This is a genomic window from Cupriavidus basilensis, from assembly GCF_029335485.1.
In the GTDB taxonomy this organism is placed as follows: domain Bacteria; phylum Pseudomonadota; class Gammaproteobacteria; order Burkholderiales; family Burkholderiaceae; genus Cupriavidus; species Cupriavidus basilensis_E.
Genome location: NZ_JARJLM010000416.1, coordinates 1 through 54,035, shown reverse-complemented (window position 1 = coordinate 54,035; position 54,035 = coordinate 1). Strand labels below are relative to the sequence as shown.

The following is a 54,035-nucleotide window of genomic DNA, read 5'->3' as shown; positions in this document are numbered from 1 at the left end:
ATATCGTCGATGGTACGGCGCTCGAAGCGCATCAGGTAGCGCCCGTCGATCAGCTCGAGATGCGAGGTGCCGGGTGCGATATCTTCGATGCGCGCTTCGTAGAGGCCGGGCGGCAGCACATCGATCAGGTCGAGCGCCGAGAACAGTTCGGTATGTTCGCGATTGGCCACGCCGGCCGACACGAAGATGCCAAGATGCCCGACTTTCTCATGCAGGCAATAGACGATCACCTGTTCGTTGGCGACGATCTCGTCGACGCTGGCGTAGAGATCGGGAATCCAGTTCAGCGCCTGTTGCGGCGGCGTGATGTTGTCCCCCCAGGAGGCGAAGACCACGATGGGCGAGCGCACGTTGCGCAGGTCCACCGCCACGCTGCCGTCCGCGCTGCGCACCTCGCCTGCAGTGAGATGGTTACCGACGAAGAGGTTCTGCACGATCCAGTCGATCTCGGCGCGGTTGAGCAGGAAGTGGCCGCCCCACCAGCGCTCGAACTCAAGGAACCGCTCGCGCTCGGTGTCGACCCGCGCATAAACCTCGTAGAGTTTTTTCCAATAGGTGTTGGACGGATTGAGCTGCTCGAAATTCTGCACCAGCCAGGCCCCGTCAAAGCGGCCGTTGCCGAGATCGGCGGCCAGGGACGACAGCCACGAGCCGCCCAGCAGGCCACCGCTGTAGCGCATCGGATTGCGCCCGCGCACGCCCGACCAGTAAGCCAGCGGCGAGCCGGCCAGCAGGATCGGCCCGACCAGTTCGGGTGCGGCCGCGGCCAGCATCATCAGCGCCCAGCCGCCCTGGCAGTTGCCGATCACGAAAGGCTTGCCCTGCGTCTGCGGGTGACGCCCGGCCACGGTCTCCAGGAACACGGCTTCGGCCCGCGCCACGCTTTCGATGGTCTGGCCGGGACACGGTACCGGGAAGAAGGTGACGAAGTAGCACGGGTGGCCGCGGCGCAGCGCGATGCCGATCTCGCTGTCGATCTTGAAGCCGCCGATGCCGGGGCCATGGCCGGCGCGCGGATCGATCACCACGAAAGGCCGCTTGGCCTCGTCGGTCACCATGCCGGGCGGCGGCAGGATGCGCAGCAAGGCATAGTTGGCGGGCTGCTCGAGCGTGCGCCCGTCGATCAGCACCTCGTGATCGAACACCAGCACCGGCGGCATGCCCTCGCGTTCGTGCTCGAAGGTCTGGTTGCCGCGCTCGCGCAGGATATCGAGCAACAGGATGGAGCGCTGCCAGGCATCCAGCGCGTAGGACCACGCATCGGACAACAGCGGCGGGACGTTCACGGCCAACTCAGGCATGCCGGCGGCGGCGCTGCCGGCATGGGCGACGGGTACTCGTGCGTTCACTCGGCTTCCCCTCTACGATATGGCGTTGGAGGCAGTCGATTTCCCGTGGCGGCGCGAGCCGCCATACGAAATTGCTGCCCTGCAGCACAGGCTAATCTACCAGCCAGGCTCCGTATTGACAACCCGCATTGGAGGGGATCGCCCAACCGGCATGACCTGGCGCAAGCCGGGGCGGCGCCGTCATCGTTCTGCAGGAAACTTGCCCTATACTGGGCCTTGTTTTTTTGCGCGACGCAGCATGCGTGCCGCACGCTGCTTGCGGCCGCCCCTCCCGACGCACTGGAAAGCCGATGACAAAGACGCTCGACAAGTACTCCGTCCTGCTGGCCCGCTGCGCCGAACTGGCAGCCATTCCCACCGCCGTGGCGCATCCCTGCGATGCCACCTCGCTCGGCGGCGCGCTGCAGGCCGCGCGGCTTGGCCTGATCGTGCCGCTGCTGATCGGGCCCGAGGCGCGGATCCGCCAGGTTGCCGACGCCAACGCGCTGGACCTCGGCGACAGCGTGCTGATCGACGCGCCGCACAGTCACGCCGCCGCCGCGCGCGCGGTGGCGGCAATACGCTCGGGCGAGGCCGAGCTGCTGATGAAGGGCAGCCTGCACACCGACGAACTGATGCACGAGGTCACCGCCTCGGCCACGGGCCTGCGCACCGGCCGGCGCCTCTCGCATGTGTTCGCGATGGACGTGCCGAGCTACCACAAGCCGCTGTTCATCACCGACGCCGCGGTCAACATCTTCCCCACGCTCAACGACAAGGCCGATATCTGCCGCAACGCGATCGACCTGCTGCGCGTGCTGGGCATCGAAAGCCCCAAGGTGGCGATCCTGTCGGCGGTGGAAACCGTGACCGACAAAATCCCTTCCACCATCGACGCCGCGGCGCTGTGCATGATGAGCCGGCGCGGCCAGATCGAAGGCGGCATCCTCGACGGCCCGCTGGCCTTCGACAACGCCATCAGCCGCGAAGCGGCGGTGACCAAGGGCATCGTCTCCGAGGTGGCGGGCGACCCCGACATCCTGCTGGTGCCCGATCTCGAATCCGGCAACATGCTGGCCAAGCAGCTCACCTTCCTGGCCGGCGCGGAAGCCGCCGGCATCGTGCTGGGCGCGCGCGTGCCGATCATCCTCACCAGCCGCGCCGACAGCGTGCGCGCGCGCATCGGCAGTTGCGCCATTGCCGTACTGGTGGCGCATGCGCGCCGCACCGCCCAGGCCGCCACCGGCGTCTGAGCGTCCGATCCCCCCCCCGCCCCGAAGGAGGCTTGCCAGCGTGAGCGTCGTCCATCCCACCATCCTCGTCGTCAATGCCGGTTCATCCAGCGTCAAGGTCTCGGTGTACGCCGTGCCCGAGGCCGCGCACGCCGACACCGACATCAATCCGGTACTGAGCGCGCATGGCCAGATCGAAGGCATTGGCGTGGCGCCCCGCCTCACCGCGAGCATGGCCGACGGCCGTGCGGTCGCCGACGAACGGTTCCCGGTGGCGCAGGTGGCCGATCACGACGCCGCCTTCCGCCTGATCCGGCTGGTGCTCAGCATCGGCCTGCGCGATACGCCTCCGGTGGCGATCGGCCATCGCGTGGTGCACGGCGGCGCGGACTATGCCGCAGCGGTGAAGATCGACGACGAGGTCATCGCCAAACTGGAGGCGCTGGTACCACTCGCGCCGCTGCACCAGCCGCACAATCTCACGGCGATCCGCGCGGTGCGCGAAGCCGCGCCGGCACTGCTGCAGGTGGCCTGCTTCGACACCGCCTTCCACGCCAGCCACGATGCGATGGCGCAACTGCTGGCGCTGCCCTACGAATACTTCGAGCGCGGCATCCGCCGCTACGGTTTTCACGGCCTGTCCTACGAATACATCGCACGCCGGCTGCAACAGGTCGCGCCCGATCTTGCCGCCGGCCGCGTGATCGTGGCCCACCTGGGCAACGGCGCCAGCCTGTGCGCCATGCGCGAGGGACGCAGCATCGAATCCACCATGGGCCTGACCGCGCTCGACGGCCTGCCGATGGGCACGCGCTGCGGCGCCATCGATGCCGGCGCCGTCCTGTGGCTGTCGCAGCAAGGCATGAGCAGCAAGGATATCGAGACCATGCTGTATCAGGAGTCGGGGCTGAAAGGCTTGTCCGGCGTCAGCAGCGATATGCGCGCCCTGCTGGCCAGCGACGCGCCGCGCGCGCGCCTGGCCATCGATTTCTACGCCTACCGCGCTGCGCAGGAAATCGGCAAGCTGGCCACCACGCTGGGCGGCCTCGATGCGCTGGTGTTCACCGCCGGCATCGGCGCCAATTCGCCGCCGGTGCGCGAGCGCATCTGCGCGCGGCTCGCGGACCTGTTCGGCATCAGCCTGGACGCCGCCGCGAACGGCGAGAACCGCCAGCGCATCAGCCGCGACAACAGCCGCGTGCCGGTGCTGGTGCTGCCCACCGACGAAGAAGGCATGATCGCGCTGAATACCGCGCGGATCCTGCGCGAGCAGGCAGGGGCGGCGCAGGCAGCCCGTTAAGAGGCCGGCAGGCGGCCGCCATCAATGGCCGGATGGAGGTTGACGCGCCGCATGGCCTGCTGCATGATGCCCGCATGCACTTCATCGAGCGCCCGGCAGCCTCTGCCACTACCACCGCTACCACCACGACCGCTTTCGGCGGGTCGTGCGGCCGGTACGCGAGCCCGGAGTCGAAGTAGCATCAGCGTATTGCCCCAAGGCCCCGCCAGCAATGGATGGGGACCTGCCGTTTCTCCGCCAGCGCCGGCATCACAGGAGAAACACCATGCAGGATCCAGGCGCAGGGCGGTCCGCCCTTCTGATCGTCGATATGCAATGCGGCATGTTCAATGGCCCGCAGCAGCCGTATGAAGGCGAGCGCGTACTCGCCAACATCAACGCACTGATTCGTCAGGCCCGCCAGGCCGGCGCCCCGGTCTTCGCGGCGCGGCACACCGGGCCGCAGGGATCGCCCATCGCGCCGGGAAGCGCGCTCACGCAACTACTGCCCGGGCTGATGGTGGATGCGGCGCAGGACACGGTGTTCGACAAGACCCGGCCCAACTGCTTCTTCGGCACCGGGCTGGCCGGCTGGCTCGCCGGCGCCGGCGTGGCCGAGCTGGTGATCGCCGGGGTAAAAACGGAGTACTGCATCGACACAACCTGCCGCGCCGTCGCCGACCTCGGCTTCAGGGGCGTGCTGGTGGCCGACGCGCATACCACCATGGACACGCCGGCCCTGTCCGCGCGGGCGATCACCGCGCATCACAACCTGGTATTGAACGGACCGTTCGTGCGACTGGCCAGCACAGCGGACTGCCTGTTCCCGCCGCTCCCGGCGACCCGGCGGCCTGAATCCGAAAAGCGTTGAGGAACCAGGCGGACCGGGAAGGCGTGCGGGCCCGGGAACGACGCTCGGCAAGGCTGGCGCCTTGCGCGCATTCGCGACGGCGCATGGCGCATGCTTGCCGGCCTGCCGGCGCAACGAATCCGTGGCCAGGGACACTGCCTAGGCTCGCACCAGGTAAGCCTGCCGCAGGCGCTCCGCATCCACGCCCAGCACGTCGCCGAGATAGGTTTCCATGCCGCCGTAATCCTGCTCGATGGCGTGCATGGACGCCTCCAGATAGGACGCTTTCACCTCCAGCAGCGGCCACATCACCGCCGGGTCGACGCCGGACTGCGCGGCCCGGTCGCTCATCTGCCGGTTGAAGCCCTGGTTGCAGCGATTCGAATCCAGGTAATTGGCCATGATGGCGTCGCGCCCGACCCCCAGCGCGCCGAGCAGCAGCAACGAGGCAAAGCCGGTGCGGTCCTTGCCGGCGGTGCAGTGGTACAGCAGGTTGCCGCCCTGCTCCGCGGTCTTCAGGAAGCCGCCGAAGGCGGCCTGGTACCTGCGCGGAAAATCGCGGTAGACCTCCAGCATGAAAGCCTCCGTCTCCGGCGCGCTGCCGCCGCGCAGGCGCGGCATCAACTCGGCCATCGACATGCTGCCTTCCAGCACCGGCGAAGCCACCCAGCGGAAGACCTGGCCAAAGCCGCTCTCCGCCGGCGATTTTTCGCCAGACGAGCGGAAGTCGATCACCAGGTCCAGTTGCAGCGCGCGCAGGCGCGCCATATCGGCGGCGCTGGCCAGGCCCGGATTGCCGCTGCGAAACAGCTTGCCGGCCCGCACCTGGCGGCCATCGGCGGTGACAAGGCCGCCCAGGTCGCGGATATTGACCACGGTCTCCAGCACCAGCGGTGCCTGGCCATGACCGCCGGCGCCTGGCGCCAGCGACGGCGCGTCGCCCACTACGGCGTGGCGGCGCCACGCGAACAAATACTGCATCGATCTCTGTCCTGTTCCTGGAATTCGTCGAACTTCCGTATGGCTTGAATCAGCGTGCGCGATACGCCGGCACATGCCAGCGCGTATGGCAGCCGGCAATATAACGGCGATCGAGGTTCGCCACCAGCTTCCACACCGTCATCGGATCGACATCGTCGAGGTCCAGGTCGACCCAGGCCCAGGGATGGGCGCCGTCGCCCTCGTCGATCAACTCCACCTCCTTCACCCGCACATAGGAGGCCAGGGCCTCGCGCAGCCGCGCTGCGCCGACTCCGGCACGTAGTCCTCTTACCAAAACCTTCATCACGCGCTCCAATGATTTCAGATCGCCTCGCTGTCCAGGGCCGATGCGCATACTGCCCGGCCCCGGGCCCGCGATGCGCCGACAGCAAACCTGTACGGCGCGAGGATTCCGAAAGTATGACGCCTTGCACCCCCGGGAATTTCCCCGCACCCGCACCCTCCTTGATCCTGGTCAGAAGATCCCCGGATCCGGCCTCGACACGCGCCGCCGGCCGCCACCATAATTTCCCCATGTCGAACTCGGCAGCCCGGCCACGAGCCGGCCTGCGCATCGGCCAGGCCTTCACGGAAGCCCGACGAACGACACCGCCCTCAAGCCAGCCGCAGGCTACCGATCTTGCCCGCGCGTGACGTCCGCCATCCCGTGTCGACCCCAACATCAACAAGACAAGCAAAGGGAAAGCGATGACAGATCCGCGCAATCCGACCCAGACCGTCCCCACTGCCGCGGCCGCCGCGGGCCAGGCCACACCGAAAATTTCGCAACCGTGGGGGCTCTATGCCGCCGTGGTGGTGCTGATCGGCATACTCTGGCTGCCAGTGCCCGCCGACCTGCCGGTGGCGGGCCATCGCATGCTGGCCATCCTCGCCTTCGCCATCGTGGTGTGGATCACCGAGGCCGTCTCCTACGAGGCCAGCGCGGTCATGATCACCTCGCTGATGGCAGCGCTGATCGGCTTCGCGCCCACCGTGGGCGATCCCGCCACGCAGTACGGTACCTCCAGGGCACTCGGCATGGCGCTGGCGGGCTTCTCCAACACCGCGCTGGCACTGGTCGCCGCCGCCCTGTTCATCTCGGCCGCGATGACCGTGACCGGGCTGGACCGGCGCATCGCGCTGGTCACGCTCTCGGCCATCGGCACCAGCACCCGGCGCATCCTGATCGGCAGCATCGCGGTCACCATCGCGCTGTCGCTGGTGGTGCCCAGCGCCACGGCGCGCAGCGCCTGCGTGGTGCCGATCATGATGGGCATCATCGCCGCCTTCGGTGTCGACAAGAAGTCAAACATCGCGGCCGGCATCATGATCACGGTGGCGCAGGCCACCAGCATCTGGAACGTCGGCATCCAGACCGCCGCCGCGCAGAACCTGCTGACGGCGGGCTTCATGGACAAGCTGCTGGGCGAGCGCATCACCTGGCTGCAATGGCTGATCGCCGGCGCGCCGTGGGCCGTCGCGATGTCGGTGGTGCTGTATTTCCTGGTGCGTTTCCTGCTGCCCGCCGAGACCGAGGCCATCCCCGGCGGCAAGGAAGCCGTGCAGCGCGAACTGGCCGGGCTGGGCCCGATGAGCGGCCCGCAGAAACGGCTTGCCGCGGTGTCCATCGGCCTGCTGCTGTTCTGGGCCACCGAGGGCAAGCTGCATCAGTTCGATACCGCCACCGTGACCTTCGTCGGCCTGGTGATCCTGATGATGCCGCGCATCGGCGTGATGGACTGGAAGACCATGCAGCAGCGCACGCCGTGGGGTACCCTGATCGTGTTCGGCGTGGGCATCAGCCTGGGCACCGCGCTGCTCACTACGCAGGCCGGCCAGTGGCTGGGCAAGTTCGTGGTGGCGCATTCCGGGCTCGCCACGCAGGGACCGATCCTGGTGTTCGCCATCCTGGCGGCCTTCCTGATCCTGATCCATCTCGGCTTCGCCAGCGCCACCGCGCTCACCGCCGCGCTGCTGCCGATCCTGATCTCGGTGCTGCAGACCCTGCCGGGCGACGTCAACAAGATCGGCCTGACCATGCTGCTGGGCTTTACCGTCAGCTTCGGCTTCATCCTGCCGATCAACGCGCCGCAGAACATGGTGTGCCTGGGCACCGACACCTTCAATGGCAAGCAGTTCGCCAGGGTCGGCATCCCCGTCACGCTGATCGGCTACGCCATGATGCTGCTGTTCGCCGCCACCTACTGGCGCTGGCTGGGCTGGATCTGAGCCGGGGAGAACACGCATCATGCACATCACACTGCAAGCCGCCACCCAACTGGCGCGCGACCTGCTGGCCGCGCAGGGCGTACCCGCCGACATCGCCAACGACGTGGCCGAACACCTGGTCGAGGCCGATCGCTGCGGCTATGCCAGCCACGGCCTGTCGATCCTGCCAAATTACCGGCGCTCGCTTGCCACCGGCAACGTCAATCCCGCCGGCCGCGCCGAATGCGTGCTCGACCGCGATAGCCTGCTGGTGTTCGACGGCAACGGCGGCTTCGGCCAGCACGTCGGCAAGACCGTCATCGAGACCGCCATCGAGCGGGTGCGCCGGCACGGCCACTGCATCGTCACGCTGCGCCGCTCGCACCATCTCGGCCGCATGGGGCACTTCGGCGAGATGGTGGCCAAAGAAGGCTATGTACTGCTGAGCTTCACCAATGTGATCAACCGCGCGCCCGCGGTGGCGCCCTATGGCGGCCGCGCCGCGCGGCTGACCACCAACCCGCTATGCTTCGCCGGGCCGATGCCGAACGGCAGGCCGCCGCTGGTGGTGGACATCGCCACCAGCGCGATCGCCATCAACAAGGCGCGCGTGCTGGCCGAGAAAGGCGAGCCGGCGCCGGAGCACAGCATCATCGACGCCGACGGCAATCTCACCACCGATGCCGCCACCATGTTCGGCGAGCGCCCGGGGGCGCTGCTGCCCTTCGGCGGCCACAAGGGCTATGCGCTAGGGGTGGTGGCCGAGCTGCTGGCCGGCGTGCTGTCGGGCGGCGGCACCATCCAGCCGGAGAACCCGCGCGGCGGCGTGGCCACCAACAATATGTTCGCGGTGCTGATGAACCCGGCGCTCGACCTGGGGCTGAGCTGGCAGAGCGCCGAGGTGGAAGCCTTCGTCAACTACCTGCACGACACCCCGCCCGCGCCGGGCTTCGATGGCGTGCAATACCCGGGTGAGTTCGAAGCCGCCAACCGCGCGCTCGCCACCACCCATCTGGAGGTCAATCCAGCCATCTGGCGCAACCTGGCGGCGCTGGCGCAGGAACTTGGCGTAGCGCTGCCAGCGGCCTGACCCGGCGTGCCCTGCGCCGGACCTGCCCGTGGTCCGGCGCAGGCTTCCCCCACGGTGCAGGCCATTTTTGATACGCTAGCCACTTTGGCCATTTCTGCCATTTGGCTGGCGGCAGTGCTCCCCTGCGCTTCCGGCCCGGCTATCCACCCACCCACGTCGGAGACCGGCTTGCCGATGCAGCATATTGAAATCCAGTTCGCCTCCACGCTGGCGAGCGCTTGCCCGTCCGAGCCGCCCATGCGGCTGGCCTACCCCCAGCGCACCCTGACCGTGCGGCAACTGATCGGCGACGTGGTGCGCGAGCAATGCGCGCGCCTGGCGCTACGCGCCGCGATCGGCGCGGCCGAAGCCGCTGCCCGCGTGGCCCGCCAATACCTCACCGACGAAGAGATCGCGCAACTCTCGGCGCACGGACGCGTCGCCTTGCAGGCGGCGGGCTCGCCGGCGGCGCCCGAGCCTGAGGCCGAGGTCGCTTGCGCGCTGGCTGGCTTCGGCAAGCGGCGCTTCCTGCTGACGGTACAAGGGCAGCGCATGCACAGTCTGGACGACACCATCCAGTTGGCGCGAGACACCCAGATCGCTTTCGTGCGGCTGGTGCCGCTGGTGGGGGGCTGAGGCATGGCAGTCATGATGCTTCCCGCCAGCCATTTCGCGCTCGACGGCATCGAGCAGCACTGGCCCGCCCTGGCGCAGGCCACCGCGCATTGGGCTGAACTCGATGCCGCGGCGCAACGCCAGGGCCTGGGCGCGGGCAGCCGCTCGCGCGACTGGGAAAGGCTTGCCTGCGAAGCCCGGGATGGCATCGCCACCCAAAGCGCCCGCGACTGGTACAACCGTCTTGCGGCCGCGCTGCCCGCGCCTGCGCTGCCGCGTTGCCTGGCCCTGCTGATACTGCACCGGCAGCGCTGGCTGCAGCGCTTGTTCCCGGGGTCGGCGCCGGGCGAGGCGGAAATCCTGGCCTGTGTCACGCGCGAACAAGCGCTGTTCCAGGTGGCAAGCAGGCTGGCGGAACAAGTCATGTACGACGCGGCGCTTGCCTCCTCCGGCAAGGAGAACGAGAGCGCCATCGGCGGCGCGCCTCAAACCGCGCCGGATGCGCCACTGCCATGCGAGGAGGCCGATGCGCTGATGCTCTCGCAATTCGCGCTGGCGTTGCTGGGCGATACGCAGACACCGCCAGCCTACCCGACCCATCCTCCACAAGACTGGGAGGACCTTGCGTCGCGGCAGCCGGCCGGCTTGCGCGCGCTGGCCGGCCAGCTCGCGGCCGGCGCGCTTCACCTGGATGCCGACGGCATGTTCCAGCCGGTGCCCGGCCAGGGCCTGGCGTTGCCGGTACAACTGCCCGGCGAGGGCGAGACCGGCCCGGTCGGCGAACTGCCGCCGCTGTCCTGGCTGTACGCGCTGCATGTGCGCGGCCTGCTTGCGCTGGCGCTGCGCGAGGGCTGGATCGGCGCGCATGCGGCCATCCGCCTGTCGCGGCAGAGCGACTACTGCGCACCGTTCCAGTTGCTGTGCCATACGCAGGCCGAACTGGCCGGCATGCGTCACGGCCCCGCGCTGCTGGACACCGTGGCCTATCTTCGCGAGCGGCACACCGCCCTGGCGGAGCAACTGGACCAGGTGCCGGCCCAGACCGAGCATGGCAAGTTCGTCGCCCGGCCGGTCTCGCCGTCCGGTTCCGATCGCTGGGGCTACTCGCCGACGCTGGCCATGGTGGGCAGCGCACCGCTGCTGCGGGCCTGCGCCTGGCTGGCGGGCAATACGTGGGACGGCGTGCCCTTCTGGCGGAAGTTCGCCCATCAGGACTTCCTCGACCTGCGCTGCCTGGATACGCAGGAACAACGCGCGGACGTGGTGGCCGCCCTGCGCCACTGCGGACCGTTGGCGCTCGAGCGCGCGCTGCAGCATTGCAGCGCGGCCGCCGACAGCCTGATCTTCGAGGCACTGGGGCACGCTGCGCTCCTCCCCCTGCTGGCATGGACCCACGGCTACCTGCGCGAGCACAGCGCCGACAGCGAGCCACCGCTCGGTGTGATCGAACCGGCCGCCGTGCTGCCCATCCTGCAGGCGCTGCCCACCCCCGCATGGCACTGGTTCCGCGATGTCTATCTCGCGCACGGCAGCGAGCTTCACGCCCGCGACGAAACCGCCAGGCTGCTGGGCGCCCTCCTTGGCGAGAACGCCGCGGCGCTGGTGAAGTCGGCACTGACCAAGCACGCGCACGTCCCGATCAAGGCCCTGGGACTGCTGCCCTTGCCCGCGGGTGCCGAAGGCGAGGCTGCCTGCATCGAACGCTATGTGCAATTGCAGCAGGTAGGCCAGGAGGCCACCCGTTATGGCGCCCTGCGCCAGGCCAACCAGCGCGCTGCCGCCATCATCGGCCTGCGCAACCTGGCCGTGTCGGCAGGCTATGCCGAACTGGGCGAGCTCGAATGGGCGATGGAAGCGCGGCAAGGCGCGGCGCTGCAAGCCTGGTTTACGCCGCAGGCCATGGGTGGCTACAGCGCCTATATCGACATGGCGGCGGAGCCCGCCGGGCCGGTGGTGATCAACGCCAGGGGCAAGCGCCTGGCGAACGCGCCGGCCGCGTTGAAGAAGGTACCCGAATGGCTGGCGCTCAAGGCGGCCTGGGACGCGCTCAAAGCGCAGCGCCGCCGCTTTGTCCGGGCGCTGGAACACCGGCTGGTGGCGCAGACCCCGATGAGCCCGGCGCAGGCCGGCGAGGCGCTGCGGCATCCGCTGATGGCGGACCTGGTGGCACGGCTGGTATGGCAGGACGAAAGCGGCCGGCAGGGCCTGCTGAGCGCGCAAGGCCTGGAAGGCCCGGACGATGCGCAGCCGCCGCATGGCGCCTTGCGGCTGGTGCATCCCCATGGCTGGCTGGCGGCGGGCGTGCTGGCGCAATGGCAGGCATGGGCCGTGGCGCGCGGGCTGGTGCAGCCGGTCAAGCAGGTATTCCGCGAGCTGTACGTACCCACCCCGGCCGAGCGCGAGGCCGGCTACGCGTCGGGCCGCTACGCCGGCAGGCGCGCACGCACGGTGCCTGCTCAGGGCATATTCAAGACGCGCAACTGGCGGCCGTCAGACGGGGGCGGATGCGCCGAGCATCATCGCCGCTTTGCCGACGGCACGGTGGCGCGTTTCGATTTCGACTTCGACCCGCACTTCTTCACCGAACTGCCGGAGCTCACCACGGGCGCCGTCACCTTCGACCGTGACGGCAGCGCCATCGCCCTGGCCGAGGTCCCGCCCATCGTGTTCTCCGAAACCATGCGCGATCTCGACCTGCTGATCGCGCGGGCCATTGCCGAAGGCGGCGAGCACTACAGCTCGGCCGAATCGCTGGCGGGACGGCGGGCGCTGCTGCAGGCGCTGGCGCCCGCGTTGGGAGCGGATCGCATCGAGGTCGACGAGCGCCATGTGCACGTACGGGGCAAGCTGGCCCAATACCGCATCCACCTGGCCAGCGCGCATATCCACCTGGAGCCGGGCGCCTACCTGTGCGTCATCCCGGATGCGCGCGCCGCCGCAGGCAAGCCGCTGCGGCTGCCGTTCGAGGAGGACGACGCGCGGACCGCGGAGATTGTCAGCAAGGTGCTGCTGCTGCTCGACGACGACCAGATCACCGATCCTGCCATCACCGGGCAGATCCGGCAGGGCGCAGGGCAAGACTGAAGGCGGAATCCGGCGCACCAGGTCCTTGGCAATACAATACTGGCCATGAAACGTCTCTGGTCGAATTTCCTCAAGCTGGTGGTCCTGCTGGTGCTGGGCGGCGCCCTGCTCGGCACGCTGGCCGTCCTCGTGGCCCAGCGCCAGCTGCCGACGCTGGACGCGCTCACCGCCTTCCGCCAGTCTCCCGGCTATGTCCCGATCAGCCAGATACCGCCCACGCTCACGCAGGCGGTGGTGGCGATCGAGGATGAGCGCTTCTACCTGCACGACGGTATCGACTACGTCGGCGTGATCCGCGCCGGCGTGGCCAACCTGTCCGACGAGCTGTCCCAGGGCGCCTCCACCATCACCATGCAGGTGGCGCGCAACTTCTTCCTGTCGCGCCAGAAGACCTATACCCGCAAGCTCTACGAGGTGCTGATGGCCTACCGCATCGAGCACGCCATGGGCAAGGACGAGATCCTGGAGCTCTATATGAACAAGATCTACCTTGGGCAGGGCGCCTATGGCTTCGCCGAAGCCGCCGAAACCTACTTCGGCAAGCCGGTGTCCGACCTGACGCTGGCCGAATGCGCGATGCTCGCGGGCTTGCCCAAGGCGCCTTCGGCCAATAACCCCGTGGTCAATCCGCGGCGGGCCCGGCAGCGGCAGACGTATATCCTGCGGCGGATGCTGGAACTGGGGAAGATCGACCGGGGGCAGTATGATGCGGCGCTGCTGGAGCCGTTGCGGCTACGCTGACCGCCCGTCCGACACCCCCCGCGGCGTGGGTCCGCGCCGATACCGGAAATGCTGCAGCGCTGGAGACGCGCGTCGCGCCGCATCCTGTCACGTCACTGCAGCAGCGCGCGATGGCGCGACACCGCCTGCAGCACGATCTCGTCCAGGCCGGCATCCTCGCTGCGTTCGTCCAGCCGTGCCAGCAGCGCACGCCGCATGCGCGGCTCCCAGAAACGCTTGATATGCCCGGCGATATCCGCCAGCGCTTCCTCGCGATCGGGCATGGCCTCGAAGAAGGTGCCGATCTGGTTCGCCATCTTGACGAGATTGTCGGAGTTCATGCCTGTTCCGTCCTGCTGTGCAAACGTTGGGGGTGGGAGTAGACCACGTGGCGGCCGGCGCGCACAAAGCCGGCCAGCGTGACGCCGGCATCGAGCGCCAGCCGCACCGCCAGCGCGGTCGGGCCCGAAACGGCGGCCAGCACGCCGACGCCGGCGCTGGCGGTCTTCAGCACCATTTCGTAGCTGGCGCGGCTGGTGACCAGCACGGCGCCGCGCGAGCGGTCTTCGCCGCTGCGCGCCAGCGCCCCGATCAGTTTGTCGAGCGCGTTATGGCGGCCCACGTCTTCGCGCACCAGCGCTACCTGGCCGTCGGCGCGCAGCCAGGCGGCGGCGTGCGTGGAGCCGGTGTGGCGCAGCAGTTCCTGCCGGGTCTGCAACTGCGCGAACGCGGCGTACAGCACTGCGGCGCTGAAGCTGGCGCTGCTGCCCACCGGCGCCGGCGCGCGCATGACCTCCTGCAGCGATTCGGTGCCGCACAACCCGCAGCCGGTGCGGCCCGTCATGGCGCGGCGCCGGTCCTTGAGCGCGGCGAAGGCTTGCGCCGCGATGCGCAGCTTCACCGCGATGCCCTCGGGGCGGACCTCGGTGTCGATCTCATAGACGTCGCGCGGGCTGGCCACCAGCCCTTCGCTCAGGCTGAAGCCCAGCGCGAAGTCTTCAAGATCGGCCGGCGACGCCAGCATCACCGCGTGCGAGATGCCGTTGTACTCGAGCGCGACCGGCACTTCCTCGGCGATCTCGTCGTCCTCCAGCGCCAGCTCCCCCAGGCGGCAGCGGCTGACCGCGAAGGTGCTGTGCGTGGGCGGCTCGGCGTCGGTGTCTGGCACCGCAGCGGACCTGGCCATGGCGAGTTCGCAGGCCGTCATGCCGACCCCGCCTCGGCGCTGGCCGCCTGCAGCAGCTGCATCTGCTGGTCGTGGAAATCGCGATACTGGCGCTGCCATTCGGACGGCTGCGCCACCGGCGTCACCTGCACCGCGGTGACCTTGTACTCGGGGCAGTTGGTGGCCCAGTCCGAGTTGTCGGTGGTGATCACGTTGGCGCCGGATTCCGGGAAGTGGAAGGTGGTGTACACCACGCCCGGCTGCATGCGTTCGCTGACGATGGCGCGCAGCACGGTCTCGCCTGCGCGGCTCTGCACGCCGACCCAGTCGCCGTCCTTGATGCCGCGTTCCTCGGCGTCGTGCGGATGGATCTCCAGGCGGTCCTCGTCGTGCCACATCACGTTCTCGGTGCGGCGCGTCTGCGCGCCCACGTTGTACTGCGACAGGATGCGCCCGGTGGTGAGGATCAGCGGGAACTTGCGGTTGACGCGCTCGTTGGTAGGCACGTAGCGGGTGATGATGAACTTGCCCTTGCCGCGCACGAAGGCGTCGATATGCATGGTGGGCGTGCCTTCCGGCGCCGCATCGTTGCACGGCCACTGGATGCTGCCGAGCTCTTCGAGCCGCTGGTAGCTGACGCCGCTGAAGGTGGGCGTGAGGCGCGCGATCTCGTCCATGATCTCGGACGGGTGCTTGTATTCCATCGGATAGCCCAGCGCATTGGACAGCAGCACCGTGGCTTCCCAGTCGGCGTAGCGGGCCTTGGGCGGCATCACCTTGCGCACGCGCGAGATGCGGCGCTCGGCGTTGGTGAAGGTGCCGTCCTTCTCCAGGAAGGACGAGCCCGGCAGGAAGACGTGCGCGTACTTGGCGGTCTCGTTGAGGAAGATGTCCTGCACCACGATGCATTCCATGGCCGACAGCGCAGCCGCCACGTGCTGCGTGTTGGGGTCGGACTGCACGATGTCCTCGCCCTGGCAGTACAGGCCCTTGAAACTGCCCGACAGCGCGGCCTCGAACATATTGGGGATGCGCAGGCCGGGTTCCGGGCTGATCTCCACGTTCCACGCCGATTCGAACAGCCCGCGCGTGGTCGAGTCCGACACATGGCGGTAACCCGGCAGTTCGTGCGGGAAGGAGCCGATATCGCAGGAACCCTGCACATTGTTCTGCCCGCGCAGCGGGTTCACGCCCACGCCTTCGCGGCCGATATTGCCGGTGCACATGGCGAGGTTGGCGATACCCATCACGGTGGTCGAACCCTGCGCATGCTCGGTCACGCCGAGGCCGTAGTAGATCGCCGCGTTGCCACCGGTGGCGTACAGGCGCGCGGCGCCCCGCAACTGGCCGGCCGGAATGCCTGTGATCTCCGCCATGGCTTCCGGCGAATTCTCCGGCAGCGAGACAAAGTCGCGCCATTGCTGGAAGGCGCGGTCCTCGCAGCGCTCGGCGATGAAGGCTTCGTTCATCAGGCCTTCGGTGACGATCACGTGCGCCAGCGAGGTCACCACGGCCACATTGGTGCCCGGACGCAATTGCAGGTGGAAGTCGGCCCGCACGTGAGGCGATTCGACCAGGTCGATGCGGCGCGGATCGATCACGATCAGCCTGGCGCCGGCGCGCAGCCGCTTCTTCATGCGCGAGGCAAATACCGGATGGCCGTCGGTGGGGTTGGCGCCCATCACCAGGATCACGTCGGCCTTCTCCACCGAGCGGAAGGTCTGCGTGCCGGCCGATTCGCCCAGCGTCTGCTTGAGGCCGTAGCCGGTCGGCGAGTGGCAGACCCGCGCGCAGGTGTCGACGTTGTTGTTGCCGAAGGCGGCACGCACCAGCTTCTGCACCAGGTAGCCTTCCTCGTTGGTACAGCGCGACGACACGATGCCGCCGATCGACTCGCGGCCATGCCCGGCCTGGATACGCTTGAACTCGGAAGCGGCGTAGCCGATGGCTTCTTCCCACGACACTTCGCGCCACGGATCGGTGATCTTCGCGCGGATCATCGGGTTCAGGATGCGGTCCTTGTGGGTGGCGTAGCCCCACGCGAAACGCCCCTTCACGCACGAGTGCCCTTCGTTGGCCTGCCCGTTCTTGTACGGCACCATGCGCACCACTTCATTGCCCTTCATCTCCGCCTTGAAGGCGCAGCCCACGCCGCAGTAGGCGCAGGTGGTGACAGTGCTGTGCTCGGGCTGCCCCATGCGGATGATGGAGGTCTCGGCCAGCGTGGCGGTGGGGCATGCCTGCACGCAGGCGCCGCACGACACGCAGTCGGAATCCATGAAGCTGTCGCCCTGCCCCGCCGTCACGCGCGCGTCGAAGCCGCGGCCGCTGATGGTGAGCGCGAAGGTGCCCTGGGTTTCCTCGCAGGCGCGCACGCAGCGGTTGCACACGATGCACTTGGAGGGGTCGTAGGTGAAATACGGGTTGGATTCGTCCTTGGCCTCGGCACGGTGATTGGCGCCGTCGTAGCCGTAGCGCACCTCGCGCAGGCCCACCACGCCGGCCATGTCCTGCAGCTCGCAATTGCCGTTGGTGGGACAGGTCAGGCAGTCCAGCGGATGATCGGAGATATAGAGCTCCATCACCCCGCGGCGCAGATCGGCCAGCTTGTCGCTCTGCGTCCTGACCTTCATGCCGGTTTCGGCCGGCGTGGTGCACGACGCCGGATAACCGCGGCGCCCTTCGATCTCGACCAGGCACAGGCGGCAGGAGCCGAAGGACTTGAGGCTGTCGGTGGCGCACAGCTTGGGCACGTTGACCCCAGCCTGCACGGCGGCGCGCATGAGCGAGGTGCCGGCCGGCACGGTCACATCGACGCCGTCGATCTCCAGCGTGACCTGCTGCTGCGAATCGCTGGGCGGCGTACCGAAATCGATTTCGTTGCGTGTATTCAAGGCGGACTCCCGCTGCGGCCTCGGGGACCGCGTACTGGTTCAGTGAAGCGCCGGTGGCGCGTGCCCGGCAATCAGGCAGCCTTGGCGGGTGCGGCCACGCCGAAGTCTTCCGGGAATTCGTTCAGCGCCGACAGCACCGGGTACGGCGTCATGCCGCCCATGGCGCACAGCGAGCCGCCCAGCATGGTGTCGCACAGGTCGCGCACCAGCTTCACGTGCTTCACCGGCTGATCGCCGGCGATGATCTTGTCGATCACCTCGACGCCGCGGGTCGAGCCGATCCGGCACGGCGTGCACTTGCCGCAGGACTCGATGGCGCAGAACGCCATGGCATAGCGGGCCTGCTTCGCCATGTCCACGGTGTCGTCGAACACCACGATGCCGCCATGTCCCAGCACCGCGCCGAAGGCGGCGAAGGCTTCGTAGTCCATCGGCGTATCGAGCCGCGACTCCGGCAGGTAAGCGCCCAGCGGCCCGCCCACCTGCACCGCGCGAATGGGGCGGCCGCTGCGCGTGCCCTGGCCGTAGTCCTGCAGCAGCTCGCGCAGGGTCACGCCAAAGGCCTTCTCCACCAGCCCGCCCTGCCGCACGTTGCCGGCCAGCTGGAACGGCAGCGTGCCGCGCGAGCGGCCCATGCCGTAGTCGCGGTAGAACGCCGCGCCGCGCGAGAGGATCAGCGGCACGGTGGCCAGCGAGATCACGTTGTTGATGATGGTGGGCTGGCCGAACAGGCCTTCGATCGCCGGCAGCGGCGGCTTGGCGCGCACCACGCCGCGCTTGCCTTCCAGGCTCTCCAGCAGCGCGGTTTCCTCGCCGCACACATAGGCGCCGGCGCCCTTGCGCACCTCCAGGTGGAAGCGCCTGCCGCTGCCGCGAATGTCATCGCCGAGCCAGCCGCCGGCCCGGGCGATGCCGATGGCCGCCTCCAGCATGGCGATGGCGTGCGGATATTCCGAGCGCACGTAGATATAGCCCTGCTGCGCGCCCACCGCGAGGCCGGCGATGGTCATGCCTTCGATCAGCATGAAGGGATCGCCTTCCATCACCATGCGATCCGAGAAGGTGCCGGAATCGCCCTCGTCCGCGTTGCAGACCACGTACTTGACCGGCGCCTCCGCCTTCAGCACCGTCTGCCACTTGATGCCGGTGGGAAAGGCCGCGCCGCCGCGGCCGCGCAGGCCGGAGTCGGTGACTTCCTGCACGATCCGCGCGCCGTCCAGCGCCAGCGCCCGGGTCAGGCCGGCGTAGCCCTGGTGCGCGACGTAGTCATCGAGGGACAGCGGATCGGTGATGCCCATGCGGGCGAAGGTCAGGCGTTCCTGCCTTTTCAGGAAAGGGATTTCCTCGGTAAGGCCGAGGCCGAGGGCGTGCTCGCCGCCAGCCAGGAAGTCAGCGTCGAACAGCGCGGCGACATCCTCCGTGTCCACCGGACCGTAGGCCACGCGCCCCGCGGGAGTCTGCACCTCCACCAGCGGCTCCAGCCAGAACATGCCGCGCGAGCCATTGCGCACCAGCGTCACGCTGGCGCCGCGCGCCGCCGCCTCGCGCGCAATGGCGCGCGCCACCTCGTCGGCGCCCATGGCGAGCGCACTGGAATCGCGGGGAACGAAAACGGTAATGCTCATGCCTCCACCTCCGCCGGCTGATCGCGCGACGCGTCGGCGCAGGCCTTCACCAGGGCATCGAAACGCTGTGGCGTCACGCGGCCAGCCAGTTGCCCGTCGATCGTCACGGCCGGGCCGCAGGCGCACTGGCCCAGGCAATACACCGGCTCCAGCGTGAACCCGCCGTCGGCCGTGGTCTCGTGGAAGGCGCAGCCGAGCGCGCGCTCCGCGTGGGCGGCCAGGGCCTCGCTGCCCACCGCCTGGCAAGCTTCGGCGCGGCAGACCTGGACCACGTGCCGGCCGGGCTTGCTGTCGCGAAAGTGATGGTAGAAGGTGACCACGCCATGCACCTCGGCACGCGACAGGTTGAGCGCGCGGGCGATTTCGGGCAAGGCATCGGCGGGCACGTAGCCGACGGCATCCTGGATCTCGTGCAGGATCGGCAGCAAGGCGCCCGGCATGTCGCGGCGCGCGGCAACGATGCGCGCGACACGCTCGCGTACGGGTTCAGCAGCGGGTATGGACATCTGGTCTCCTGGTGGCGCAGCGCGGGCCGGCGAGCGAGGCCGGCGGCAGACGGTGTGGCGCATCGGCTTGCGCGTCTTGCCAGGAATGGCTGCGGGGCGCGGCATGCCGTCTTCTGGCAACCGCTTTATATGCTATTTTTTTCATATATTTGGTGGCATCAAACCGGGCACCTCCCCTGATTGACCGCTGTTTCCGCAGGCTTTTCCGGTTTCCGTGCCGCTTTGAGCGGACTATAGGCAGTTGGCCGGATTCGAGCAATATGCTATTTTTCTCATATGATCCGCATCGCAATCCTGCCTCACCTGCAAATTCGCGACGACGGCCCCGACGCCGGGCCGGGGCTCGACGTCTCACGCCTGGTGACCTTGCTCGGCCATATCGAAAGCACCGGCAGCATCAGCCAGTCGGCCCAGGCCGCTGGCTTGTCCTACCGCTATGCCTGGGGCATCCTGCGCGACGCGGAAAGCCTCTTCGGCGGCGCGCTGATCGCCAAGACCCGCGGGCGCGGCAGCGCGCTCTCGCCGCTGGCGCAGCAACTGGTGTGGGCCAGCAAGCGCATAGCCGCGCGGCTCTCGCCCACCCTGGAGAGCCTGGCGTCGGAACTGGAGATCGAGCTGAAGAAGCTGGTGGACCAGAGCGGCCCCACGCTGCGCCTGCACGCCAGCCATGGCTTCGCGGTGGCGGCGCTGCACGACTTCCTGGATGCGCACCAGGTGCGCCACGACCTGAAGTACTGCGGCAGTCTCGAGGCGGTTGCCGCGCTGGCGCAGGGCGCCTGCGACATTGCCGGCTTCCATGTGCCGATCGGCGAGTTCGAGCAAAGCACGCTGGCCGGCTTCGCCGCCTGGATCCGTCCCGAGAAGCACCTGCTGATCCATCTCGCCGTGCGCTCGCAAGGTATCTTTGTGCGGCCGGGCAATCCGAAGCAGGTCACCACACTGCAGGACCTGTGCCGCGCCGACGTGCGCTTCGTCAACCGCCAGCCCGGCTCCGGCACGCGGCTGCTGCTGGACCTGATCCTGGCGGCGCGCGGCATCGACAGCAGCCGGATCGAGGGCTACAGCAACGGCGAGTTCACCCACGCCGCGGTAGCGGCTTATATCGGCAGCGGCATGGCGGATGCGGGATTTGGCGTGGAAACCGCGGCGCGGCGCTTCGGCCTGGATTTCGTGCCGGTGCTCAAGGAGCGCTATTTCTTCGCGATCGAGCGCGAGCGCCTGCAAAGCCCGGCGCTGGCCGGCGCCGTGGCCGCGCTGCGCAGCGGCAGTTTCCGGCAGGTGGTGGACGCACTGCCAGGCTACGACGGCAGCCTGACAGGAACGGTGCTGACGCTGGAAGAGGCGTTTCCGGAAGACGCGGGCGGCTAGGATCCACCAGCGCGATGGCTCCTGCTGCGATGCGTCCGGCCCGGACGATCGGTCTCAGTAGACTTCCGGCACGATCATATTGTCCGGCACCGGCTGGCGCGTGTAGTCGTCGTGCCGTTCGCGCTGCGGCAACACCACGGGCGGCTGGGCGCGCTCTTCGTACGGCATCTGCTGCAGCAGATGATGGATGCAGTTCAGGCGCGCCTTCTTCTTGTCTACCGCCTGCACCACCCACCACGGCGCCTCGGCGATATGGGTGCGCTCCAGCATGACTTCCTTGGCGCGGGTGTAGTCCTCCCAGCGCCGGCGGGATTCGAGATCCATGGGGCTGAGCTTCCACTGCTTGAGAGGGTCATGGATGCGGCTGAGAAAGCGCAGGTGCTGCTCCTCGTCCGAGATCGAGAACCAGTACTTGATGACCTGGATGCCGGAACGCACCAGCATCCGCTCGAACTCAGGCACGGAGCGGAAGAACTCTTCGTACTGGTCGTCGGTGCAAAAACCCATCACGCGCTCCACCCCGGCGCGGTTGTACCAGCTGCGGTCGAACAGCACGATCTCGCCCGCCGCGGGCAGGTGGGAGACATAGCGCTGGAAATACCACTGGGTGCGTTCGCGATCGTTGGGGGCGGGCAACGCGGCCACGCGCGCCACGCGCGGGTTGAGCCGCTGGGTGATGCGCTTGATCACGCCGCCCTTGCCGGCGGCGTCGCGCCCCTCGAACAGGATCACCACCTTGTGGCCGGTCTCCACCACCCAGCTCTGCAGCTTGACGAGCTCGCCCTGCAGACGGAACAGCTCGCGGAAATACTGGCGCCGCGCGGCGCGCTCGGCGTCGTCCAGGCCGCCGCCGGCCTCGCCGAAGAGCGTGTCGACATGGTGGTCTTCCAGCTCCAGTTCGAGCTCTTCGTCATAGTGATCGGCCACCTCGCGGTGGATACGCCGGATCAGCTCATTCTCGTCTGGCCTCATAGCTCACTCCTGTTGGCAACAACGCGCTGCATGGCAGGCTAACAGCAGGAAGTGACGCCAGCGTGACACCCCCGTGCGCAAGCGGGGACGCGCAAGGAACGCCCCGGGGCCACCTCAATAGTCGCCCTGCTTGCGGAAAGCCCAGCGCCCGGCAAGCACGGTAAAGCTGGCCACCAGCACCACCAGCACCCAGAACCCGTGCGGATGGTCCGACAACGGGATGCCGCCCACGTTCATGCCGAAGAAGCCCGCCACGATATTGATCGGCAAGGCCAGCACGGTCACCAGCGTCAGCGTGAACAGCGTGCGGTTGGTCTGCTCGTTGAGCTTGGCGGCGATCTCTTCCTGCAGGAGCTTGATGCGCTCGACCAGCGCCGCAAGGTCGTTCAACACCAGCGAGAACTCTTCGGTCGAATCGCGCAGGTCCTGGATATCCTGCTCGTGCATCCACGCCGGCGGACGGTTGAGCAGGCGGAACAGCGCGCCGGGCTCGGGCGCAAGCAGGCGCTGCAGCCGCACCAGGCCGCGCCGCATCGAGCCCAGTTCGGCGCGGTTGCCGTGCAGGCGCTGCGACAGCAGGCGATCCTCGACCTGGTCCACGGTCGCGCTGGTCTCGCGCACGATGCGCACCAGCACGTCGGCCTGGTCGCGCAGCAGGTGCACCAGCAGCGCCAGTGGCGTGTGGAACAGCTCGCCCTGCCGCACCGACGCCCGCAACTGGTCGACCGAGCGCAAGGGCTTGAGGCGCGCCGTCACCAGGATGCGGCGGTCGGCACAGGCCCACAGCGTGGAGATATCGGTTGTGGTCACGCCGAAGTTGTAGATCACGTCGTTGACGACGGCGAGCAAGGCGATATCGAGCCGCTCGATGCGCGTGGAACGCGAGCCCTGGCGCAATGCCTCGAAGAATCCTTCGGGCAGGTCAAGCTGGCCCTTGAGCCAGCGCTCGCATGCGCTGTGCGACAGATTGAAGTGCAGCCAGAGAAACTCGTCTCCCGGCGGTGGCTGCCTGAGCCACGTGGCCGCGCCGGCGGAATCGATGGGTTGCCCCGGCTCGCCAGGCAGGAAGCGGAAGCCGCTGACCAGGCCAACCGGATCGGAGCCGTAGCTGGCTTCGACGATAGCCGCATGCATGTAGTGCCTCTTCGAGAACGCGAACTCGCGAAAACGGCACATTAGCATGATGGTGTGAAGGCCGGCGCATGGCATGGCATGGCATCGCGCGATGCGAGCCACGCTACCCCGATACCTCAGGCAAACTTGCGCCGCGCGTCCAGCGCCAGACCGGAACCGATGCCACCGAACAGATCGCCTTCGATGCGCTGGGCGCCCGGGATCAGTTCGGAGAGCCGCTCGCGCAGCAAGGGCACGCTGCTGGAGCCGCCGGTAAACAGCACGGTGTCGATCGCATCGGCCTGCACGCCCGCGTCGCGCAGCAGGGCCTGCACCGTCTGCTCGGTCTTGCCGACCAGCTTGCCGATGGACTGGTCGAAATCGTCCCGGCTGATCGGCATGGTCTCGCCCGGCGCGATGCGGCCCAGGTCGAGCTGCGTCTGCGGCTCGGCCGACAAGGCAATCTTGGCGGCTTCCACCTGGATGGCAAGCCAGTGGCCGGCGCGCTGCTTGATCAGGCTGATCAGGCGGTCGAGTTTTGCTTTGTCCGCCGCGTCGCGATAGTTGTCCATGACATGCGACCAGGCCTTGCGTGTGTACACCAGGTTGATGGTGTGCCAGCTCGCCAGGTCGAAGTACTGACCCGAGGGCATCGCCTTGCCGTTGCGCAGTTCGCTGCCCAGGCCCAGGAAAGGCATCACGCTGGCCAGGCTGAGGCTCTTGTCGAAATCCGTACCGCCGATATGCACGCCGCCATTGGCGAGGATGTCGCCGCGGCGGTCGGTCTTGCCGGCACGCTGCGGCGACAGGCGCACCAGCGAGAAGTCCGAGGTACCGCCGCCGATGTCGGCCACCAGCACCAGTTCCTCGCGGGAGATCGTGGCTTCGTAGTCGAAAGCCGCGGCGATCGGCTCATACTGGAATTCGATGTCCTTGAAACCGGCATCCGCGGCGATCTCGCGCAGCGTCTGCTCGGCCAGCTGGTCGGCCTTCGGGTCTTCGTCGATAAAGAATACCGGGCGGCCCATCACCACCTTGTCGAAACCCGCTCCCGCGGAGGCCTCGGCACGCTGCTTGAGTTCGCCGATGAAATGCGAAAGCAGCTTGCGGAACGGCATGGCCTGGCCCATCACCTCAGTGCTGTCTTCCATCATGGAGGTACCCAGCAGGCTCTTGAGCGAGCGCATCAGCCGGCCTTCATAGCCCGCCAGGTAGTCCTGGAGCGCGGCGCGGCCATAGCTGACCAGCGGGTCCTCCGCATGGAAAAAAATCACCGAAGGCAGCGTCAGCTTGCCATCTTCCAGCGGCAACAACGTAGGTTGTCCCGGGCGGCACCAGCCAACCGTGGAATTGGACGTGCCGAAATCGAGGCCGCATGCGTTTGACATCATGTTTCTTGTTTCTTCCCTACCGGCTACTGCAAAAGTTAAGTCCGGGCCATGCCAGGCCTTTTCCTTTTCCCACGGGATGCGCCATTGCCGGCCGCGCGCGGGACATGGCCTGCGCGCGTAATACCTCGATATCTGGGAAAAGCGCCTTGCACCCCGGACGCTGCGGCCAGCATCATAGCAAGCCCGGCGCGGGCAACGCTCGCCCCGACGTCCGGACGGCAGCCCCGGTGTGCTCAGGCCGGCGCTTTCAGCAGCGCAAGTATCTGCGCATGCAGCCGCTTGTCGCCACAGGCGACCACGGTACCGCCCTGTTGCGCGTCGCCGCCGCTCCAGCTGGTCATGATGCCGCCGGCGCCCTGGACGATGGGAATCAGCGCCTGCACGTCATAGGCCTTCAACCCAGCCTCCACCACCGCGTCGACATGGCCCGCGGCGACCATGCAATAGGCATAGCAGTCGCCGCCATAGCGCTGCATCCTGGCGCCGTCCGCCACGCGGCGGAACGCCGCCCATTGCGCCTCGTCCTCGAACATCTCCGGCGTGGTGCACATCAGCTTGGCCTGCGCCAGGTCTTCGCACGGCCGCGTGCGCAAGGGCTGGCCATTGAGCCAGGCTTGCCGGCCATCGCCACGGAAGCGCTCGCGCGTGAACGGCTGGTCCATCACGCCGAGCACCGGGCGCTGGCCGTCGTTGAGCGCGATCAGCGTGCCCCATAGCGGCAGTCCGGTGATGAAGGCACGGGTGCCGTCGATCGGATCGAGCACCCAGGTCAGCGGTGAACTGCCGGCCACCCGGTCTTCCTCCTCGCCCAGGATGCCGTGCTCCGGATAGCGGGCAAGGATCAGGTCGCGCATGGCGCGCTCGGCGGCCCTGTCAGCCTCGGTGACGGGGTCGAAGCGGCGGCCGCCCTTGTCCGCGACCGCCGGGGCGCTGCGGAAGTACGGCAGGCTGGCGCTGCCGGCCGCCTGTGCGAGATGCCCGGCGAAATCCATGTATTCGGTGAGTTGCTCGGCGGTCAGAGGCATGCGCGGATCCTGGTTCCGTGGGTTGTGTCCTGAGGCGGGGAAAATGACGGCGCCCTCGACGCCTGCCTGTGTCGACAGGCGGCTCGGGGCGAGGCAGGCGGGGGGCGCCCGCCTGCACGCCTGCATTGTAGCGGCCCCGGCGTGGGTCCGGCCGGCCGGGGGCCATCGCCGCCGATTCACTTTGGCGTCTTGCCGGCGGGGTGCTAATGTCAAGGCACGGGTAGCCGTTCATGCGTCGCCCAACAGTCCGTTCCATTTCTCGCCGAGCTCGCTGAGTGACGCCGGGGGTACCCGTTGCCGATGTGCTCGCGAGCCTGGAAAGAATTCTCCAGTTCGCATGTAAGTTCGTGCCACCGCCGTCGACAAAGGCACATGAAACGGTTGCGCAGTACCTGCGACCACCAACGCGACATTGGAGAAAGACGGTGGATACTGCTTCCCAGCTACCGCGGCCCGCCCCGGGCCGCCACGAACGTGCGTCTGCACCTATCCAGCCGGCATGGGTACGCGTGACGCACTGGCTCAACGCCATCGCCGTCATCCTGATGGTGTTGAGCGGCTGGCGCATCTATGACGCGTCGCCGCTGTTCGGCCTGCGCTTTCCCAGCGCCATCACGCTGGGCGGGTGGCTGGGCGGCGCGCTGCAATGGCACTTTGCGGCAATGTGGCTGCTGGTGGCCAACGGGCTGTTCTACCTGCTGATGAACGCACTGACCGGCCGGTTCCGCCGGCGCTTCCTGCCGCTGTCGGTGCCGGCCGCCCTGCGCGACGTTGCCGCGGCGCTGCGCGGACGCCTCGCGCATCCTGACCTGTCCGAATACAACGCGGCGCAGAAGGCCATGTACCTGGGCGTGGTGCTGGTCATCGTGCTGACCGTGCTGTCCGGGCTGGCAATCTGGAAATCAGTGCAGTTCCCGCTGCTGCGCGACCTGATGGGTGGCTATGACGCCGCACGCTGGGTTCACTTCCTGTGCATGAGCGCCATCGTGCTGTTCACCGTGGTCCATGTGGCAATGGTGGCGCTGGTGCCGCGCACCTTGCTGATCATGCTGCGCGGCCGCTAAGCGCCAACCCGCCCGATTCACAGCCACCAAACCGCGCCGCGGAGACTCGCCATGAACAAACCCGGATCCATCGTCCAACTGGATCGCCGCCTGATCCTGCGCGACGCCGTGCGCGAACTCGACATGCCTTCGCGCCGCCTGTTCGCCAAGCGCGCCATCACGCTCGGCGGCCTGTCGATGCTGACCGGCTGCAGCCTGACCGACAACGACTCGGTGGAGCGCTTCCTGATGGCGGTGTCGCGCTTCAACGACCGCGTGCAGGGTGCGCTGTTCGATCCCAAGCGGCTGGCACCGACTTACGATGAGTCCCGGATGACCCGCCCCTTCCCGTTCAATGCCTTCTACGGCGAGGACGAGGTGCCCGAGGTCGACGCCAGCAGTTTCCGCCTGGAAGTCGGCGGCATGGTGGCCAGCAAGGCTTCCTGGACGCTCGATCAGCTCTATGCCCTGCCGCAGACCTCCCAGGTTACCCGCCATATCTGCGTGGAGGGCTGGAGCGCCATCGGCAAGTGGGGCGGCACACCCTTCTCCGAGTTCCTGCATCGCGTGGGTGCCGACACCAGCGCGAAGTATGTGGGTTTTCGCTGCGCCGACGATTACTACACCAGCATCGACATGCCCACCGCGCTGCATCCGCAGACGCTGCTCACCTTTACCTACGACGGGGAAACGCTGCCGCCCAAGTACGGCTTTCCCATGAAGCTGCGCATGCCGACCAAGCTCGGCTACAAGAATCCCAAGCACATCATGGCGCTTTACGTCACCAACAAGTACCCCGGCGGTTACTGGGAAGACCAGGGGTACAACTGGTTCGGCGGATCCTGATCCGCCTGAAATTGGCCGGCATGGTGCCGGCTCGCACGCTGACTATCACCCCCCAAGGAGAACTCCATGAACAAACTGTTTGCAGCCCTGCTCTCGACCGCGGTCCTTCTTACCGGCCACGCTTTCGCCCAGGATGCCATGAAGAAGGACGCCATGAGCAATGACAGCAGCATGGCCAAAGACACCATGGGCAAGGATGCCATGGGCAAGGACACGATGAGCAAGGACAAGATGAAGAAGAGCCACGACAAGATGAGCAAGGACAAGAACGCCATGGGTAAGGACTCCATGGGCAAGGACGCGATGGGTAAGGACACGATGGGCAAGGACACCATGAAGCCGTAAGGCTGCTTCCCTGCCGGCCGTCTTTCGCGGCAGGCGATATGCCGGCGCCCCGCCTTTCGTGCGGGGCGTTGCTTTTCCGGCATGCCCGGCGTATCGGGACATACCCGAAAGCGCCACCACTGAAAGGCGGATGAAAGCACCTGAGCCTACTGTGCCTGGTAAGCCATTGGGGCCGCCTGCACGCGCGCCCGCTGTCGATGACGATCTGTGGCGGAACCCCGCGCGGCGGTGCAAGACGCGCCCGGATTCGCCGGTTCGCGCACATTCGCACAAGAATCGAGCGCGGCCTGGTCTGCGGCATCGGCCCTCCGGCCGGTACGCCGGCCAGGTTTCACTGCAGGCGAGGGAGACAGCCTCATGGAACTATTCGAACACCTGGCGCTTGGATTCTCCACGGCGCTGACCCTGCAGAACCTTGCCTACTGCTTCCTCGGTTGCGTGCTTGGCACGCTGATCGGCGTGCTGCCGGGCATCGGGCCGCTCGCCACCATCGCCATGCTGCTGCCGGTGACCTACACGCTGCCGCCGGTGGCCGCGCTCATCATGCTGGCCGGTATTTACTACGGCGCGCAGTACGGCGGCTCCACCACCGCCATCCTGGTCAACCTGCCGGGTGAATCGTCGTCGGTGGTCACCACCATCGATGGCTACCAGATGGCGCGGCGAGGACGAGCGGGGGTGGCATTGGCGACCGCCGGCCTGGGCTCGTTCTTCGCCGGCTGCGTGTCCACGCTGATCCTGGCCGCCTTCGCCACGCCGCTGTCGGAGCTGGCGTTCAAGTTCGGTCCCGCCGAGTATTTCTCGCTGATGTGCCTGGGCCTGATCGGCGCCGTGGTGCTGGCATCCGGTTCGCTCCCGAAGGCGGTGTCGATGATCGTGCTCGGGCTGCTGCTGGGCCTGGTCGGCACCGACGTGAACTCGGGCGCCGCGCGCTTCTCCTTCGATGTGCCCGAACTCACCGATGGCGTCGATTTTGTCGCACTGGCCATGGGCATGTTCGGCTTCGCCGAGATCGTCGCCAACCTGGAACAGAAGGAAAACCGCGAGACCTTCACCGATCACGTCACCAACCTGTGGCCCTCCAGGGCGGACTTCAAACGGATGGCGCCGGCAGTGCTGCGCGGCACCGCGCTAGGCTCGATCCTGGGCATCCTGCCTGGCGGCGGCGCGGCGCTGGCCTCCTTCGCGGCCTACTCGCTGGAAAAGAAGACCTCGAAGTACTCGCATGAATTCGGCAAGGGCGCCATCGAAGGCGTGGCCGGTCCGGAATCGGCCAACAACGCCGCCGCGCAGACCTCCTTCATCCCGCTGCTGACGCTGGGCATTCCGCCCAACGCCGTGATGGCGCTGATGGTGGGCGCGATGACCATCCACAACATCCAGCCGGGCCCGCAGGTCATGACCAGCAACCCCGCGCTGTTCTGGGGCCTGATCGCCTCGATGTGGATCGGCAACCTGATGCTGATCATCCTGAACCTGCCGCTGATCGGGATCTGGGTGAAGCTGCTGCAAGTGCCCTATCGCTACCTGTACCCGGCCATCCTGGTGTTCTGCTGCATCGGTGTCTTCTCCGTCAACAACCAGACCTTCGACGTCTTCACCGCGGCTGCCTTCGGCGTGGTCGGCTACCTGTTCATCAAGCTCAAGTGCGAGCCGGCGCCGCTGCTGCTGGGTTTCGTGCTGGGGCCGATGATGGAAGAGAACTTCCGCCGCGCGCTGTTGCTGTCGCGTGGGACGTTCACTGTCTTCCTGACCCGCCCGCTGTCGCTCGGCCTGCTGATCGCCGCCGCCGCGCTGGTCGCCGTTGTCGCACTGCCGTCGATCAAGGCCAAGCGCGAAGAAGCCTTCCAGGAGGAATGAGGAACGATGTGGCCCCTGTGGTGCCCGTCATGCCCGATCGGTAACAGCGCTAGGGAAAGGGCAGGCGAAAGCCTACACTCCCAGCGTGCCGGTCCGGCACTGACGGACACTCACAGGGGGTAACCCAATGCACTATTGTCCCAGGCAGCCTGGTCAGCGGAAGGTGCCGGCCACACCCTGGAAGACGCACTTCCAGCAACCCGGCGAGAAGCGCCGGACCTCCCAGCCCGGCCAGTTCGACCCGCAGTCCGAGCAACCCGCCGATAAGAAATAGCGCACGGCGTGGCACGGCCCGTGCCGCAATGGCAACAGGCTTCGTGATCCCTGGCTCTTTCGCTTTTGGAGTTCTTCAGGCTGTTGGACCCGAACGGGTCCGCAGGATCGCACGATGGGCGGCGCATTGCCGCCTGGCGCCTGCTGGCCGCTAGGCCGCGCTGTATGCTTCGGCGCGGTCGTGCCCGGCCCAGGTAAGGCGCCATCCGGAGGTGGCCGTCTTTGCCACCAGTCCCGCATCCTGAAGCAACAGCAGATGATGGCTGAGTTTGGATGCATCGGCATTGCCCAGCGCCTTGGCCAGTTGAAGGTCGGACATCATGGCCTGGCTATCGGAGCGCAGCGCCAGCAGCACGCGGTCCGCGAAGGACATGTCACGCCTCATCTTGCGCTCCCGGTATGTCGACAGCAGCGATGGAATGCCGCGATGGAAACTCCCGGCTTACTTCTTCTTGCCCGCCGTACCGTCATTGCCGACGCGCGACTGCACAGCGCCGAACGGGGCCGCTGGCGCGACCGGTTTCTTCGGCTGCTTCGGTTTCTTGGCTTCGCGATTGCCGCGTAGTTGACCTTTGGCCATGGGAATGCTCCAGGAATGAATTGCTGCGTTGCTTGCCAGGCGGCAGAACCAGCATACGCGCTAACGCCGGCGTTCAGGGAATTATCGCGCGCGGGGACGGGGCCGGCACCACCGCGGCCGACGACGGCTGCACAAGGCGCTGCGGGCCGGCCCGCAGCCAGAAAGTAAATCGGACACCACCAGGCAAACAGCGTATGCTCATCGGGGAAAGGAGATCAACATGTCTCAAAATCATGCGATCTACAAGGGCTTCAAGGTATCGGCCAACGTACGCCGATCGCCCGACGACAACCCCAACGCCGAACTCGCCCGGACCCGTTTCCTGGCCACCGTGACCATCACCCAGGTCAGTGGCGACAGCGGCTCGCTCAGGCTGGTGCCACCCCTGCTGCAACATATTGCGCAAACGCCGCACGATGCCATCGACCTTGCCGTGTCCTACGCCAGGACCGTCATCGATGACTTGTCCACCTTCGTCAAACGCAAGTAGTTCCGTTACGCCGCAGTCCTGCAGTCCAGCAATCCCTGATTAATCCGGTTACCCGCGATTGTTTCCGCAGTACGGTGCCAGCGCGCTTCAACTCCGTTTCATCGCGCACGGTTGCGCCTGTCTGTTCGCCCGGAATCACGGCCCACTTCCCGGCCACCCGGTGCCGGCCCGATGCAGGCACGTCCGGCAAGACTTCCTCACGAAAACATGCAGGAGACAAAGATGGAAAGACAGATCAAGAACAAGGCGGAACTGCGCGCGATGATTCGCGCGGAGCAGGAAAAATGGACGGAATGCAAGGGCGCCTGCTTCGGCGACATATGCTGGCACGCACCGGACGCCGACGGCTGCAACTGGAAGCTCTCCACCATGGAGGGCGGCGACAGCGCAGCCTGCGTGGAAAAAATCCTGCCCTTCACCCTGTCGCTGCGCGAGCGTTACAACATTCCCGCCGAGAGCAGATAGGACAGGCACATCGGAGACATCCGATCGTCTAATCGGAGAGGCGTTCGATGCGTGCCCTGGCGTTCTCCAGGGCATCCGCCATGGCCAGCGCGCGCGAGCCGAATGGGCTGCCCTGGTTCTCGAAAGAGCCGTGCTTGTCCAGCGTGTAGACCCAGTTCCAATGACCAAAGGTGCGCTGCGTCAACTCGATATTGACGTAGTGGCCCTTGTAGAAATAACTCTCCGCCATCGGTCACCTCGCACTGCTGCGGCCTGCCCGGCAGCGCCTCGCCGCAGCAGTACGGCAGCTGCGTTGCGGGCGAAACCTGACCTATCGTACGCCCAAATCCTGGCCGCCAGCGTCGATTGACGGAAAATGGTATCATTGCCGGTCTTGGCCGTTTGCCGACCCTCGCGTCGGCGCAAGCGTGCCGGCCGCCAAACATCATCAGAACATTACTGGCGGCCCGTCGGGCGTACACCCGATTCGTTCAGGGCGACAAACGCCCATCACCCTCCCGACCGGCGGCATGTCCGCTCCGCAACCTGTGCGCATGTACCTGGCGCATCAGCCTGCGCAAGCACGGTCCACTCATCACCAGCTGCCTTCCCCGCGCAACAGCGCAGGCCTGGATACCGCTGGGCAACGCAATCACGGCGACCGATCGCCCCAAGAGAGCACGCGGCGCCGCATGAGATGCGCTTAACGTTGCCTCGGATCGTCCGCCCGCACAAGGGCATTACTTTTGAAACAAAGCATCAATCGCAATAATCGCAGCAACCGCAGCAACCGCAGCAATCCGTACACAGTGTCGGTGTACCCGATACAACAAGAGCCAGGCGTGTGGTTTGCGACCTACCTGATCGCCGAATACAAGAATGGCTCCGAGTACATCGTCGCCAATGTTTCGCTGCGCCATGCCACGCATGGCACCGAAGCACAGGCCAAACAGGCCGCCCGGCGCGCGGCCGAGAGTGCCGCTGCCGGCATGCGCCTGCAATAAGGCCAGCCACACAATCGCACCCCGCATGCGCCTCAACCTACTGTGCAGCAGATCATGCTGCAAAAGGATCATCCTTGGCTAAAGAAGAACTGGTGGAATTTGGTGGACAGGTATCGGAAGTCCTGCCGGACAACCGCTTTCGCGTCATCCTGGAAAATGGTTTCCAGGTATGGGCGTACTCGTCCGGCCGCCTGAAGAAAAATCGTATCCGCATCCTGGCCGGCGATCGCGTTACGCTGGAAATGTCGCCCTATGACCTCACCAAGGGCCGCATCAACTACCGCCATAAATACTGATCGCGGACGTCCGGACCCACTGCCGCGCCGTCAGCCCAATGCAGCATTGACGCGCGGCTGCCTCCCCACCCCTCATACGAAAGGAAGAAACATGTCGATCAGCGAAGAATGGGAAGAGATGCACCTGACGCCGAGCGGCTGGGTAGGTGGCAGCTACCGCCACGAACCGGGGCCCGAGGTCATCGTGGAGCGGCCTGCCGACGAGGTGCTGACGGTACGACGGCATGTGGCCGCCACGTACTGCGGTCCGTCGCGCGCGACCGAGGACCGGACCCCGCAAACAGAAGACATGCTGTTGATCGAAACCCTGCTGGCTCGCTACGGCAATCCGGCGTTCGAGGTCTAGCCCCAAGCGGGATCACGACCGCACTGCCCGGGCGCATCCAGCGCCCGCGCACGGTGCCGGATCGCCACGGCTCAGCCCGGAAAACGCATGCGCGGCATGCTGGCGCCGACGCGGGAGCCGACTGGCCGCAACTCACCCTCCCACGGCACCGCCCCCAGGTCCAGCACGAAATCCCCTTCGCCGGCCTTGTCATACAGATGGTCCCGGATCGCCTGCCCGATCGCCAGGCGGCACAGCGCCTCGCAGCTGTCGGCAAACTCGCCTGTCAATACCACCGCCCCTGCCTGCACGCCAAAGGAACGCCGCCCATCGCCGACAAAACTGGTGAAGCGGACGCCGCTCGGATGGCTGGAATCGAGAAAGCTGACAGCCACGTGGTAGGCAATGCCCTTGCCCTGCCCCGGCAGGGTGCAGAGGAAATTCGACGGTGCGGCGACCTTGTTCATGAGTTATGTGCTCGACAGGATTCGACTGGTGGGCCGGCGCGGCGGGCATGCATCGCCGGACCGCACGCGATGCGGCAAGCTCCGGCAGCACGACACAGCGTACCGGAACGGTGATGACACGCGTCTTACAGCGTCGTCACCGACTCCCCGGGAACAAGCCCATTGATGATGTCCTCACCGAATTTCACGGCTCCCCTGCGGGCCGTGCCGATATTCTCCCAAGGCGTGCTTTCCAGGCGGAACACGCGTGTCCGCTCGCTGCCGGGGCGATGGCCCTCGCGGCAGATGACGACCGAGGCATTGAAGCTGCGGTCCGGCTTGACGCGGGGCCAGGACTGCGCGGGCTGGATCCTGTAGACCAGGGGGTAGAGGTCGAATCCCTTGTAGCTGGCGGTAGGCGTGGTGTTCATGCAGTGCTCCATGCGGCTGAATGCCGCCGCTGCCCGGAGCCGGTTCGCGCAAGCTAGGTAGCCGTCAGGCGATCGACGACGATCACGATCGCCTTTCCTGGCTTGTCCTGCTTGCAATGGACGCCAAGGCGTTCGCGCAGAAACCGGTCGAGGCTGCGTTGTAGTTGATATAAGGCGCGCTGGTCCGCATGATTCAACTGCTCAGCGACTTCGTGCGCCATCTCGATTTCAAGTGCCCTATCGGACCAGGCGCGGCTTCTGGAATCCGGGATCTGCCAGTTGGCATTCACCACGCGCTGCCCGGCCAGCCAGATCCTGACATCCTGCCCGGTGATTTCGTCGAGGACCGGCTTAACGAAGGCGACGAGATCTATCATGATCCTGGCGGGCAAGACCGCTTGAGGGTCGCTGCGATCCGCGGCAAGACGGCCGCGGGCGGTCGCCTTGCCCCGCGGGGCGCAGCCCGGGACACGGCAGGAGAACCCGCCACGCCCATGCGATGCACCTGACCGCAGCCCATCTCTGGAACAGCATCAGAGCGATACGACGGACTGCCCGGGGATCGCGCCGTTGATGATGTCCTCGGCATAGCGCACCACGCCGCGGCGTGCGGCGCCAATGTTGTCCCACGGCGTGGCATCCAGGCGGAAGGTGCGAGCCTGCTCGCCTTCCGGCTCCCCGCCTTCGCGGCAGATCACCACCGCGGCATCGAAGGTCCGGTCCGGCCTGCGCTCGGGCCAGTTACGTACGACCGCATGTTTGTACACGAGGGGATATAAGTCGAACCCCTTGTAGCTGGCAATCGGGTTGGCGTCCATGATGCGCTCCACAGTTCCACGTTGCCCACTCTACTCCTATAGGCGCGGCGCCAGCGCCTTTATTTTGTCCGCAAGGGCGGCGTGGACGGCGCTGCCTCGGCCGGGGCAGCCGGGGCAGCCACGGACGCAGTGGCCCTGGGGACGGAGGGAGCCGGTGCGGGCGCTGGCCCGGTCAAGGTAAGCAGCATGTCCGCATACCAGGCCGAGTTCAGCCCCAGCACCTCGTCTTCAGCCAGATCGCGCGAACCCACGTCGAAGCGCGCGGAATGGATGCCGAGCAGCAGCCATGGCAAGTCCAGCTTATCGCCCCTGCGCTCGCGCATGCGCATGACGACCGGCGCGCCGCTGGTGCCGCGATGGGTCCTGGCATCGGTCAGGAAAAATCCCTGGCCCTGGAAACGCAATCCGTAGGCGGACGCGACCACGGCCTGGCGCGCTACCGGCAGGTGATGCAGGGCATCATGGAAGCCCAGCGGAAAACCCACGATCAGCAGCGAATCGCCCACTTCGACCTGATCGGAAGGCTGCGCCAGATGCGCCGGCGTGAATGCCCGGTAGACCAGCTTTGGCGGCAACGCCTCACGCTTGATCTCCACCGCGGCGACATCGACCGCTCCCCCGCCGTCCTCCCCTTCGCGCCATACCGCAAGGCCATTCTGGTACAAGGGGATCGAAAAGCCGATCGAGTCGGCCATATTGTCCGGCTGGCTGTGAAGCTCGATCTCGATGCGGTCGGGGTGATGCTTGCTGGGCTCATCGAACACGACATGGCGGCTGGTCACCACGAACAGCCGGCCCTCGCGCTCAAAAAAGAACCCGCTAGCATTGGTAAGCGGCTGCCGGCCCTCGAACGAGGAAACCCGCACGGCGGCAAGTAGAATGGATTCGACCACAGGCATGATGGATTGGCGCACACGCGCGGCAATAACTCCCGGTCGGAATAAAAAAAGCCCCGCTAGGCGGGGCTTTTTTACGCGATTCGAATCGGCTCGATCAGATCGGCTCGATCTTGGTCGCTGCGGGGCCCTTTTGGCCAACGCCTGCGACGTAACGCACTTTCTGGCCTTCTTGCAGCGACTTGAAACCGCCGCCTTGAATTTCCGAGAAATGCGCGAACAGGTCGTTGCCGCCTGCGTCAGGGGTGATGAAGCCGAAGCCCTTGGAGTCGTTGAACCACTTGACGGTACCGGTTTCCATGTTGGATATCCTTTAAACCTTAAAAGTTCTGGATGAGCCTGATGCTCACCAGGCATGACGATCAAGGAAGGAACATGGAGCCAATTAAGTCGCCGCTTGGAGGGGACGACCCATAACATCTGAGTAACCGCTTGAAAGATCCTGCATTGATGGTTATACAGGTCAGGAGATGGCATGTCAACGCGCGGGCAAAAAAAGTGCGTGATACATGGCGGGCGGCTCCCTTTGCCGACAGGCTCCGGCGCGCCGGGCGCCTTGTCCGCCGCAATCGCCGCGGCGCACGCATGGCTCGGCGCCGCCATGCGTGCGATACCGGCGATACTGCGGTTTGCTGCAACATGAACGTGCTACAGTCACCCACCTCCCGCCGCCGGATTCCGCATGTCGCCTTGCCCAGCCTGCCTCGCCATCGAAACCAACCGGAGTGGTGCGCCAGGCCATACCTTGCTCAGGATCACCGATACGCAGCGGATCAAGGTGCCGCGCCAGCCCGCCATGACCGTCAGCACCTTCGTCTGCCAGGACTGCGGCACTGGCTGGATTTACCGGGACGAGAAAAACACCGATACGCAGGGCTGGCAACCCGCCCCGCAAACTGCGCTGGCCGCGGATCCGCAATGATGTCGGTTCCTGCCGCCGTTCCCACTCCCGCATGAACGCGGCGCAGTAGCGCCACTCCCAGCAAGCCAGCCGATGCGCGCGCGCCAGCCAGCGCGCGCACGGGATTGTCCCGCGATCCACGCCACCATCGCCATCGGCTGCCGCACCTCGTCCATGAGACCGCGCCGCACGCACTTTCGCCGGCGCACATGGTGACGGTGATGCGAAGCGCCCAGGCAGCAACTCTTTCAGGAACCGGATGATGCAGCGCATCGGTCTACTCTTCACCACCAGCCTGCTGCGCTTGCTCGCTGCCCTGCCGTACAGCCTGTGCGCACGCGTCGGCATGGGCATGGGCGCCCTGCTCTATCGCATCCCCAGCAAGCGCCGCCGCATCGTGCAGACCAATCTGCGGCTGTGCTTTCCCGAGAAGAGCGAAGCGCACAGGCATGCGTTGGGCGAAGCGCACTTCAGCCATGTCATACGTAGCTATCTGGAGCGCGGCGTGCAATGGTTCGGCGACGCCGGCAAGCTGAACCGGCTGGTGGAACTGGATAGCGCCATCGAACTCGGCAAGGCCGATGCCGGCCCCACCATTTTCCTGGGATTCCACTTCGTGGCGATCGAAGCCGGCTGCATGTTCTATTCGATCAGGCATCCGGTGGCTTCGCTTTACTCAAAGATGTCGAACCCCTTGCTCGAACAACTCGCCAGGCAACAACGCGGCAGGTTCGGCACCGAGATGATCGCCCGCAACGGCAGCGTGCGGCAGGCGCTGCGCGCGCTCAAGGCTGGCACGCCGCTGATGCTTGCCGCCGACATGGACTTTGGCTTGCGCGATTCCGTGTTCGTCCCGTTCTTCAACGTGCAGGCCTGCACGCTGACCTCGGTGTCGCGCCTGGCCGCGCTCAGCGGTGCGCGCGTGGTGCCGTTCACCACCTCGGTCCTGCCAGGCTACCGCGGCTACAAGCTGAAGATTTTCGACGCGCTGGCGGGCTATCCCTCCGGCGACGAGAAGGCCGACGCGCTGCGCATGAACGCGTTCCTGGAAACGCAGGTCCGTGCGATGCCAGAGCAATACTACTGGGTGCATCGCCGCTTCAAGCATCGCCCCGAGGGCGAGGCACCCGTTTATTGAGTGAGTGCATTGAGGCGAGACGCCGCCCGCGCGGCGCTCAGTCCTCGTAGTTGCCATCCAGCCCCACGCGGTAGAGCGTGGCGCCCACCTTCTCCAGCAGCGCACGCGCCGCGTCGGAAAACGTCTCGCTGGCAAGCAGCGCGGCCAGGCCGGCCACGGCGTCGTCCACCGACAGTTCGACGGTCTCGTCGGTGGCAATGCGCTCGAAGGTGCTGATCACTACGGTCGGATCCATCAAGATTCCCCTGCAAAAAAGTCGGTTTATGCGGCCAGGCCTCATGCCTGGCACGGCAAGCAGCGCGAATGGTAGCACCAGCGCCTTGCCTGCCGGGGAATGGCGAAGCGTGCCCGGAGCATGGCCGGCGCCGGCAAGCCCTGGCCCCGGCTGTCCTCCAACGCCGCCGGCGGCTGTCAGCGGCCCGCCGGCAATGCTGCCAGGCCGTCCAGCAATGCCTTGTGAAAAGCCTGCGGATCCTGGATCTGGGGAGCATGCCCAAGCTCGGGAAACTCGACCAGCTTCGCGTCAGGCAGCGTCTTCGCGGTCAGCTTCCCCAGCACGGCATAGTTGCCGACCCTGGCACGCACCTCGGGCGGCGCGGCATCCTTGGCGATCGCCGTGGTGTCCTTGTCGCCGATCAGCAGCAAGGTCGGCGTCTTCAGCGCGCCCAGCTCATACACCACGGGCTGCGTAAAGATCATGTCGTAGATCAGCGCCGAGTTCCATGCGACCTGCGGCTTGCCCGGGCCCCGGTTCAGCCCGGCCAGCATCTGCACCCAGCGCTCGTACTCGGGGCGCCAGGTGCCGACATAATAGGTTGCCCGCTCGTAGCTGCGAATCTTGTCGGCGCTGCTAGCCAGTACCAGCGCGAGCTGCGCCGTCTGCTGCGGGTACATCAGCGCATAGCGCATCGCCAGCATGCCGCCCGTCGAGTGGCCGATCACCGTGGCCTGGCCGACGCCGATGGACTCGAGCTGCCGGGACGGCCGCCCGAGCCCCATGGAAAATATCCGAAAGTCATAAGCCTAATAACGAAAGTATTGTTTTTGCGGCGCACAAGCCAGCCCTGCAAACCTATACTCAATCCAGTCTTTTACTGGCCCGGGGGAACCAATAACCACCTGAATAAAGGAGGTGGAAAATGCTGAAGAAAATTGCACTGCTCGCGATGACAGGGGCCGCACTCGGCGCAGCAGTGGCTTATGCCGGCAACGGCACGCGGGATGTTTACTCGGATGGCGCCAACACGCTGGCGCCGCGCGATGTCTATACCGATGGAGGGAAAGCAACGAAGTTCGATGTCTACACCGACGGCGCGAAATCATCGAAGTTCGACGTCTTTACCGATGGCGCCAAGTCATCGAAGTTTGACGTCTTCACGGATGGTGCACGGGTCACGGACCGGCGCGATGCGTTCACCGATGGCGGGCATCTCTAAGGAAGCAATGGGCAGTTGACAGGATGGACAAGCGGGAGAGGCATCCAGCCCTCATCCGGCTTCACCGAAGTCGTCAGCACCGGGCGACGCCCATCCGGGACGGAAAGCCTTGGTGCAGCTACGCAAACCCAAGCGATCCAGCACAAAAAACAAAAAGGGCCTCAAGGCCCTTTTTGTTTTAAAGCTTTTCTATCTGGAAAGACCGGCCGTTTCAAACTTTAATGTTTGTTCGAGCCCTGATTCTCCCCGGCAGCGCGAATTCAGGCTGCGAAGTTCTTGCCGGCGAAGTCCCAGTTCACCACATTCCAGAATGCCTCGACATACTTCGGACGGGCATTGCGGTAGTCGATGTAGTAGGCATGTTCCCACACGTCGCAGGTCAGCAGCGGCTTGGCGTCGGTGGTCAGCGGGGTGGCGGCGTTGGAGGTCGAGACCAGGTCCAGCGAACCATCGGCCTTCTTCACCAGCCAGGCCCAGCCCGAACCGAAGGTGCCGACAGCGGTCTTGGTGAACTCTTCCTTGAACTTGTCGAAGGAGCCCCACTTGGCGTTGATGGCATCAGCCAGTGCGCCGGTCGGCTGGCCACCGCCGTTGGGCTTCAGCGAATCCCAGTAGAAAGTGTGGTTCCACACCTGCGCGGCGTTGTTGAAGATGCCGCCGGAGGACTTCTTGACGATCTCTTCGAGCGTCGAGTTTTCGAACTCGGTGCCCTTGATCAGGTTGTTCAGGTTGGTGACGTAGGTCTGGTGATGCTTGTCATGATGGAACTCCAGGGTCTCCTTGGAGATGTGCGGAGCGAGCGCATCGTGAGCGTAGGGCAGCGGGGGGAGAGTATGTTCCATTGTTCTGTCTCTGTCTGTGGGGTTGAAGATCAGGAATTGTCGATTGTAGGGGACTTGCCAGACCCGTGCAAACGCGGGAAATAAAGCCCCCTCGATCATATTAGTTTGATCGATATGCGAGCGCTGCGGGCAACCCGCCGGCGCCAGCAGCGCTTACAGCTCCGCCAGCCGCGGCTGCACGCTGGCAATGCCGGCGTCGGCCACGCCCTCGGCCAGGTGGACCTCGATCACCGACCCCACGCGCAGTTCGGCCGGCGAGCGCAGGGCGCGTCCGCGCTGGTCCAGCAGCACGGCGTAGCCCCGCTCCAGGGTGCGCTGCGGCGCCAGCAGTTCGAGGGATCCGGCGGCACGCTGCCAGCGCTGGCTGGCACGCTCGTGCTGGCGCTGCGTGGCGTCGCGCAGGCGCAGCGCAGTGCGGCGCAGCTCGGCCTGGGCCAGCGCCAGGTCGGGGCGTCCGGCCGCCCAGCGCATTGCCAGCACCTGCTGCCGGTGACGCTGGGCGGCCACGGTATCGCGCAGCGCGGAACGCAGGTGCCGCATCTGGTTGTCGACCTGCAGGCGGCGCTCCTGCAACTGCGCCTGCGGGCTGCGCAGCCGGCGGGCCAGCCAGTCGACGTTCTGCGCGTACCGGTCGAGCTGGCGCTGCATGCACTGGGCCAGCGCGTCGCGCGCGCGGCCCGCCTGCAGCAGCATATGCGCCCGGTCCGGGCTGACCAGTTCGGCCGCGCCGGTAGGCGTGGGCGCACGCACGTCGGCGACGAAATCGGCGATGGTGAAGTCGGTCTCATGGCCGACCCCGGATACCACGGGTACGGCGCAGCGCGCGATCGCCTGCGCCACGCTCTCCTCGTTGAACGACCACAGGTCCTCGATGCTGCCACCGCCGCGGCACAGGATCAGCACATCGCACTCGTTGCGCTCGCTGGCGGTATCGATCATCGCGGCGATCCTGGCCGCGGCGCCTGCGCCTTGGACGGGTACCGGGTAAACCACCACCGGCACGTGCGGCGCACGCCGGCGCAAGGTGCTGAGCACATCACGCAAAGCCGCGGCCTGCAGGGAAGTGACCACGCCGATGGCGCGCGCATGGGCGGGCACCGGACGCTTGCGCTCGGGCGCGAACAGGCCGGCCTGGGCCAGCTTCTCCTTCAGGCGCAGGAAGGCCTCGTACAGGTTCCCCAGGCCAGCGCGGCGCATGGCCTCCACGCCCAGTTGCAGTTCGCCGCGCGCTTCGTACATCGACACCAGCGCCCGGACCTCGACCGCCTCGCCCTCGCGCGGCGCGAAGTCGACATGCTGGTTGCGGCCGCGGAACATCACGCAGCGGATCTGGGCGCGCGCATCCTTCAGGGAGAAATACCAGTGACCGCTGGCGGCACGGGTGAAATTGGAGATCTCGCCACGGACCCAGGTCAGCGGGAAGCTGCGTTCCAGCACCTGGGAAATGGCGTGATTGAGTTCGCCCACCGGGATCGCCTCGCGCGTTCCGGATGGCGCCACAGACTGGGATTCACGCGAAAAATTCAGCGGTTCTGACATGGAGCACGGCCGCGCAAGCGGCGTGAAATGGACATGTCCACAGCATAACCCGTCTGTCAAGCCTCTTGGCCCCGACGGGCCGGTCAACCCGCAATGCCGCATGAATGAATACAAGCCTTTGATTCTTATGCCCTTTCCGCTGTCTTATTTTTTAGGCAATGTAAGCAAACCCCTTATGCGTCAACGACTTACCGGACGCGCCCCCGGCTTGTTCACAAAGTTATCCACAGGAACTCTGGACAACCTGGGGCGGAACGCCCAACCTGTGGATGACTTCGCCGCGCCACCGAGCGACAGTGCAAAAGGCTGAGAAAAGAGAGGTGAACGCCTCCCCGGTCACCTCCGGGTTCAACCCGGCCGGGCGGCGGCCGCAAACCGCGGGCAAACGGGCGAAATGCGTTCCCTGCCCGCTTTTTAAGCAGGGGGAATCCATCGTTGTCCAATCAATGACTTAGCTCTCTTCTCAGCCAGTTGTCCACAACCCGTCCACAAGACTGTCCCGGCGGAATGTGGAAAGCGGGAGACATTGCTGGAATTCATCGCCCACGCGGCCCGGAAAGCGCTTGCAAGGCCCATCTGGCCCATTCTGCACATTATTTGAGCAGAGCCAATATCACCATTACAAATCAACGACTTAGCACGCATTCCAGAGGCCTGTCCACAACCACTCCACAGCACTGTCCTGTTTTAATGTGGACATCACGGGGGCCGGAATCTACCGGTTTGCGCCCGAGCGGAAGCTGTCCGCATCACTCCCGGACTGCCCATTTTTTAAGCGCAATGAAAATTACCATTCAAAATCAATGACTTGATCCCTTTGCCAGGCGTCTGTCCACACTTCATCCACAGCACTGTCCCTGTTCCATGTGGACATCCCGCCAGATCGGGGCAAAAAGGCGTGGCCGGGTACCGATGCGCGGCGGACACACCTGGGGCTTGCGTCTTGCCGCGCCCGGTGCTGCGGGTTAGAGTGGCGCCTGATTTTTTCAAACATGGCCAGCGCGCGCACGGCCGCCGCTGCTGGCATGCAGACAAGCCGTCGAATCGGGGTTTCACGTGTTTTCCATCATTCAAGCGGCCGGCTGGCCGATCTGGCCCTTGTTGCTGGCCTCGGTCATCGCCCTGGCGCTGATCGTCGAACGCTTCACGAGCCTAAAGCGCAGCAAGGTGCTGCCGCCCAAGCTCTATGACGAAGCCCTGTCGGTGGCGCAGCAGCGCCGTGCCACGCCGGAGGTGGTCAATACGCTGGAGCAGAATTCCCCGCTGGGCCGCGTGCTGGCCGCCAGCCTGCGCCATGTGGCGCTGCAGCCGCAGACCTCGCGCGATGCCGCCAAGGAAGTGGTGGAAGAAGCCGGCCGCGCCGTGGCGCACGAGCTCGAACGCTACCTGAACGCCCTCGGCACGATCGCCTCGGTGGCGCCGCTGATGGGGCTCCTGGGCACCGTGATCGGCATGATCGAGATCTTCGGCAGCCAGGGCGGCGCAGGCGCTAACCCGGAACAGCTGGCCCACGGCATTTCCGTGGCGCTCTATAACACTGCCTTCGGCCTGATCATCGCGATTCCGGCACTGATCTTCTGGCGTTACTTCCGCCGCCGCGTGGACGATTACGTGGCGGAGCTGGAATTCCGCGCCACTGCCTTCCTGGACGCCATCCTGCCGCAGCGCCGCGCCTGACCCGCCATGCAATTCCGATCCCGCCAGCGGCGTGAAGAACCGGAGATCAACCTCATCCCGTTGATCGACGTCCTGCTCGTGATCCTGATCTTCCTGATGATCACGACCACGTATTCGCGCTATACCGAGCTGCAGATCCAGTTGCCGACCGCCGACGCCGAGAAGGCGCAGCAACGCCCGGGCGAGATCGTGGTGTCGGTGTCCGCCAAGGGGGTTTACTCGGTCAACAAGCAGGTCATGGAGCAGCAGGACGTGACCAGCCTGGCCGTGCGGCTGCGCGAGGTGGCCGGCCACGCCGGCAGCCAACCGCCGGTGCTGATCGTGAACGCCGATGCACAGGCCACGCACCAGTCCGTGATCAATGTGATGGAAGCCGCCCGCCTGGCCGGGCTGCCGCGCCTGACCTTCGCCACGCAAAGCGCGCAGGCTCGCTGAGCGGGGCGCGACCCATCCACGCGCTATCCTTGCACGGCTCGCCGCGACTTGCAGCGGGCGCCGCAAGATGCCCATAATGAACGGATGGCAGGCCGTCGGTGCCCCGCCGCGCGGCCGTCACGCTATCTCCGGCTCGCCCCCAGCCATTCCCAACGCAACCTTACCGCCCAGCCCAGCCAACCTCGCCCATGCCCGCTCCCCGTCATGCCCTCGCCGACTTCGTGACCGCCCAGTGGCAGCGCCGCGGCTGGTTCGCCTGGCTGCTGCTGCCCCTGTCGTGGGTATTCGGCCTGGTCAGCGGCTGGCGGCGCCTGGCGTACCAGCGTGGCTGGTACCGCTCGACACGCTTGCCCATGCCGGTGGTGGTGGTCGGCAATGTGACCGTGGGTGGCACCGGCAAGACCCCGGCGGTGATCGCGCTGGCCCATGCCCTGGCCGAGGCCGGCCTGCGCCCGGGCGTGGTCTCGCGTGGCTATGGCGTCAAGCTCAAGCATCCGCGCCGGGTCAAGCCCACCTCCAAGGCCAGCGATGTCGGCGACGAACCGCTGCTGATCGCACGCGCGGCCGACGTGCCGGTCTGGGTCTTTCCCGACCGCGCGCTGTGCGCCCAGACCATGCTGGTATCGCACCCGGGCGTCAATGTGCTGCTGCTCGACGATGGCTTGCAGCACTACCGGCTGCAACGCGACTTCGAGATCGTGATGTTCGATTCGCGCATGGGAGGCAATGGCTTCCTGCTGCCGGCGGGTCCGCTGCGCGAACCGCTCTCGCGCCGGCGCGACGCGACGCTGATCAATGACCCGGACTTCCGCGCCAACCCGGGCCAGCCCGATGTGTATGGCATGCGCCTGGTACTGGACGAGGCCTGGCAACTGGCCGACCCGACCATGGCAAAGCCCGTATCCGCCTTCGCCGGGCAGCGCGTGCTGGCCGCCGCCGGCATCGGCAACCCCGAGCGCTTCTTCGCCAGCCTGCGCGCGGTGGGACTCGCGCCCGACACCATGCCGCTACCGGACCATTACGACTTCGCCGAAGACCCCTTCGCCGGCGATCCCGTGGCGCGCGCCGCCGACGCCATCCTGATCACCGAGAAGGATGCCGTAAAATGCGAGCGCCTCAGTGACCCGCTGGACCCGCGGATCTGGGTCGTCCCCACCACGCCCGTGATCGACGCGGGCCTGATCGAAAAAATTCGCCGCGCGGTCGCCGCGCATGCCCGATCCGCGCCCGGCGCGGCGGGCGCCGCGGCCGCCGCCGGCCACATCAAGGAAACGCAAGATGGACAACCGGCTGCTTGAAATCCTGGTCTGCCCGCTGTGCAAGGGCAAGCTGGAACACGACCGCGCCGCCCAGGAACTGATCTGCCATACCGACAAGCTGGCCTATCCGATCCGCGACGGCATTCCCATCATGCTCGCCGATGAAGCGCGCCAGACCGTGGCGGGCCGGCTGATCACGCCGGAATAAGCGGTACGCATCATGTCGCTGCCCGCCTTTACCGTCGTCATCCCCGCGCGCCTGGCCTCGACCCGGCTGCCCAACAAGCCGCTGGCCGATATCGGCGGCAAACCCATGATCGTGCGCGTTGCCGAGCGGGCCCACGCCTCGTCCGCGCAGCGCACGGTGGTCGCCACCGATGCGCCGGAAGTGGCGTCGGCCTGCGCGGCACATGGCATCGAGGCCGTGCTCACGCGCGCCGACCATCCCTCCGGCACCGACCGCCTGGCCGAGGTGGCCACGCTGCTGGCCTTGCCCGACGATGCCATCGTCGTCAATGTGCAGGGCGACGAGCCGTTGATCGAGCCAGGCCTGATCGACGAGGTAGCGCTGCACCTGGCGCGCCATGCCGACTGCGCCATTGCCACCGCCGCCCATCCGATCGGCGATATCGCCGAGGTGTTCAACCCCAATGTGGTGAAGGTGGTGTGCGACGCCGCCGGGCGCGCACTGTATTTCTCCCGCGCGCCGATCCCCTGGGCGCGCGACGCCTGGGCCGGCGTGCCCGCCGCCGCGGCCGCCACCGCCCAGGTCGCATTGCCGCCCATGCCGGTGTTGCGCCACATCGGCTTGTACGCCTACCGCGCCGCCTTCCTGCGCCGTTTCCCGACGCTGGCGGCTGCCCCGCTGGAGCAGACCGAGGCGCTGGAGCAATTGCGCGCGATGTGGCATGGCGAGCGGATCGGCGTGCTGGAGACGGCCGCCGCTCCCGCGCCGGGCGTCGATACGCAAGCGGACCTGGATCGGGTACGCGCGTTGTGGGCGCAGGCCATGGCGCAGGAAGGGCCCTGACATCACCCCGGCACGGCTGTGCCGGGTAGCGCTTCCGGCACAGGCAGGGACATAAGTCATGACAGATGTCAGCGCAGCGGCAAGCCGAAATCGCGCTGCATCATGGCATAATGCTCGACGATACAGAGCCGTCGGACGCCCGGGCGCCCGGCCAAGGCTCGGTGGGGAGATGAAAAGTGAGCCCGTTCGGTACCCGCCCGCCGCCAGCGGCAGTGGCTTAAGCGTGCCGACCGTCAACAGACCAGACTCCGATCCGGGGCGCGCCGTCACTACGGCGCGGTAAGCCTCGCGTCAAGTTTCGGCGTTACCCTCCTTCCATTCTCCCTCCATACCAGATTCAAAACTCTGAGGACCCGTAATGCGTTTGATCCTGTTGGGCGCACCTGGCGCCGGCAAAGGCACGCAAGCCAAGTTCATCTGCGAGAAGTTCGGCATCCCGCAAATCTCCACCGGCGACATGCTGCGCGCAGCGGTCAAGGCAGGCACGCCGCTCGGCGTGGCCGCCAAGAAGGTGATGGACGCGGGCGGGCTGGTGTCGGACGACATCATCATCGGCCTGGTCAAGGACCGCCTCAAAGACGCCGACTGCAAGAATGGCTACCTGTTCGACGGCTTCCCGCGCACCATTCCGCAGGCCGAGGCCATGAAGGAAGCCGGCGTGGCGATCGACTACGTACTGGAGATCGACGTGCCGTTCGACGCCATCATCGAACGCATGAGCGGCCGCCGCGTGCATGTGGCATCGGGCCGTACCTATCACGTCAAGTACAACCCGCCGAAGACCGAAGGCCTGGACGACGAAACCGGCGAAACGCTGATCCAGCGCGACGACGACAAGGAAGAAACCGTCAAGAAACGCCTGGATGTGTATTCCCAGCAGACCCGTCCGCTGGTGGACTACTACTCCGGTTGGGCCGCGGAAGGCGACGCCTCGGCCAAGGTTGCGCCGCCGCAGTACCGCAAGATCGCGGGCGTTGGCAGCGTGGACGATATCACCGCGCGCGTCTTCGACGCACTGAAGTAAGCCGCGCGAGCCGCAGGGCTTGCAGCACACAAAAAAGCGACCTGCGGGTCGCTTTTTGTTTTCCGGCACCGGAGAATTTTGCAGCCGCGCGGATTGACGTTTACGTAAACGTTATGCCAACATCCCGTTCACGACAGCGGCGGCAGCAATGGCGGCAATAGCGGTAGCTGCGGCGGCAACAACGCAAGAACCACAAACGCAAGCGAGGAAGACAACATGGAAATCCGCGACAACGTATTCATCGTCACCGGTGGCGCATCCGGGCTCGGCGAGGGCAGTGCCCGCATGCTGGCCGCAGCCGGCGGCAAGGTGGTGATCGCCGATCTCAACGAGACCGCTGGCCATGCGCTGGCCGAGGAACTGGGCGGGCGCTTCGTCCGCTGCGACGTCAGCGCCGAGGCGGACGGCCAGGCAGTCGTGGCCGCCGCCACCGCGCTGGGCCGCCTGGCCGGACTGGTGAACTGCGCGGGCATCGCCACCGCCAGCAAGACCGTCGGCAAGAATGGCCCGCACCCGCTCGACGCCTTCGACAAGACCATCCGTGTCAACCTGATCGGCACCTTCAACATGATCCGGCTCGCCGCCGCGGCCATGGTGCAGAACGCACCCGATGCCGAGGGCGAGCGCGGCGTGATCATCAATACGGCCTCGGTGGCGGCCTTCGACGGCCAGATCGGGCAGGCGGCCTACGCGGCGTCCAAGGGCGGCGTGGTTGCCATGACCCTGGCCATCGCCCGCGACCTGGCGCGCGACGGCGTGCGCTGCATGACGATCGCGCCGGGCATTTTCGAAACTCCGATGCTGCTGGGCATGCCGCAAGAGGTGCAGGACGCACTTGGCAAGATGGTGCCGTTCCCGTCGCGCCTTGGCCGGCCCGCCGAGTACGCGAAGATGGTCGCCGCCATCATCGGCAACACCATGCTCAACGGCGAGGTGATCCGCCTCGACGGCGCCATCCGCATGCAGCCGAAGTAGGCCCCCCTGACGCGCTCCCGCCGGCCAGTCCTCAGGCCGGCATCAGCATCACCAGCGTCAGTCCCGGCGCGGCAGCCGGTACCAGCGTGAGCTGCTCGAAATGCAGCAGCCCGTGCAGCGGATGGCGAAAGCCGCGGCGGCCACCCTGCCGCTCCTCCACATCCTGCGAGAGCCAGTCGGCGCGAAACGCCGGGCTCTCGGCAAGCAGGCCCTCCACCAGCGCCCGCGTCGGCGGGTCTTCGGCATGGCGGATACTGTGGGCGCGGAATTCCGCCACCAGGCGTGCCGCCCGGTGCGGCCAGTCTTCCACCAGCGCCTGCAACGGCTGCGACAGGAACATGCTGCGCAGCAGGTTGCGCTCGCCGCTGGCGGGATCCAGCCAGCCCACGAACAGCCCGGCGGCAGCCGCATTCCATGCCAGCGCGTTCCACTGCCGGTCCAGCAGGTAGGCCGGGCCTTTGATGGCCTCCACGCTGGCCATGACCGTGGCAGGTACGTGTCCGTCCTGCGCCTGCATGGGGTCGCGCCGGCCCGCCAGCTCGAAGAGGTAGGCCCGTTCGGCGCGCGACAGCCGCAGGGCGCCAGCGAGGCTGGCCAGCGCGCGCGCCGACAGCGCCACCGGCCTGCCCTGCTCCAGCCACGTGACCCAGGTAGCGCTGAGACCAGCCAGTTGCGCCAGTTCCTCGCGCCGCAAACCCGGCGTGCGGCGCCGGCGCCCCGGCGCCAGTCCGACTTCGGCCGGCGCCAGGCGCTCGCGGTGCGCGCGCAGGAAACGGCCGAGCACGGCTTCGCGCGCCAGCTCGCGCGGGTTAGCGGTGCCGGGCGACGCAAGCGGCGAAGCGGGTGGTTCGGATGGAAGGGCGTGGTCGCGCATGAGGGCAGGCGGGTGTCGAAACTAGTGCGTTTTATACCAGGATAAATCCCTGACTTGTACCGGGAAAACAGCCTGCTACAGTACGTCGAACCCGTCCCGCGGGCAAGTCCCCGGGCCCCGCAGGTGGTCCCGCGAACCCTACTATTTCATTCACTAGAATTCACCAGCGGCCTCTCGCCGCCAGGAGAGCCTCATGCAACAGCAAGAACTCGTTGCCGCCCAGTTCGGCGCCACTGCCAGCGCCTACCTCACCAGCGCCGTCCATGCCCAGGGCGCCGACCTGCAGCAGCTTGCGCAGGAATTGGCCGCCCTGCCCGTGGCACGGGTGCTCGACCTCGGTTGCGGCGCCGGCCATGCCAGCTTTGCCGCGGCGGGCGTTGCGGCCGAAGTGACGGCTTACGATCTGTCGGCGGAAATGCTGTCGGTGGTGGAGACGGCGGCGCGCGCCAAGGGTCTGGTCAATATCCGCACCCGCCAGGGTGCGGCGGAATCGCTGCCCTTCGACGATGCCAGCTTCGATGCCGTGATCTCGCGCATGAGCGCCCACCACTGGCGTAACGTGCCGGCGGCGCTGGGGGAGACGCACCGTGTGCTCAAGCCGGGCGGCAAGATCGTGCTGATCGATATCGCGGGCGCGCAGGACCCGCTGCTCGACACCTGGCTGCAATCGGTGGAACTGCTGCGCGACCCTTCCCATATCCGTGATTACACCGGACCGGAATGGCAAGCCATGCTGGAGACGGCGGGTTTCAGCGCGAGCGTCTCGCCGGTCTGGCGCATCGAAATCGAATTTGCCAGCTGGGTCCAGCGCATGCGAACACCGGCAGTGGCGGTGGCCGCCATCCAGCACCTGTGGCAGGTGGCGCCGGCCGAAGTACGCGACCACTACCTGGTCAAGGACGACGGCAGCTTTGCGCTGGAAGCACTGATGCTGACGGCAACGCGCACCTGAGCCCGGCGGCGGCTTATGGCATGGCCGGCTCGGCCGGCAGCGGCAAGCCCCGCACCATCTGCCAGACTGCCGCAGCCGAAGGCGACAAGGAGCGGTCTTCCCGGCACACCATGACGATGCGGCGCTCTTCGCGCGGTATCAACGGCCGCCAGACCAGCGGCGACGCCGCCGGGAGCGGCAGCGAAAACGAAGGCAGCACCGAGGCGCCGATGCCGGCCTCGACCATGCCGAACACACTGGCCGAATGCCCCAGCGACTGCACCACGCTGGGCGACACGCCGTGACTAGCGAAGATGCGATCGATCAGCGGCCGGCTGCCGGAGGCAAGATCCAGCAACACTAGCGGCATCCCATCCAGCGCGGACCAGGGCACCGGGCCGGCGCCGGCCAAAGGGTGATCCCGCCGGCACACAAAACAAAAAGGATCGGTGGCCAGCGGCACGATGGTCAGGCCCTCGTGCGCCAGCGGGTCGATCAGCACGCCGAAATCCACCGCCCCGGCGCGGATCTGCTCCAGCCCGTCCGCCTGCACGTTGTCGCGCACGGTGAGCCGGATGTCCGGATACTGACGCGCGCAGGCGGCAACATAGAGCGGCATCAGGCGCGCGGAAATCGTGGGGGCGCTGGCGATCACCACGCGCCCGCGATAGCGTTCGCCGAGCTGCCGCGTTTCCTCCAGCGTGTCGTCCAGCTGGCCGAGCAGGCGCTCGATCGCCGGCGCCAGCGCCTGGCCCGCTTCGGTCACCACCACTTCCCGCGTGGTGCGGTCGAGCAGACGTACGCCAAGTGCTTCTTCAAGCTCTGCCACGCCCCGGCTGACCGCGGGCTGCGTCAGGCCAACGGCATCCGCCGCGCGGCTGAAGCTGCCATGCCCGACCACGGCCAGGAAAACACGCAACTGGCGCAGGGTGTAATTCATGCGTTTAGGAAATGAATGGATGCGATAAATGAATTTGCATTCTAGGCTTCGGTGCAGTCCAATACTAGGCAAAATCCGCATCCAGGCTCGCCCTCATGTCCGCCATCCTCTCACCGTTCAAGAAAATCTACGACCTGATCGACGGGTTCGTATTGATCATGCTCACCGCCATCGGCATCGCGCTGCTGGCGCCCGAAATCGGCGCCGGCGACGGGCCGCTGCACCTGGGCATGGTCACCAACCTGGGCGTAGCGCTGGTCTTCTTCCTGCACGGCGCCGCGCTGTCGCGCGACAAGCTGGTGGCCGGCGCGCGCCACTGGCGCCTGCATACCTTCGTCCAGAGCTTCACCTATATCGTCTTCCCGGTGGTCGGGCTGGCGCTGATGTTCGGCCTGCGCAAGGTCCTGCCGGCCGAACTCCTGCTGGGCGTGTTCTACCTGTGCGCCCTGCCCTCGACGGTGTCCTCATCGGTGGCGATGACCTCGATGGCGCGGGGCAATGTGCCCGGCGCCATCTTCAACGCCACCATCTCCGGCCTGATCGGCATGGCGGTGACGCCGCTGCTGATCGGCCTGGTCATCAGCGCCAGCGGCGCTTCGATGCCGCTGGGCAAGGCCCTGACCGGCGTTGCGCTGCAACTGCTGCTGCCGTTCGCGCTGGGCCAGCTGGCCCGCCCGCTGATCGGCAGCTGGCTGGCCGGGAAGAAGCAGATCACCAACAAGATCGACCGCGGCGTGATCGTGCTGATCGTTTATTCCTCTTTCTGCGATGCGACCGCGGCCGGGCTGTGGCACAAGTACAGCTGGGAGACCATCGGCGCCGTGATGGTACTGGCGGCCGTGCTGCTGCTGGTGATCCTGGCCACCACCACCTTCGCCGCGCGCCGCATGGGCTTCTCGGTGGAAGACGAGATCACCGCGGTGTTCTGCGGCTCCAAGAAGAGCCTGGCCAATGGCATCCCGATGGCCAAGATCCTGTTCGCCGGCCATCCGGCGCTGGGCCTGCTGGTGCTGCCGCTGATGGTCTACCACCAGTTGCAGCTGATCGTGTGCTCGGTGATCGCCTCGCGCTACGCCAGCCGCGACGCGCTGCCCGGCGGCGCCACGGCACGCGCACAAGCGTGATGCCGCGCTAGCGCAGCATGAAAACGGCCGGCAAAATGCCGGCCGTTCTGTTTTCCCCGCGCCGCCTACACCGACGGATTCTTCGACAGCGGCGGATTGCGCGCGAAGTAGTTCCTGATGCCGCGCAGGATGGCGTTGGCCAGCTGGTCCTGGTGGGATTCGTCGTTGAGCTTGCGCTCCTCTTCCGGATTGCTGATGAACGCGGTCTCGACCAGGATGGACGGAATATCCGGCGCCTTCAGCACGGCGAAGCCGGCCTGTTCCACGCTGCCCTTGTGCAGCCGGTTGACGCCGCCGATCTCCGCCAGCACCGCCTTGCCCACCTGCAGGCTGTCGTTGATCTGCGCGGTGGTGGAGAGGTCCAGCAGTACGCGCGCCACCTGCGCATCCTTGTTGCCCATATTGGCGCCGCCGATCAGGTCGGAAGCGTTTTCCTTGTTGGCCATCCAGCGCGCCGCGCTGCTCGATGCGCCGCGCTCGGACAGCGCGAAGACCGAAGCGCCCTTGGCTTCCGGCGACAGGAAGGCATCGGCGTGGATCGACACGAACAGGTCCGCCTGCACGCGGCGTGCCTTCTGCACGCGCACATTGAGCGGCACGAAGAAATCCGCGTCGCGCGTCATCATGGCCCGCATATTGGGCTGGGCATCGATCTTGGCGCGCAGCCGCTGCGCGATCTGCAGCACCACGTCTTTCTCGCGCGAGCCGGCCGCGCCGGTGGCGCCGGGATCCTCGCCGCCATGGCCGGGATCGATCGCCACGGTCAGCAGGCGGCGCATCTTGAAGGGACGGTCCGACGGCGGATTGTTGGCCGGCAGGGCCGGCGGCGGATTGTTCTGCGCCAGGGGCGGCGTGGCCGAAGGCGCCGGCGGCCTGGGCCGGGTGGCGGCCATCGGCGGCAAGGCCGGCACTGGATTGGGGCCCTTGTCTTCGAACTTGCGCACCAGCGCGCCGATGGCGTCTTCCTCGCCCGTGGCGGGCGCGCCGGACACGCCGTCGGCACCGGCCGGCGCCGGGGCAGCGGCAAAGCGGCGCTGCTTGTCCTCGGTATCGCGCACCAGCTTCCACAGCGGGTCGGGCGGGTTGACCGGGTAAAGGTCGAATACCAGGCGGTTGCGGTAGCTGCCGATCGGCGCCAGCGTGAACACCTGCGGCGAGACGTCTTCCTTCAGGTCGAACACCAGCCGCACCACGCGCGGGCGGTTCTGGCCCACGCGCACGGTCTGGATATAGGGGTCGTTCGAGGTGATCTTGGCCACCAGCTCGCGCAAGGTGGGCGAGAGGTCGAGGCCATCGATGTCCACCACCAGCCGGTCGGGGCCGTGGACCATCTGGTGGACGGCGGCCAGCGGCTCATCGGATTCGATGGTGACGCGGGTGTATTCCTCGGCGGGCCAGACCCGTACCGCGACGATGCCGGCGCCAAAGGCGATTTGCGGTCCCGCCAGCGTGAGCACCACGGTGCCGGCGCCGGCCTTGAGGCACTGCCCCAGCCATTTGCGGCGGGCCAGCTGGATTTGGTCGGGTCGGTCGGTGGCGAGTCGCTTGATCAGCATGCGCAAAGCAGGGTAAGTCCAGTCTGAGTATAGGCACGAAGCCTAACGATTCGGCGTTCAGCAGCATCGTCGGCGTCGCTTGTGTCCGATTGGAGCAACAGGTGAAGGTCCGGTTCCCCAAGCAGGTGCCCGGCTTTCTCCGGCCATTCGACCAGATTGAAAGCGGGCTCGGCAAAACAATCGCGGAAACCGGCATCGACCCACTCCTCCGGATCGGCGAAACGGTACAGGTCGAAGTGATAGGCGGTCAGCGGAGAACCGTCCGCGCGCGTGACCGAATAGGGCTCGCACAGCGTGTAGGTAGGGCTGCGCACCTTGCCGGCGTGGCCGAGCGCGCGCAGGATCGCGCGCGACAGCGTGGTCTTGCCGGCACCGAGGTCGCCCGAGAGCTGCAGGTGCACCGTCCGGGGCGGCAGGTTGCGCACGACGCCGGCCAGGGCGGCGCCAAGCCTGGCGGTGGCCGCTTCGTCGGGCAGGTTCAATGTGCGTTCTTCGAGCAGGGGCATTGCGTACAATTCGGGAATGATCGACCGAGCAGCCCAGGCGCCAACCGCCTCGCCCCCTCCTGCCTGCGGCGCCGCCCCGCAGGGTGCGCCTCGCCTTGACCCGCCCCTTGCACGTCCGGGCACGGATGCCGCCGGGCTGGCGGCACTGGCGCGCTCGATCCGGGCCTGGGGCGCGGAGCTAGGCTTCGACGCGGTCAGCATCGCCGAAGTCGATCTCAGCCGGGCAGAGGCAGGATTGATGGCGTGGCTGGCGCAGGGCTACCACGGCGACATGGATTATATGGCGAACCATGGCGTACGGCGTGCCCGCCCCGCCGAACTGGTGC

The 54,035-nt window shown here is 66.7% G+C and carries 59 protein-coding genes and 2 pseudogenes (1 of these 61 running past the window's edge); 32 read left to right on the top strand and 29 right to left on the bottom strand.

Features of this window, described 5'->3' with window-relative positions:
• Nucleotides 1–1,349, bottom strand: partial view of a DUF3141 domain-containing protein gene (locus tag P3W85_RS24850; RefSeq protein ID WP_430869608.1) — the 5' portion only. It extends 1,120 nt beyond the left edge of the window; the window shows 1,349 of its 2,469 coding nt (coding positions 1–1,349); the start codon lies at nucleotides 1,347–1,349; the stop codon falls past the left edge of the window.
• Nucleotides 1,350–1,591: 242 nt separating this feature from the next.
• On the opposite strand from P3W85_RS24850, the gene P3W85_RS24845 reads away from it, so the two are divergent.
• From P3W85_RS24845 to P3W85_RS24835, 3 genes are all read left to right on the top strand, one after another.
• Nucleotides 1,592–2,581: a phosphate acetyltransferase gene (locus tag P3W85_RS24845; RefSeq protein ID WP_430869607.1), complete on the top strand. Its 990-nt coding sequence runs from the start codon at nucleotides 1,592–1,594 to the stop codon at nucleotides 2,579–2,581.
• Between the two features lie 40 nt (nucleotides 2,582–2,621).
• Complete coding sequence (locus P3W85_RS24840) at nucleotides 2,622–3,860, top strand: acetate/propionate family kinase (protein WP_276266716.1); 1,239 nt, start codon at nucleotides 2,622–2,624, stop codon at nucleotides 3,858–3,860.
• 265 nt (nucleotides 3,861–4,125) lie between these two features.
• Nucleotides 4,126–4,710, top strand: coding sequence for a cysteine hydrolase family protein (locus P3W85_RS24835; protein ID WP_017228865.1), 585 nt, complete (start codon nucleotides 4,126–4,128; stop codon nucleotides 4,708–4,710).
• A 138-nt stretch (nucleotides 4,711–4,848) separates the two neighbouring features.
• On the opposite strand, the gene P3W85_RS24830 is transcribed toward P3W85_RS24835, so the two are convergent.
• Together P3W85_RS24830 and P3W85_RS24825 are read right to left on the bottom strand one after the other, a co-directional pair.
• Complete coding sequence (locus P3W85_RS24830) at nucleotides 4,849–5,670, bottom strand: tyrosine-protein phosphatase (RefSeq protein ID WP_276266715.1); 822 nt, start codon at nucleotides 5,668–5,670, stop codon at nucleotides 4,849–4,851.
• A gap of 49 nt (nucleotides 5,671–5,719) precedes the next feature.
• Nucleotides 5,720–5,974: an RNA-binding protein gene (locus P3W85_RS24825; RefSeq protein WP_276266714.1), complete on the bottom strand. Its 255-nt coding sequence runs from the start codon at nucleotides 5,972–5,974 to the stop codon at nucleotides 5,720–5,722.
• A 404-nt stretch (nucleotides 5,975–6,378) separates the two neighbouring features.
• On the opposite strand from P3W85_RS24825, the gene P3W85_RS24820 reads away from it, so the two are divergent.
• From P3W85_RS24820 to P3W85_RS24800, 5 genes are all read left to right on the top strand, one after another.
• Nucleotides 6,379–7,899 carry a DASS family sodium-coupled anion symporter gene (locus P3W85_RS24820; protein ID WP_017228862.1) on the top strand — a complete coding sequence of 507 codons (1,521 nt, stop codon included), beginning with the start codon at nucleotides 6,379–6,381 and terminating at the stop codon, nucleotides 7,897–7,899.
• Nucleotides 7,900–7,918: 19 nt separating this feature from the next.
• Nucleotides 7,919–8,968, top strand: a complete 1,050-nt coding sequence (locus P3W85_RS24815) for an Ldh family oxidoreductase (protein WP_276266713.1) — start codon at nucleotides 7,919–7,921, stop codon at nucleotides 8,966–8,968.
• A 174-nt stretch (nucleotides 8,969–9,142) separates the two neighbouring features.
• Nucleotides 9,143–9,583 (top strand): hypothetical protein, encoded by a 441-nt coding sequence (locus P3W85_RS24810; RefSeq protein WP_276266712.1) that lies wholly within the window; start codon nucleotides 9,143–9,145, stop codon nucleotides 9,581–9,583.
• Between the two features lie 12 nt (nucleotides 9,584–9,595).
• Nucleotides 9,596–12,646 (top strand): DUF4132 domain-containing protein, encoded by a 3,051-nt coding sequence (locus tag P3W85_RS24805; protein ID WP_276266711.1) that lies wholly within the window; start codon nucleotides 9,596–9,598, stop codon nucleotides 12,644–12,646.
• 45 nt (nucleotides 12,647–12,691) lie between these two features.
• On the top strand, nucleotides 12,692–13,387 hold the full coding sequence (locus tag P3W85_RS24800) for a transglycosylase domain-containing protein (protein WP_017225998.1): 696 nt from the start codon (nucleotides 12,692–12,694) through the stop codon (nucleotides 13,385–13,387).
• Between the two features lie 92 nt (nucleotides 13,388–13,479).
• Here the strand turns inward: P3W85_RS24800 and P3W85_RS24795 are convergent, their stop codons facing one another.
• The 5 genes from P3W85_RS24795 to P3W85_RS24775 form a co-directional block, all read right to left on the bottom strand.
• On the bottom strand, nucleotides 13,480–13,707 hold the full coding sequence (locus tag P3W85_RS24795; RefSeq protein ID WP_017225997.1) for a formate dehydrogenase subunit delta: 228 nt from the start codon (nucleotides 13,705–13,707) through the stop codon (nucleotides 13,480–13,482).
• Nucleotides 13,704–14,573, bottom strand: a complete 870-nt coding sequence (fdhD, locus tag P3W85_RS24790) for a formate dehydrogenase accessory sulfurtransferase FdhD (RefSeq protein ID WP_430869606.1) — start codon at nucleotides 14,571–14,573, stop codon at nucleotides 13,704–13,706. Before fdhD ends, P3W85_RS24795 begins: the two co-directional genes overlap by 4 nt.
• Nucleotides 14,570–17,425, bottom strand: coding sequence for a formate dehydrogenase subunit alpha (gene fdhF / locus P3W85_RS24785; protein WP_276266710.1), 2,856 nt, complete (start codon nucleotides 17,423–17,425; stop codon nucleotides 14,570–14,572). The genes fdhD and fdhF overlap by 4 nt, the downstream gene beginning before the upstream one ends.
• 71 nt (nucleotides 17,426–17,496) lie before the next feature.
• Complete coding sequence (locus P3W85_RS24780) at nucleotides 17,497–19,050, bottom strand: formate dehydrogenase beta subunit (protein ID WP_276266709.1); 1,554 nt, start codon at nucleotides 19,048–19,050, stop codon at nucleotides 17,497–17,499.
• On the bottom strand, nucleotides 19,047–19,556 hold the full coding sequence (locus tag P3W85_RS24775; protein WP_276266708.1) for a formate dehydrogenase subunit gamma: 510 nt from the start codon (nucleotides 19,554–19,556) through the stop codon (nucleotides 19,047–19,049). Before P3W85_RS24775 ends, P3W85_RS24780 begins: the two co-directional genes overlap by 4 nt.
• 276 nt (nucleotides 19,557–19,832) lie before the next feature.
• Between P3W85_RS24775 and P3W85_RS24770 the strand changes: the two genes are divergently transcribed.
• Nucleotides 19,833–20,924, top strand: coding sequence for a substrate-binding domain-containing protein (locus tag P3W85_RS24770; protein WP_017227768.1), 1,092 nt, complete (start codon nucleotides 19,833–19,835; stop codon nucleotides 20,922–20,924).
• 54 nt (nucleotides 20,925–20,978) lie between these two features.
• Here P3W85_RS24770 and ppk2 read toward each other — a convergent pair whose 3' ends face one another.
• From ppk2 to hisN, 4 genes are all read right to left on the bottom strand, one after another.
• Nucleotides 20,979–21,896 (bottom strand): polyphosphate kinase 2, encoded by a 918-nt coding sequence (gene ppk2 / locus P3W85_RS24765; RefSeq protein WP_017227767.1) that lies wholly within the window; start codon nucleotides 21,894–21,896, stop codon nucleotides 20,979–20,981.
• Nucleotides 21,897–22,010: 114 nt separating this feature from the next.
• Nucleotides 22,011–23,030 carry a transporter gene (locus P3W85_RS24760; protein ID WP_276266707.1) on the bottom strand — a complete coding sequence of 340 codons (1,020 nt, stop codon included), beginning with the start codon at nucleotides 23,028–23,030 and terminating at the stop codon, nucleotides 22,011–22,013.
• 116 nt (nucleotides 23,031–23,146) lie between these two features.
• Entirely contained in the window at nucleotides 23,147–24,400 is a 1,254-nt protein-coding gene (locus tag P3W85_RS24755; RefSeq protein ID WP_276266706.1) for an Hsp70 family protein, read from the bottom strand.
• Nucleotides 24,401–24,633: 233 nt separating this feature from the next.
• Nucleotides 24,634–25,425: a histidinol-phosphatase gene (gene hisN, locus P3W85_RS24750; protein ID WP_276266705.1), complete on the bottom strand. Its 792-nt coding sequence runs from the start codon at nucleotides 25,423–25,425 to the stop codon at nucleotides 24,634–24,636.
• 425 nt (nucleotides 25,426–25,850) lie between these two features.
• Here hisN and P3W85_RS24745 point away from each other — a divergent pair, with 425 nt between their 5' ends.
• The 4 genes from P3W85_RS24745 (at nucleotide 25,851) to P3W85_RS24730 (ending at nucleotide 29,519) form a co-directional block, all read left to right on the top strand.
• Complete coding sequence (locus P3W85_RS24745; protein ID WP_035812845.1) at nucleotides 25,851–26,489, top strand: cytochrome b/b6 domain-containing protein; 639 nt, start codon at nucleotides 25,851–25,853, stop codon at nucleotides 26,487–26,489.
• A 51-nt stretch (nucleotides 26,490–26,540) separates the two neighbouring features.
• The gene (locus P3W85_RS24740) at nucleotides 26,541–27,314 is read left to right on the top strand and encodes a molybdopterin-dependent oxidoreductase (RefSeq protein ID WP_017227762.1); all 774 of its coding nucleotides are present in this window, start codon (nucleotides 26,541–26,543) and stop codon (nucleotides 27,312–27,314) included.
• Nucleotides 27,315–27,380: 66 nt separating this feature from the next.
• Nucleotides 27,381–27,659, top strand: a complete 279-nt coding sequence (locus P3W85_RS24735; RefSeq protein ID WP_276266704.1) for a pentapeptide MXKDX repeat protein — start codon at nucleotides 27,381–27,383, stop codon at nucleotides 27,657–27,659.
• A gap of 357 nt (nucleotides 27,660–28,016) precedes the next feature.
• Nucleotides 28,017–29,519: a tripartite tricarboxylate transporter permease gene (locus tag P3W85_RS24730; protein ID WP_276266703.1), complete on the top strand. Its 1,503-nt coding sequence runs from the start codon at nucleotides 28,017–28,019 to the stop codon at nucleotides 29,517–29,519.
• A 424-nt stretch (nucleotides 29,520–29,943) separates the two neighbouring features.
• On the opposite strand, the gene P3W85_RS24725 is transcribed toward P3W85_RS24730, so the two are convergent.
• On the bottom strand, nucleotides 29,944–30,165 hold the full coding sequence (locus tag P3W85_RS24725) for a hypothetical protein (RefSeq protein ID WP_017227758.1): 222 nt from the start codon (nucleotides 30,163–30,165) through the stop codon (nucleotides 29,944–29,946).
• 69 nt (nucleotides 30,166–30,234) lie between these two features.
• Complete coding sequence (locus P3W85_RS24720) at nucleotides 30,235–30,372, bottom strand: hypothetical protein (RefSeq protein WP_017227757.1); 138 nt, start codon at nucleotides 30,370–30,372, stop codon at nucleotides 30,235–30,237.
• 220 nt (nucleotides 30,373–30,592) lie between these two features.
• Here P3W85_RS24720 and P3W85_RS24715 point away from each other — a divergent pair, with 220 nt between their 5' ends.
• Nucleotides 30,593–30,862: a hypothetical protein gene (locus tag P3W85_RS24715; protein WP_017227756.1), complete on the top strand. Its 270-nt coding sequence runs from the start codon at nucleotides 30,593–30,595 to the stop codon at nucleotides 30,860–30,862.
• 222 nt (nucleotides 30,863–31,084) lie between these two features.
• Nucleotides 31,085–31,327, top strand: a complete 243-nt coding sequence (locus P3W85_RS24710; RefSeq protein WP_276266702.1) for a hypothetical protein — start codon at nucleotides 31,085–31,087, stop codon at nucleotides 31,325–31,327.
• 28 nt (nucleotides 31,328–31,355) lie between these two features.
• On the opposite strand, the gene P3W85_RS24705 is transcribed toward P3W85_RS24710, so the two are convergent.
• Complete coding sequence (locus P3W85_RS24705) at nucleotides 31,356–31,556, bottom strand: hypothetical protein (RefSeq protein WP_276266701.1); 201 nt, start codon at nucleotides 31,554–31,556, stop codon at nucleotides 31,356–31,358.
• Nucleotides 31,557–32,148: 592 nt separating this feature from the next.
• Here P3W85_RS24705 and P3W85_RS45355 point away from each other — a divergent pair.
• The 3 genes from P3W85_RS45355 (at nucleotide 32,149) to P3W85_RS24690 (ending at nucleotide 32,952) form a co-directional block, all read left to right on the top strand.
• Nucleotides 32,149–32,310 (top strand): isochorismatase, encoded by a 162-nt coding sequence (locus P3W85_RS45355; RefSeq protein ID WP_346430287.1) that lies wholly within the window; start codon nucleotides 32,149–32,151, stop codon nucleotides 32,308–32,310.
• Between the two features lie 74 nt (nucleotides 32,311–32,384).
• Complete coding sequence (gene infA, locus P3W85_RS24695) at nucleotides 32,385–32,606, top strand: translation initiation factor IF-1 (RefSeq protein ID WP_006157957.1); 222 nt, start codon at nucleotides 32,385–32,387, stop codon at nucleotides 32,604–32,606.
• Nucleotides 32,607–32,697: 91 nt separating this feature from the next.
• On the top strand, nucleotides 32,698–32,952 hold the full coding sequence (locus P3W85_RS24690) for a hypothetical protein (RefSeq protein ID WP_017227752.1): 255 nt from the start codon (nucleotides 32,698–32,700) through the stop codon (nucleotides 32,950–32,952).
• A 71-nt stretch (nucleotides 32,953–33,023) separates the two neighbouring features.
• Here P3W85_RS24690 and P3W85_RS24685 read toward each other — a convergent pair whose 3' ends face one another.
• The 6 genes from P3W85_RS24685 to P3W85_RS24660 all read right to left on the bottom strand — a co-directional run bounded on the left by P3W85_RS24685 (nucleotide 33,024) and on the right by P3W85_RS24660 (nucleotide 35,823).
• Nucleotides 33,024–33,398, bottom strand: a complete 375-nt coding sequence (locus P3W85_RS24685) for a hypothetical protein (protein WP_017227751.1) — start codon at nucleotides 33,396–33,398, stop codon at nucleotides 33,024–33,026.
• 125 nt (nucleotides 33,399–33,523) lie between these two features.
• Nucleotides 33,524–33,808: a hypothetical protein gene (locus tag P3W85_RS24680; protein ID WP_017227750.1), complete on the bottom strand. Its 285-nt coding sequence runs from the start codon at nucleotides 33,806–33,808 to the stop codon at nucleotides 33,524–33,526.
• 53 nt (nucleotides 33,809–33,861) lie between these two features.
• Entirely contained in the window at nucleotides 33,862–34,185 is a 324-nt protein-coding gene (locus P3W85_RS24675) for a hypothetical protein (RefSeq protein ID WP_035812841.1), read from the bottom strand.
• A gap of 156 nt (nucleotides 34,186–34,341) precedes the next feature.
• On the bottom strand, nucleotides 34,342–34,626 hold the full coding sequence (locus tag P3W85_RS24670) for a hypothetical protein (protein ID WP_017227748.1): 285 nt from the start codon (nucleotides 34,624–34,626) through the stop codon (nucleotides 34,342–34,344).
• A gap of 59 nt (nucleotides 34,627–34,685) precedes the next feature.
• Nucleotides 34,686–35,519: a S1 family peptidase gene (locus tag P3W85_RS24665; RefSeq protein WP_430869609.1), complete on the bottom strand. Its 834-nt coding sequence runs from the start codon at nucleotides 35,517–35,519 to the stop codon at nucleotides 34,686–34,688.
• A 100-nt stretch (nucleotides 35,520–35,619) separates the two neighbouring features.
• Nucleotides 35,620–35,823, bottom strand: a complete 204-nt coding sequence (locus P3W85_RS24660) for a cold-shock protein (protein ID WP_006157950.1) — start codon at nucleotides 35,821–35,823, stop codon at nucleotides 35,620–35,622.
• Nucleotides 35,824–36,204: 381 nt separating this feature from the next.
• Here P3W85_RS24660 and P3W85_RS24655 point away from each other — a divergent pair, with 381 nt between their 5' ends.
• Together P3W85_RS24655 and P3W85_RS24650 are read left to right on the top strand one after the other, a co-directional pair.
• On the top strand, nucleotides 36,205–36,444 hold the full coding sequence (locus tag P3W85_RS24655) for a hypothetical protein (RefSeq protein WP_017227746.1): 240 nt from the start codon (nucleotides 36,205–36,207) through the stop codon (nucleotides 36,442–36,444).
• Nucleotides 36,445–36,682: 238 nt separating this feature from the next.
• Nucleotides 36,683–37,561: a lipid A biosynthesis lauroyl acyltransferase gene (locus P3W85_RS24650; protein ID WP_276266698.1), complete on the top strand. Its 879-nt coding sequence runs from the start codon at nucleotides 36,683–36,685 to the stop codon at nucleotides 37,559–37,561.
• A 37-nt stretch (nucleotides 37,562–37,598) separates the two neighbouring features.
• Here the strand turns inward: P3W85_RS24650 and P3W85_RS24645 are convergent, their stop codons facing one another.
• Together P3W85_RS24645 and P3W85_RS24640 are read right to left on the bottom strand one after the other, a co-directional pair.
• The gene (locus P3W85_RS24645) at nucleotides 37,599–37,796 is read right to left on the bottom strand and encodes a hypothetical protein (protein WP_017227744.1); all 198 of its coding nucleotides are present in this window, start codon (nucleotides 37,794–37,796) and stop codon (nucleotides 37,599–37,601) included.
• Nucleotides 37,797–37,972: 176 nt separating this feature from the next.
• Nucleotides 37,973–38,533: pseudogene (locus P3W85_RS24640) on the bottom strand (alpha/beta fold hydrolase); the annotation flags it as partial.
• Between the two features lie 167 nt (nucleotides 38,534–38,700).
• On the opposite strand from P3W85_RS24640, the gene P3W85_RS24635 reads away from it, so the two are divergent.
• The gene (locus P3W85_RS24635) at nucleotides 38,701–38,997 is read left to right on the top strand and encodes a hypothetical protein (protein WP_017227742.1); all 297 of its coding nucleotides are present in this window, start codon (nucleotides 38,701–38,703) and stop codon (nucleotides 38,995–38,997) included.
• 260 nt (nucleotides 38,998–39,257) lie between these two features.
• On the opposite strand, the gene sodB is transcribed toward P3W85_RS24635, so the two are convergent.
• Nucleotides 39,258–39,839, bottom strand: coding sequence for a superoxide dismutase [Fe] (sodB, locus tag P3W85_RS24630; protein WP_017227741.1), 582 nt, complete (start codon nucleotides 39,837–39,839; stop codon nucleotides 39,258–39,260).
• Between the two features lie 153 nt (nucleotides 39,840–39,992).
• Nucleotides 39,993–41,378, bottom strand: a complete 1,386-nt coding sequence (gene xseA, locus P3W85_RS24625; protein ID WP_276266697.1) for an exodeoxyribonuclease VII large subunit — start codon at nucleotides 41,376–41,378, stop codon at nucleotides 39,993–39,995.
• Here xseA and P3W85_RS24620 point away from each other — a divergent pair.
• From P3W85_RS24620 to P3W85_RS24585, 8 genes are all read left to right on the top strand, one after another.
• Nucleotides 41,293–41,688 (top strand): hypothetical protein, encoded by a 396-nt coding sequence (locus P3W85_RS24620; protein ID WP_276266727.1) that lies wholly within the window; start codon nucleotides 41,293–41,295, stop codon nucleotides 41,686–41,688. The genes xseA and P3W85_RS24620 overlap by 86 nt on opposite strands.
• 746 nt (nucleotides 41,689–42,434) lie before the next feature.
• Complete coding sequence (locus P3W85_RS24615) at nucleotides 42,435–43,055, top strand: MotA/TolQ/ExbB proton channel family protein (RefSeq protein ID WP_017224055.1); 621 nt, start codon at nucleotides 42,435–42,437, stop codon at nucleotides 43,053–43,055.
• 6 nt (nucleotides 43,056–43,061) lie between these two features.
• A complete protein-coding gene (locus P3W85_RS24610) occupies nucleotides 43,062–43,490 on the top strand; it encodes an ExbD/TolR family protein (protein WP_017224054.1) in 429 nt (142 codons plus the stop codon).
• A gap of 188 nt (nucleotides 43,491–43,678) precedes the next feature.
• A complete protein-coding gene (lpxK, locus tag P3W85_RS24605; RefSeq protein ID WP_276266696.1) occupies nucleotides 43,679–44,788 on the top strand; it encodes a tetraacyldisaccharide 4'-kinase in 1,110 nt (369 codons plus the stop codon).
• The gene (locus P3W85_RS24600; protein WP_276266695.1) at nucleotides 44,769–44,957 is read left to right on the top strand and encodes a Trm112 family protein; all 189 of its coding nucleotides are present in this window, start codon (nucleotides 44,769–44,771) and stop codon (nucleotides 44,955–44,957) included. The genes lpxK and P3W85_RS24600 overlap by 20 nt, the downstream gene beginning before the upstream one ends.
• Before the next feature lie 12 nt (nucleotides 44,958–44,969).
• Nucleotides 44,970–45,779, top strand: coding sequence for a 3-deoxy-manno-octulosonate cytidylyltransferase (gene kdsB / locus P3W85_RS24595; protein ID WP_276266694.1), 810 nt, complete (start codon nucleotides 44,970–44,972; stop codon nucleotides 45,777–45,779).
• A gap of 358 nt (nucleotides 45,780–46,137) precedes the next feature.
• A complete protein-coding gene (gene adk / locus P3W85_RS24590; protein ID WP_017231383.1) occupies nucleotides 46,138–46,803 on the top strand; it encodes an adenylate kinase in 666 nt (221 codons plus the stop codon).
• Nucleotides 46,804–47,019: 216 nt separating this feature from the next.
• Nucleotides 47,020–47,778: a 3-hydroxyacyl-CoA dehydrogenase gene (locus P3W85_RS24585; protein ID WP_276266693.1), complete on the top strand. Its 759-nt coding sequence runs from the start codon at nucleotides 47,020–47,022 to the stop codon at nucleotides 47,776–47,778.
• Nucleotides 47,779–47,809: 31 nt separating this feature from the next.
• On the opposite strand, the gene P3W85_RS24580 is transcribed toward P3W85_RS24585, so the two are convergent.
• Nucleotides 47,810–48,652, bottom strand: a complete 843-nt coding sequence (locus P3W85_RS24580; protein ID WP_276266692.1) for a helix-turn-helix transcriptional regulator — start codon at nucleotides 48,650–48,652, stop codon at nucleotides 47,810–47,812.
• A gap of 193 nt (nucleotides 48,653–48,845) precedes the next feature.
• Between P3W85_RS24580 and P3W85_RS24575 the strand changes: the two genes are divergently transcribed.
• Nucleotides 48,846–49,604: a class I SAM-dependent methyltransferase gene (locus P3W85_RS24575; RefSeq protein ID WP_276266691.1), complete on the top strand. Its 759-nt coding sequence runs from the start codon at nucleotides 48,846–48,848 to the stop codon at nucleotides 49,602–49,604.
• Nucleotides 49,605–49,617: 13 nt separating this feature from the next.
• Here the strand turns inward: P3W85_RS24575 and P3W85_RS24570 are convergent, their stop codons facing one another.
• The gene (locus tag P3W85_RS24570; RefSeq protein ID WP_276266690.1) at nucleotides 49,618–50,523 is read right to left on the bottom strand and encodes a LysR family transcriptional regulator; all 906 of its coding nucleotides are present in this window, start codon (nucleotides 50,521–50,523) and stop codon (nucleotides 49,618–49,620) included.
• Nucleotides 50,524–50,618: 95 nt separating this feature from the next.
• Between P3W85_RS24570 and P3W85_RS24565 the strand changes: the two genes are divergently transcribed.
• Entirely contained in the window at nucleotides 50,619–51,647 is a 1,029-nt protein-coding gene (locus tag P3W85_RS24565; protein ID WP_276266689.1) for a bile acid:sodium symporter family protein, read from the top strand.
• Nucleotides 51,648–51,712: 65 nt separating this feature from the next.
• On the opposite strand, the gene P3W85_RS24560 is transcribed toward P3W85_RS24565, so the two are convergent.
• Together P3W85_RS24560 and tsaE are read right to left on the bottom strand one after the other, a co-directional pair.
• Complete coding sequence (locus P3W85_RS24560) at nucleotides 51,713–53,203, bottom strand: N-acetylmuramoyl-L-alanine amidase (protein ID WP_276266688.1); 1,491 nt, start codon at nucleotides 53,201–53,203, stop codon at nucleotides 51,713–51,715.
• Complete coding sequence (gene tsaE, locus P3W85_RS24555; RefSeq protein WP_276266687.1) at nucleotides 53,197–53,709, bottom strand: tRNA (adenosine(37)-N6)-threonylcarbamoyltransferase complex ATPase subunit type 1 TsaE; 513 nt, start codon at nucleotides 53,707–53,709, stop codon at nucleotides 53,197–53,199. Before tsaE ends, P3W85_RS24560 begins: the two co-directional genes overlap by 7 nt.
• Before the next feature lie 16 nt (nucleotides 53,710–53,725).
• On the opposite strand from tsaE, the pseudogene P3W85_RS24550 reads away from it, so the two are divergent.
• Nucleotides 53,726–54,035, top strand: a pseudogene (locus P3W85_RS24550) (tRNA epoxyqueuosine(34) reductase QueG); the annotation flags it as partial.

Excerpts from the sequence above, each read along its gene's own strand:
- P3W85_RS24835 (WP_017228865.1), top strand. The coding sequence starts at position 4,126 with ATGCAGGATCCAGGCGCAGGGCGGTCCGCCCTTCTGATCGTCGATATG.
- P3W85_RS24830 (WP_276266715.1), bottom strand. The coding sequence starts at position 5,670 with ATGCAGTATTTGTTCGCGTGGCGCCGCCACGCCGTAGTGGGCGACGCG.
- P3W85_RS24825 (WP_276266714.1), bottom strand. The coding sequence starts at position 5,974 with ATGAAGGTTTTGGTAAGAGGACTACGTGCCGGAGTCGGCGCAGCGCGG.
- P3W85_RS24820 (WP_017228862.1), top strand. The coding sequence starts at position 6,379 with ATGACAGATCCGCGCAATCCGACCCAGACCGTCCCCACTGCCGCGGCC.
- P3W85_RS24815 (WP_276266713.1), top strand. The coding sequence starts at position 7,919 with ATGCACATCACACTGCAAGCCGCCACCCAACTGGCGCGCGACCTGCTG.
- P3W85_RS24810 (WP_276266712.1), top strand. The coding sequence starts at position 9,143 with ATGCAGCATATTGAAATCCAGTTCGCCTCCACGCTGGCGAGCGCTTGC.
- P3W85_RS24805 (WP_276266711.1), top strand. The coding sequence starts at position 9,596 with ATGATGCTTCCCGCCAGCCATTTCGCGCTCGACGGCATCGAGCAGCAC.
- P3W85_RS24800 (WP_017225998.1), top strand. The coding sequence starts at position 12,692 with ATGAAACGTCTCTGGTCGAATTTCCTCAAGCTGGTGGTCCTGCTGGTG.
- P3W85_RS24795 (WP_017225997.1), bottom strand. The coding sequence starts at position 13,707 with ATGAACTCCGACAATCTCGTCAAGATGGCGAACCAGATCGGCACCTTC.
- fdhD (WP_430869606.1), bottom strand. The coding sequence starts at position 14,573 with ATGACGGCCTGCGAACTCGCCATGGCCAGGTCCGCTGCGGTGCCAGAC.
- P3W85_RS24780 (WP_276266709.1), bottom strand. The coding sequence starts at position 19,050 with ATGAGCATTACCGTTTTCGTTCCCCGCGATTCCAGTGCGCTCGCCATG.
- P3W85_RS24775 (WP_276266708.1), bottom strand. The coding sequence starts at position 19,556 with ATGTCCATACCCGCTGCTGAACCCGTACGCGAGCGTGTCGCGCGCATC.
- P3W85_RS24770 (WP_017227768.1), top strand. The coding sequence starts at position 19,833 with ATGATCCGCATCGCAATCCTGCCTCACCTGCAAATTCGCGACGACGGC.
- ppk2 (WP_017227767.1), bottom strand. The coding sequence starts at position 21,896 with ATGAGGCCAGACGAGAATGAGCTGATCCGGCGTATCCACCGCGAGGTG.
- P3W85_RS24760 (WP_276266707.1), bottom strand. The coding sequence starts at position 23,030 with ATGCATGCGGCTATCGTCGAAGCCAGCTACGGCTCCGATCCGGTTGGC.
- P3W85_RS24755 (WP_276266706.1), bottom strand. The coding sequence starts at position 24,400 with ATGATGTCAAACGCATGCGGCCTCGATTTCGGCACGTCCAATTCCACG.
- hisN (WP_276266705.1), bottom strand. The coding sequence starts at position 25,425 with ATGCCTCTGACCGCCGAGCAACTCACCGAATACATGGATTTCGCCGGG.
- P3W85_RS24740 (WP_017227762.1), top strand. The coding sequence starts at position 26,541 with ATGAACAAACCCGGATCCATCGTCCAACTGGATCGCCGCCTGATCCTG.
- P3W85_RS24735 (WP_276266704.1), top strand. The coding sequence starts at position 27,381 with ATGAACAAACTGTTTGCAGCCCTGCTCTCGACCGCGGTCCTTCTTACC.
- P3W85_RS24730 (WP_276266703.1), top strand. The coding sequence starts at position 28,017 with ATGGAACTATTCGAACACCTGGCGCTTGGATTCTCCACGGCGCTGACC.
- P3W85_RS24725 (WP_017227758.1), bottom strand. The coding sequence starts at position 30,165 with ATGTCCTTCGCGGACCGCGTGCTGCTGGCGCTGCGCTCCGATAGCCAG.
- P3W85_RS24720 (WP_017227757.1), bottom strand. The coding sequence starts at position 30,372 with ATGGCCAAAGGTCAACTACGCGGCAATCGCGAAGCCAAGAAACCGAAG.
- P3W85_RS24715 (WP_017227756.1), top strand. The coding sequence starts at position 30,593 with ATGTCTCAAAATCATGCGATCTACAAGGGCTTCAAGGTATCGGCCAAC.
- P3W85_RS24710 (WP_276266702.1), top strand. The coding sequence starts at position 31,085 with ATGGAAAGACAGATCAAGAACAAGGCGGAACTGCGCGCGATGATTCGC.
- P3W85_RS24705 (WP_276266701.1), bottom strand. The coding sequence starts at position 31,556 with ATGGCGGAGAGTTATTTCTACAAGGGCCACTACGTCAATATCGAGTTG.
- P3W85_RS24690 (WP_017227752.1), top strand. The coding sequence starts at position 32,698 with ATGTCGATCAGCGAAGAATGGGAAGAGATGCACCTGACGCCGAGCGGC.
- P3W85_RS24685 (WP_017227751.1), bottom strand. The coding sequence starts at position 33,398 with ATGAACAAGGTCGCCGCACCGTCGAATTTCCTCTGCACCCTGCCGGGG.
- P3W85_RS24680 (WP_017227750.1), bottom strand. The coding sequence starts at position 33,808 with ATGAACACCACGCCTACCGCCAGCTACAAGGGATTCGACCTCTACCCC.
- P3W85_RS24675 (WP_035812841.1), bottom strand. The coding sequence starts at position 34,185 with ATGATAGATCTCGTCGCCTTCGTTAAGCCGGTCCTCGACGAAATCACC.
- P3W85_RS24670 (WP_017227748.1), bottom strand. The coding sequence starts at position 34,626 with ATGGACGCCAACCCGATTGCCAGCTACAAGGGGTTCGACTTATATCCC.
- P3W85_RS24660 (WP_006157950.1), bottom strand. The coding sequence starts at position 35,823 with ATGGAAACCGGTACCGTCAAGTGGTTCAACGACTCCAAGGGCTTCGGC.
- P3W85_RS24655 (WP_017227746.1), top strand. The coding sequence starts at position 36,205 with ATGTCGCCTTGCCCAGCCTGCCTCGCCATCGAAACCAACCGGAGTGGT.
- P3W85_RS24650 (WP_276266698.1), top strand. The coding sequence starts at position 36,683 with ATGATGCAGCGCATCGGTCTACTCTTCACCACCAGCCTGCTGCGCTTG.
- P3W85_RS24645 (WP_017227744.1), bottom strand. The coding sequence starts at position 37,796 with ATGGATCCGACCGTAGTGATCAGCACCTTCGAGCGCATTGCCACCGAC.
- P3W85_RS24635 (WP_017227742.1), top strand. The coding sequence starts at position 38,701 with ATGCTGAAGAAAATTGCACTGCTCGCGATGACAGGGGCCGCACTCGGC.
- sodB (WP_017227741.1), bottom strand. The coding sequence starts at position 39,839 with ATGGAACATACTCTCCCCCCGCTGCCCTACGCTCACGATGCGCTCGCT.
- xseA (WP_276266697.1), bottom strand. The coding sequence starts at position 41,378 with ATGTCAGAACCGCTGAATTTTTCGCGTGAATCCCAGTCTGTGGCGCCA.
- P3W85_RS24610 (WP_017224054.1), top strand. The coding sequence starts at position 43,062 with ATGCAATTCCGATCCCGCCAGCGGCGTGAAGAACCGGAGATCAACCTC.
- lpxK (WP_276266696.1), top strand. The coding sequence starts at position 43,679 with ATGCCCGCTCCCCGTCATGCCCTCGCCGACTTCGTGACCGCCCAGTGG.
- P3W85_RS24600 (WP_276266695.1), top strand. The coding sequence starts at position 44,769 with ATGGACAACCGGCTGCTTGAAATCCTGGTCTGCCCGCTGTGCAAGGGC.
- kdsB (WP_276266694.1), top strand. The coding sequence starts at position 44,970 with ATGTCGCTGCCCGCCTTTACCGTCGTCATCCCCGCGCGCCTGGCCTCG.
- adk (WP_017231383.1), top strand. The coding sequence starts at position 46,138 with ATGCGTTTGATCCTGTTGGGCGCACCTGGCGCCGGCAAAGGCACGCAA.
- P3W85_RS24585 (WP_276266693.1), top strand. The coding sequence starts at position 47,020 with ATGGAAATCCGCGACAACGTATTCATCGTCACCGGTGGCGCATCCGGG.
- P3W85_RS24580 (WP_276266692.1), bottom strand. The coding sequence starts at position 48,652 with ATGCGCGACCACGCCCTTCCATCCGAACCACCCGCTTCGCCGCTTGCG.
- P3W85_RS24575 (WP_276266691.1), top strand. The coding sequence starts at position 48,846 with ATGCAACAGCAAGAACTCGTTGCCGCCCAGTTCGGCGCCACTGCCAGC.
- P3W85_RS24570 (WP_276266690.1), bottom strand. The coding sequence starts at position 50,523 with ATGAATTACACCCTGCGCCAGTTGCGTGTTTTCCTGGCCGTGGTCGGG.
- P3W85_RS24565 (WP_276266689.1), top strand. The coding sequence starts at position 50,619 with ATGTCCGCCATCCTCTCACCGTTCAAGAAAATCTACGACCTGATCGAC.
- P3W85_RS24560 (WP_276266688.1), bottom strand. The coding sequence starts at position 53,203 with ATGCTGATCAAGCGACTCGCCACCGACCGACCCGACCAAATCCAGCTG.
- tsaE (WP_276266687.1), bottom strand. The coding sequence starts at position 53,709 with ATGCCCCTGCTCGAAGAACGCACATTGAACCTGCCCGACGAAGCGGCC.